Origin of the sequence: Streptosporangium sp. NPDC000396, assembly GCF_042898655.1 — a bacterium.
Taxonomy (GTDB): Bacteria; Actinomycetota; Actinomycetes; order Streptosporangiales; family Streptosporangiaceae; genus Streptosporangium.
The window spans coordinates 55,535-111,917 of record NZ_JBIAZA010000030.1 but is presented as its reverse complement, the minus strand read 5'-3'; the positions used below and the strand labels follow the sequence as shown (position 1 = coordinate 111,917).

53 protein-coding genes (2 of these 53 cut by a window edge) are annotated in these 56,383 nt (G+C 70.4%); 26 read left to right on the top strand and 27 right to left on the bottom strand.

The features are described 5' to 3' along the window. The 3 genes in view from ACFY2X_RS36685 to ACFY2X_RS36675 are tightly spaced (at most 2 nt apart) and all read right to left on the bottom strand, a layout consistent with a single transcriptional unit that may run on beyond the window. Positions 1-432, bottom strand: the 5' portion of a protein-coding gene (locus ACFY2X_RS36685; RefSeq protein WP_389947671.1) for an MMPL family transporter. 1,956 nt of this gene lie to the left of the window's left edge; only the first 432 of its 2,388 coding nucleotides appear in the window; its start codon is at positions 430-432; the stop codon falls past the left edge of the window. Continuing rightward, entirely contained in the window at positions 432-701 is a 270-nt protein-coding gene (locus ACFY2X_RS36680) for an acyl carrier protein (protein ID WP_389947670.1), read from the bottom strand. The genes ACFY2X_RS36685 and ACFY2X_RS36680 overlap by 1 nt, the downstream gene beginning before the upstream one ends. 2 nt (positions 702-703) lie before the next feature. Then, on the bottom strand, positions 704-2,461 hold the full coding sequence (locus tag ACFY2X_RS36675; RefSeq protein ID WP_389947669.1) for a fatty acyl-AMP ligase: 1,758 nt from the start codon (positions 2,459-2,461) through the stop codon (positions 704-706). A 227-nt stretch (positions 2,462-2,688) separates the two neighbouring features. Between ACFY2X_RS36675 and ACFY2X_RS36670 the strand changes: the two genes are divergently transcribed. Further along, the gene (locus tag ACFY2X_RS36670; protein ID WP_389947668.1) at positions 2,689-3,630 is read left to right on the top strand and encodes a cation diffusion facilitator family transporter; all 942 of its coding nucleotides are present in this window, start codon (positions 2,689-2,691) and stop codon (positions 3,628-3,630) included. Here the strand turns inward: ACFY2X_RS36670 and ACFY2X_RS36665 are convergent. Beyond that, positions 3,620-4,180: a TetR family transcriptional regulator gene (locus tag ACFY2X_RS36665; protein WP_389947667.1), complete on the bottom strand. Its 561-nt coding sequence runs from the start codon at positions 4,178-4,180 to the stop codon at positions 3,620-3,622. The two genes, ACFY2X_RS36670 and ACFY2X_RS36665, sit on opposite strands and share 11 nt — an antisense overlap. A gap of 81 nt (positions 4,181-4,261) precedes the next feature. On the opposite strand from ACFY2X_RS36665, the gene ACFY2X_RS36660 reads away from it, so the two are divergent. Further along, positions 4,262-5,902 (top strand): MFS transporter, encoded by a 1,641-nt coding sequence (locus tag ACFY2X_RS36660; protein ID WP_389947666.1) that lies wholly within the window; start codon positions 4,262-4,264, stop codon positions 5,900-5,902. A gap of 93 nt (positions 5,903-5,995) precedes the next feature. Here the strand turns inward: ACFY2X_RS36660 and ACFY2X_RS36655 are convergent, their stop codons facing one another. After that, positions 5,996-6,532: a carboxymuconolactone decarboxylase family protein gene (locus ACFY2X_RS36655; RefSeq protein WP_389947665.1), complete on the bottom strand. Its 537-nt coding sequence runs from the start codon at positions 6,530-6,532 to the stop codon at positions 5,996-5,998. Continuing rightward, positions 6,532-7,086, bottom strand: coding sequence for a peroxiredoxin (locus ACFY2X_RS36650; protein WP_389947664.1), 555 nt, complete (start codon positions 7,084-7,086; stop codon positions 6,532-6,534). Before ACFY2X_RS36650 ends, ACFY2X_RS36655 begins: the two co-directional genes overlap by 1 nt. A 117-nt stretch (positions 7,087-7,203) precedes the next feature. Between ACFY2X_RS36650 and ACFY2X_RS36645 the strand changes: the two genes are divergently transcribed. Continuing rightward, entirely contained in the window at positions 7,204-8,127 is a 924-nt protein-coding gene (locus ACFY2X_RS36645) for a LysR substrate-binding domain-containing protein (RefSeq protein WP_389947663.1), read from the top strand. A 20-nt stretch (positions 8,128-8,147) separates the two neighbouring features. Here the strand turns inward: ACFY2X_RS36645 and ACFY2X_RS36640 are convergent, their stop codons facing one another. After that, positions 8,148-9,308, bottom strand: a complete 1,161-nt coding sequence (locus ACFY2X_RS36640) for a pyridoxal phosphate-dependent aminotransferase (RefSeq protein WP_389947676.1) — start codon at positions 9,306-9,308, stop codon at positions 8,148-8,150. A gap of 108 nt (positions 9,309-9,416) precedes the next feature. On the opposite strand from ACFY2X_RS36640, the gene ACFY2X_RS36635 reads away from it, so the two are divergent. The 6 genes from ACFY2X_RS36635 (at position 9,417) to ACFY2X_RS36610 (ending at position 13,879) form a co-directional block, all read left to right on the top strand. Then, complete coding sequence (locus ACFY2X_RS36635; RefSeq protein WP_389947662.1) at positions 9,417-10,424, top strand: DUF418 domain-containing protein; 1,008 nt, start codon at positions 9,417-9,419, stop codon at positions 10,422-10,424. Next, positions 10,421-11,215 (top strand): carbon-nitrogen hydrolase family protein, encoded by a 795-nt coding sequence (locus tag ACFY2X_RS36630; protein WP_389947661.1) that lies wholly within the window; start codon positions 10,421-10,423, stop codon positions 11,213-11,215. Before ACFY2X_RS36635 ends, ACFY2X_RS36630 begins: the two co-directional genes overlap by 4 nt. Before the next feature lie 9 nt (positions 11,216-11,224). Further along, entirely contained in the window at positions 11,225-11,686 is a 462-nt protein-coding gene (locus tag ACFY2X_RS36625; RefSeq protein ID WP_389947660.1) for a hypothetical protein, read from the top strand. Beyond that, positions 11,683-12,114 carry a hypothetical protein gene (locus ACFY2X_RS36620; protein WP_389947659.1) on the top strand — a complete coding sequence of 144 codons (432 nt, stop codon included), beginning with the start codon at positions 11,683-11,685 and terminating at the stop codon, positions 12,112-12,114. The genes ACFY2X_RS36625 and ACFY2X_RS36620 overlap by 4 nt, the downstream gene beginning before the upstream one ends. Before the next feature lie 68 nt (positions 12,115-12,182). Next, the gene (locus ACFY2X_RS36615) at positions 12,183-12,698 is read left to right on the top strand and encodes a SigE family RNA polymerase sigma factor (RefSeq protein WP_389947658.1); all 516 of its coding nucleotides are present in this window, start codon (positions 12,183-12,185) and stop codon (positions 12,696-12,698) included. Then, positions 12,695-13,879 carry a hypothetical protein gene (locus ACFY2X_RS36610; RefSeq protein ID WP_389947657.1) on the top strand — a complete coding sequence of 395 codons (1,185 nt, stop codon included), beginning with the start codon at positions 12,695-12,697 and terminating at the stop codon, positions 13,877-13,879. Before ACFY2X_RS36615 ends, ACFY2X_RS36610 begins: the two co-directional genes overlap by 4 nt. Here the strand turns inward: ACFY2X_RS36610 and ACFY2X_RS36605 are convergent. Continuing rightward, positions 13,855-15,351 (bottom strand): carboxyl transferase domain-containing protein, encoded by a 1,497-nt coding sequence (locus ACFY2X_RS36605; RefSeq protein ID WP_389947656.1) that lies wholly within the window; start codon positions 15,349-15,351, stop codon positions 13,855-13,857. The two genes, ACFY2X_RS36610 and ACFY2X_RS36605, sit on opposite strands and share 25 nt — an antisense overlap. 40 nt (positions 15,352-15,391) lie before the next feature. Continuing rightward, positions 15,392-16,549: a CaiB/BaiF CoA transferase family protein gene (locus ACFY2X_RS36600; protein WP_389947675.1), complete on the bottom strand. Its 1,158-nt coding sequence runs from the start codon at positions 16,547-16,549 to the stop codon at positions 15,392-15,394. Between the two features lie 256 nt (positions 16,550-16,805). On the opposite strand from ACFY2X_RS36600, the gene ACFY2X_RS36595 reads away from it, so the two are divergent. Next, entirely contained in the window at positions 16,806-17,426 is a 621-nt protein-coding gene (locus tag ACFY2X_RS36595) for a uridine kinase (RefSeq protein WP_389947655.1), read from the top strand. A 214-nt stretch (positions 17,427-17,640) separates the two neighbouring features. Here ACFY2X_RS36595 and ACFY2X_RS36590 read toward each other — a convergent pair whose 3' ends face one another. The 3 genes from ACFY2X_RS36590 to ACFY2X_RS36580 all read right to left on the bottom strand — a co-directional run bounded on the left by ACFY2X_RS36590 (position 17,641) and on the right by ACFY2X_RS36580 (position 22,134). Beyond that, complete coding sequence (locus ACFY2X_RS36590) at positions 17,641-19,500, bottom strand: hydantoinase B/oxoprolinase family protein (RefSeq protein ID WP_389947654.1); 1,860 nt, start codon at positions 19,498-19,500, stop codon at positions 17,641-17,643. A gap of 60 nt (positions 19,501-19,560) precedes the next feature. Beyond that, positions 19,561-21,600: a hydantoinase/oxoprolinase family protein gene (locus ACFY2X_RS36585; RefSeq protein ID WP_389947653.1), complete on the bottom strand. Its 2,040-nt coding sequence runs from the start codon at positions 21,598-21,600 to the stop codon at positions 19,561-19,563. Between the two features lie 78 nt (positions 21,601-21,678). After that, positions 21,679-22,134: a hypothetical protein gene (locus ACFY2X_RS36580; RefSeq protein WP_389947652.1), complete on the bottom strand. Its 456-nt coding sequence runs from the start codon at positions 22,132-22,134 to the stop codon at positions 21,679-21,681. 147 nt (positions 22,135-22,281) lie between these two features. On the opposite strand from ACFY2X_RS36580, the gene ACFY2X_RS36575 reads away from it, so the two are divergent. Further along, positions 22,282-22,941 (top strand): thymidine kinase, encoded by a 660-nt coding sequence (locus ACFY2X_RS36575; RefSeq protein WP_389947651.1) that lies wholly within the window; start codon positions 22,282-22,284, stop codon positions 22,939-22,941. A 136-nt stretch (positions 22,942-23,077) separates the two neighbouring features. Continuing rightward, positions 23,078-23,281 (top strand): hypothetical protein, encoded by a 204-nt coding sequence (locus ACFY2X_RS36570; RefSeq protein ID WP_389947650.1) that lies wholly within the window; start codon positions 23,078-23,080, stop codon positions 23,279-23,281. Between the two features lie 45 nt (positions 23,282-23,326). Here the strand turns inward: ACFY2X_RS36570 and ACFY2X_RS36565 are convergent, their stop codons facing one another. From ACFY2X_RS36565 to ACFY2X_RS36550, 4 genes are all read right to left on the bottom strand, one after another. Then, positions 23,327-24,226, bottom strand: a complete 900-nt coding sequence (locus tag ACFY2X_RS36565; RefSeq protein ID WP_389947649.1) for a hypothetical protein — start codon at positions 24,224-24,226, stop codon at positions 23,327-23,329. Between the two features lie 108 nt (positions 24,227-24,334). Then, positions 24,335-25,030 carry a carbon monoxide dehydrogenase subunit G gene (locus ACFY2X_RS36560; RefSeq protein WP_389947648.1) on the bottom strand — a complete coding sequence of 232 codons (696 nt, stop codon included), beginning with the start codon at positions 25,028-25,030 and terminating at the stop codon, positions 24,335-24,337. Between the two features lie 87 nt (positions 25,031-25,117). Continuing rightward, a complete protein-coding gene (locus ACFY2X_RS36555) occupies positions 25,118-26,194 on the bottom strand; it encodes a fatty acid desaturase family protein (protein WP_389947647.1) in 1,077 nt (358 codons plus the stop codon). Positions 26,195-26,365: 171 nt separating this feature from the next. Next, the gene (locus ACFY2X_RS36550) at positions 26,366-26,767 is read right to left on the bottom strand and encodes a VOC family protein (protein ID WP_389947646.1); all 402 of its coding nucleotides are present in this window, start codon (positions 26,765-26,767) and stop codon (positions 26,366-26,368) included. Between the two features lie 161 nt (positions 26,768-26,928). Here ACFY2X_RS36550 and ACFY2X_RS36545 point away from each other — a divergent pair, with 161 nt between their 5' ends. The 5 genes from ACFY2X_RS36545 (at position 26,929) to ACFY2X_RS36525 (ending at position 32,326) form a co-directional block, all read left to right on the top strand. Then, positions 26,929-27,792 carry a polysaccharide deacetylase family protein gene (locus ACFY2X_RS36545; RefSeq protein WP_389947645.1) on the top strand — a complete coding sequence of 288 codons (864 nt, stop codon included), beginning with the start codon at positions 26,929-26,931 and terminating at the stop codon, positions 27,790-27,792. Positions 27,793-28,312: 520 nt separating this feature from the next. Continuing rightward, positions 28,313-29,749, top strand: coding sequence for a cytochrome ubiquinol oxidase subunit I (locus tag ACFY2X_RS36540; protein WP_389947644.1), 1,437 nt, complete (start codon positions 28,313-28,315; stop codon positions 29,747-29,749). A gap of 11 nt (positions 29,750-29,760) precedes the next feature. Beyond that, on the top strand, positions 29,761-30,702 hold the full coding sequence (gene cydB / locus ACFY2X_RS36535) for a cytochrome d ubiquinol oxidase subunit II (protein WP_389947643.1): 942 nt from the start codon (positions 29,761-29,763) through the stop codon (positions 30,700-30,702). 164 nt (positions 30,703-30,866) lie between these two features. Beyond that, positions 30,867-32,141 (top strand): MFS transporter, encoded by a 1,275-nt coding sequence (locus tag ACFY2X_RS36530; RefSeq protein ID WP_389947642.1) that lies wholly within the window; start codon positions 30,867-30,869, stop codon positions 32,139-32,141. A gap of 62 nt (positions 32,142-32,203) precedes the next feature. Further along, positions 32,204-32,326, top strand: coding sequence for a hypothetical protein (locus tag ACFY2X_RS36525; RefSeq protein ID WP_389947641.1), 123 nt, complete (start codon positions 32,204-32,206; stop codon positions 32,324-32,326). Between the two features lie 35 nt (positions 32,327-32,361). Here ACFY2X_RS36525 and cutA read toward each other — a convergent pair whose 3' ends face one another. The 4 genes from cutA to ACFY2X_RS36505 form a co-directional block, all read right to left on the bottom strand. Continuing rightward, complete coding sequence (gene cutA, locus ACFY2X_RS36520; protein ID WP_389947640.1) at positions 32,362-34,749, bottom strand: aerobic carbon-monoxide dehydrogenase large subunit; 2,388 nt, start codon at positions 34,747-34,749, stop codon at positions 32,362-32,364. Between the two features lie 132 nt (positions 34,750-34,881). Continuing rightward, positions 34,882-35,361 (bottom strand): (2Fe-2S)-binding protein, encoded by a 480-nt coding sequence (locus ACFY2X_RS36515; protein ID WP_389947639.1) that lies wholly within the window; start codon positions 35,359-35,361, stop codon positions 34,882-34,884. A gap of 40 nt (positions 35,362-35,401) precedes the next feature. After that, entirely contained in the window at positions 35,402-36,271 is an 870-nt protein-coding gene (locus tag ACFY2X_RS36510; RefSeq protein WP_389947638.1) for an FAD binding domain-containing protein, read from the bottom strand. Then, entirely contained in the window at positions 36,271-37,689 is a 1,419-nt protein-coding gene (locus tag ACFY2X_RS36505; RefSeq protein ID WP_389947637.1) for a uracil-xanthine permease family protein, read from the bottom strand. Before ACFY2X_RS36505 ends, ACFY2X_RS36510 begins: the two co-directional genes overlap by 1 nt. 344 nt (positions 37,690-38,033) lie before the next feature. Between ACFY2X_RS36505 and ACFY2X_RS36500 the strand changes: the two genes are divergently transcribed. Continuing rightward, positions 38,034-38,264 carry a hypothetical protein gene (locus ACFY2X_RS36500; protein ID WP_389947636.1) on the top strand — a complete coding sequence of 77 codons (231 nt, stop codon included), beginning with the start codon at positions 38,034-38,036 and terminating at the stop codon, positions 38,262-38,264. Positions 38,265-38,266: 2 nt separating this feature from the next. On the opposite strand, the gene ACFY2X_RS36495 is transcribed toward ACFY2X_RS36500, so the two are convergent. Next, a complete protein-coding gene (locus tag ACFY2X_RS36495; protein WP_389947635.1) occupies positions 38,267-38,836 on the bottom strand; it encodes a GNAT family N-acetyltransferase in 570 nt (189 codons plus the stop codon). A 522-nt stretch (positions 38,837-39,358) separates the two neighbouring features. On the opposite strand from ACFY2X_RS36495, the gene ACFY2X_RS36490 reads away from it, so the two are divergent. Continuing rightward, positions 39,359-39,895: a GNAT family N-acetyltransferase gene (locus ACFY2X_RS36490; protein WP_389947674.1), complete on the top strand. Its 537-nt coding sequence runs from the start codon at positions 39,359-39,361 to the stop codon at positions 39,893-39,895. A gap of 52 nt (positions 39,896-39,947) precedes the next feature. Here ACFY2X_RS36490 and ACFY2X_RS36485 read toward each other — a convergent pair whose 3' ends face one another. Together ACFY2X_RS36485 and ACFY2X_RS36480 are read right to left on the bottom strand one after the other, a co-directional pair. Further along, a complete protein-coding gene (locus ACFY2X_RS36485) occupies positions 39,948-40,166 on the bottom strand; it encodes an RNA-binding S4 domain-containing protein (protein WP_389947634.1) in 219 nt (72 codons plus the stop codon). Between the two features lie 10 nt (positions 40,167-40,176). After that, entirely contained in the window at positions 40,177-41,739 is a 1,563-nt protein-coding gene (locus tag ACFY2X_RS36480; RefSeq protein WP_389947633.1) for a PucR family transcriptional regulator, read from the bottom strand. A 214-nt stretch (positions 41,740-41,953) separates the two neighbouring features. Between ACFY2X_RS36480 and ACFY2X_RS36475 the strand changes: the two genes are divergently transcribed. The 5 genes from ACFY2X_RS36475 (at position 41,954) to ACFY2X_RS36455 (ending at position 49,403) form a co-directional block, all read left to right on the top strand. Further along, positions 41,954-42,838: a DUF2877 domain-containing protein gene (locus ACFY2X_RS36475; protein ID WP_389947632.1), complete on the top strand. Its 885-nt coding sequence runs from the start codon at positions 41,954-41,956 to the stop codon at positions 42,836-42,838. Further along, a complete protein-coding gene (locus ACFY2X_RS36470) occupies positions 42,835-44,301 on the top strand; it encodes an FdrA family protein (protein ID WP_389947631.1) in 1,467 nt (488 codons plus the stop codon). Before ACFY2X_RS36475 ends, ACFY2X_RS36470 begins: the two co-directional genes overlap by 4 nt. Positions 44,302-44,371: 70 nt before the next feature. Beyond that, on the top strand, positions 44,372-45,763 hold the full coding sequence (locus tag ACFY2X_RS36465) for a DUF1116 domain-containing protein (RefSeq protein WP_389947630.1): 1,392 nt from the start codon (positions 44,372-44,374) through the stop codon (positions 45,761-45,763). A gap of 234 nt (positions 45,764-45,997) precedes the next feature. Next, a complete protein-coding gene (locus ACFY2X_RS36460; protein ID WP_389947629.1) occupies positions 45,998-48,079 on the top strand; it encodes a protein kinase in 2,082 nt (693 codons plus the stop codon). A gap of 136 nt (positions 48,080-48,215) precedes the next feature. Beyond that, on the top strand, positions 48,216-49,403 hold the full coding sequence (locus ACFY2X_RS36455) for an MFS transporter (protein WP_389947628.1): 1,188 nt from the start codon (positions 48,216-48,218) through the stop codon (positions 49,401-49,403). Between the two features lie 31 nt (positions 49,404-49,434). Here ACFY2X_RS36455 and ACFY2X_RS36450 read toward each other — a convergent pair whose 3' ends face one another. After that, on the bottom strand, positions 49,435-51,030 hold the full coding sequence (locus ACFY2X_RS36450; RefSeq protein WP_389947627.1) for a bifunctional 3'-5' exonuclease/DNA polymerase: 1,596 nt from the start codon (positions 51,028-51,030) through the stop codon (positions 49,435-49,437). A gap of 35 nt (positions 51,031-51,065) precedes the next feature. Then, a complete protein-coding gene (locus ACFY2X_RS36445) occupies positions 51,066-52,574 on the bottom strand; it encodes a metallophosphoesterase family protein (protein WP_389947626.1) in 1,509 nt (502 codons plus the stop codon). Between the two features lie 117 nt (positions 52,575-52,691). On the opposite strand from ACFY2X_RS36445, the gene tnpA reads away from it, so the two are divergent. Both tnpA and ACFY2X_RS36435 read left to right on the top strand, forming a co-directional pair. Then, entirely contained in the window at positions 52,692-53,090 is a 399-nt protein-coding gene (gene tnpA / locus ACFY2X_RS36440) for an IS200/IS605 family transposase (RefSeq protein ID WP_389947625.1), read from the top strand. Further along, a complete protein-coding gene (locus ACFY2X_RS36435; RefSeq protein WP_389947624.1) occupies positions 53,091-54,284 on the top strand; it encodes an RNA-guided endonuclease InsQ/TnpB family protein in 1,194 nt (397 codons plus the stop codon). A gap of 207 nt (positions 54,285-54,491) precedes the next feature. Here ACFY2X_RS36435 and ACFY2X_RS36430 read toward each other — a convergent pair whose 3' ends face one another. Then, a complete protein-coding gene (locus ACFY2X_RS36430) occupies positions 54,492-56,120 on the bottom strand; it encodes a protein kinase (protein ID WP_389947623.1) in 1,629 nt (542 codons plus the stop codon). A gap of 153 nt (positions 56,121-56,273) precedes the next feature. Continuing rightward, on the bottom strand, positions 56,274-56,383 hold the 3' end of the coding sequence (locus ACFY2X_RS36425) for an FAD-binding oxidoreductase (protein ID WP_389947673.1). 1,465 nt of this gene lie beyond the right edge of the window; 110 of the gene's 1,575 nt are visible here — the last part of the coding sequence; its start codon lies beyond the right edge, outside the window — the gene reads right to left on this strand; it ends in the stop codon at positions 56,274-56,276.

Here is a 56,383-nt window from a genome sequence, read left to right as displayed (position 1 = left end):
TATCTGGAGCTTCCGCTCGACCACCCGCAGCTGCTCGGGCAGCCTCCCCTTCGCGTCCCGATACCGCTTGAGCTCCCGGTCGAACTCCTCCCGCCCGAAGGTCTTGCCGCCGGTCGGCGTGGGCAGTTCCGCCACCACCCCGTCGATGCCGGCGAACGCCTTCATGTCCCGGCCGATCTCGTCCTGGTCCGCCTTGGTGAGGCCCTCGCGCCGCTCGTAGACGATCGTCGCCGGGGAGAGGTTCTCCCCCTGCATGCCGAGGATGCGCTTGACCGCCTGTGCGGAGTCGGCGTTCTCGGGCAGGTAGGCGGCGATGTCATCTTTCTGTACCGATTCCAGCTGCCCGGCGAAAGACCCGGCGATCCCGATGACGCCCAGCCAGATGACCAGCACCACCCACTTCGCACGGGGGCCGCACAGCAGACCGGCCATCAGCCCGCGCTCAGCCGTCCCCGGAGGTGGTCCGCCATGGCCGCGACGGTCGGGTGCTCCCAGGCGAGGGTCGGCTCGATCTCCAGGCCGTACTCCGCCTCGATGTCGCCGCACAGGCTGAGCGAGTAGACGGAGTCCATGCCGTACTGGGCGACCGGCACCAGCGGGTCGATCTCCTGCGGCGAGCGCCCCAGGTAGGAGGCCACCTGGGCCCGCAGCCAGTTTTGAATGGCGTCCAGGTCGGCGACGATCCCGGCGTCGGCGGACATCTTCATGCTCCTTCCGGTACGGCGTGCGCGGCTTCGGGTACGGCGTGCGCGGTGAGACCCGCGGCGAGCTCGGCGTGGACGACGGGAAGCGACTCGCCCAGCAGCAGGTCCCGGGTTCGGGAGCGCTGGATCTTCCCGCTGGTGGTCTTGCCGACCCCACCCCGCTCGACCAGCACGACGCTCATCGACGGCAGGCCGAACACGCGGGCGAGCTCGCCCTGGACCCGGCGGGCGACCTCCGCGGCGGAGGAGTCGCCGAGACTCCGCTCGCGCACTTCCTGGACGAGCACCACGTGTTCCCCGGCCGCCTGTCCCGCCTCGATTCCGAAGGCCGCCGCGGCGCCCAGCGACGGGTGCACCTGCCGGGCGGCCTCCTCCAGGTCCTGCGGGTAGAGGTTGCGGCCGTTGACGATGATGACGTCCTTGATCCGGCCGGTGACGTAGAGCTCGCCGTCCAGCAGGAAGCCCAGGTCTCCGGTCCGCAGGAACGGCCCGTCGCCGTCGGCGGTGCGCCCGTGGAAGGCGTCGCCCGTGGCCTCCTCGCGCTGCCAGTAGCCCCGCGCGACGCTCTCGCCGCGCACCCAAATCTCCGCGACCCGTCCTTCCGGCATCACGGCGCGGGTGCCGGGGTCGACGACGCGCACCGACATGCTGATCGGCCGCCCGCAGCCGACCAGTTCCACGCCGTCCTCGGACGGGATCGCCTCGTGCCGCTCCAGCGCCCCGGCGTCGAACCTGCGGACCAGCGCCCCGTGCCCGATGGGGGTGGCGGTGATCACGAGGGTGGCCTCGGCCATGCCGTACGCCGGGGCCCAGGCCTTCTCGCTGAAGCCGGCGGCTCCGAAGCGGCGGACCATCGCGCGCAGCGTGCCGGTGCGGACCGGCTCGGCCCCGTTGAGGGCGAACCGCAGGCTGGACAGGTCGAGGCCGGCCACCTGCTCGTCGGTGACCCGGGCGGCGCACCACTCGTAGGCGAAGTTCGGCGCGACGGTGTATCCGGCCCGATAGCGGCTGATCATCTCCAGCCAGAGCGCGGGACGCATGACGAACGCGATGGGCGAGGCGAAGTACAGGTCGCCACCCGCGTAGATCGGCTGGAGCAGCATGCCGATGAGGCCCATGTCGTGGTAGTGCGGCAGCCAGCCGACCCCGACACCTTCCTTGGGCGAGCCGATCGCCCTCCAGATCTCCTGCTCGTTGTGGAGGAGGTTGGCGTGGGTGAGCATGACGCCGCGCGGCTCGCTGGTGGAGCCGGAGGTGTACTGCATGTAGGCGAGCGTGTCCGGCTCGATCTCCGGCATCGTCCAGTCATCGGGGCCGGGAAGCAGCTGGGTGTCGGTGGCCACGCACTCGACCGCGCCGTCCAGGCCGACGTCGCGCAGCCATCGGGTGAGCATGCCCTGGTTGGCCGAGTCGGTGAGCACCAGCCGTACGTCGGCGTCCTTGATGATCCCTTCGGCTCGTTCCAGCGCGCGCGGATCGGTCTGCGGCAGCGGTGAGGGCACCGCGATCACCCGGGAGTACAGGCAGCCGAGGAAGACCGCCAGAAACTCCAGCCCGGCGGGGTAGAGCAGCAGCGCCGTCTGGTCCGTCATCCGCCGCCCGGCCAGCCAGGCGCCCACGGATCTCGCCCGTTCGTCCAGCTCGGCGAAGGTCAGACGGCTCTCGGCTAGTTCGCCTCTGCGGTCCTCCACGAAGGTGTACGACCGCTGGTGCCCGTACCGGTCGGCCTGCGCGCGCACCCGCTGCACAAAGGACATCTGGTCATCTCCCGCGACGGCAGACACCCCAACATAGGAGGAAGGATCAGCCGGTCCCAGGCCTGCATCGCACAAGCTACCGCTCGGTTTTATGCCGAAAGTTAGTACTTTGCCGTTGGCACATCCTTCATTCAACCAGTGCCGGAAGAACCTGGAATCTTGTCCTGTTAGGCTTACCTTCGTAATATCTGAGCAAGTGTTCAAGTGTTGACGAGACGGAGCCTGTGATGGGTCACGGACATGGTCACGGCCACAGCGCGAGCTCAGATCGCCGCTACCTGACGGCGGCGCTCGCACTGCTGGCCATCTTCATGGCGGCCGAGGTCGTCATCGGCGTGATCGCCAACTCCATCGCCCTGATCTCCGACGCCGGGCACATGCTCACCGACGCCGCCTCCATCGCGCTCGCCCTGATCGCAATGAGCATGGCCGCCCGTCCCGCCCGCGGCGCCTACACCTTCGGCTGGAAGCGCGCCGAGATCCTGTCCGCGGCGATCAACGGACTGACGTTCGTCCTGCTCGTCGCCTACTTCGTCTACGAAGGCATCCGGCGTCTCATCGAACCGCCCGAGGTCAAGGGGCTCCTGGTCTTCGGCACAGCGCTGGCCGGCATCGCGGTCAACGCGGCCGCGGCCTGGCTCATCGCCAGGGCCGACCGGAGCAGCCTGAACGTGGAAGGCGCGTTCCAGCACATCCTCAACGACATGTACGCCTTCATCACCACCGCGGTCGCGGGCGTGGTCGTCTGGCTCACCGACTGGGGCCGGGCCGACGCGATCGCCGCCCTGGTCGTCGCGGCCCTGATGGCCAAGGCCGCCTACGGCCTGCTGCGCGACGCCGGGCGCATCCTGTTCGAGGCCGCACCCGCCGGCGTGCATCCGGCCGAGGTGAGCGCCTCGATCATCGCCCACCCCGACGTGACCGGCCTGGAAGACCTGCACGTGTGGACCGTGACCAGCGGCTTCCCCGCGCTGTCCGCGCATGTGACCGTCAAGGCCGGCGGCGACTGCCATCGGGTCCGGCGCGAGCTGGCCGAGCTGCTGCACGAGCGGTTCAACGTCGACCACACCACCTTGCAGGTCGACCACGTCCCCGGCACGGCCTGCCGGATCGCCAAGGCCCAGGACAAGCCTCCGGCCGGATCTCCCCCGGCGGGGATCACGCCCTGAGGCAGGCCTCGAAGACCGTCGTGAGCCGCCGGACCACGGTCTCGTGGTCCGGCGAGTCCAGCACACCGGGGCCGTAGAGCTGACGCAGCGTGCCGCTGCCGGTGATGAGCGCGGTGGCGACGGTCGCCCGGAAGATCGCGTCCGGGCCGGGCAGCCGCGCGGCCAGCGGCTCCAGGATCGCCGAACCGACGCGGTCCCGGATGATCTCGTGGATCTCCGAGCAGGACGACGACCGGATGAGCGCCGTCATGACCGGGCTGCCCAGGTCCGACTGCAGCCGTTCGGCGACGTATTCGGCCAGGCGGCGGGGCAGCTCCTCCTCCGGGCCTTCCAGCACGCCGGGGAAGCGCCCCTGCATCGCCAGCACCTCGGCGAACAGCTCCCGCTTGGAACCGAAGTAACGGTTGATCAACGCGATGTTGGCGCCCGCCTCCGCGGAGATCAGGCGCATCGTCACCTGGTCGTAGCCGAGTTCGGTGAACAGCCGGCGGGCGGCGTCGAGAATGCGCTGCCGGGTGCCCGCCCGGTCGCGGTGCCGTACCTCGTCCACCCACCCGATCCTTCCAGATTTGACCAGTAAACAAGCGTCTACTAACTTCACATGTATCGTACATACATTGGGGGATGGTTCATGCTGACCGGAGAGAGGGTCCAGGCCGAGGCCGCGCCACGTTTCACGCACAAACAGGTGCTGGAGATCCTGGCCGGGCTGATGCTCGCCATGCTGACGTCGATGATCTCGACGTCCGTGGTGGGAACGGCGCTGCCGACGATCGTCGGCACGCTCGGCGGCCAGGAACAGCTCGCCTGGGTGGCCAGCGCGACCCTGCTGACCATGACGGCCTCCACCCCGCTCTGGGGCAAGCTGTCCGACCTCTACGGCCGCAAACTCATGTTCCAGGCGTCCCTGCTGGTCTTCCTGTTCTCCTCGATCGCCGCGGGCTTCTCCCAGGACATGGGCCAGCTCATCGCGGCCAGGGCCGTGCAGGGCATCGGCGCCGGCGGCCTCGCCGCGCTCCCCCAGATCATCCTGGGCGACGTGGTCGAGCCCCGCGAGCGCGGCCGCTACTCCGGTTACATCGGCGCGGTCTTCGGCGTCTCCACCGTGGCCGGGCCGCTGCTCGGCGGATTCATCGTGGACAACATGTCCTGGCGCTGGACGTTCTGGATCTGCGTGCCGCTGGCCGTGGTCGCGTTCGCCGTCATCCAGAAGGTGCTCAAACTGCCGCTGACCCGCCGCGACACCAAGGTCGACTGGTGGGGCGCCACCTTCATCACCGGCGGCACCACCGCGCTGATGCTGCTGCTCTCCCTGGGCGGCAAGGAGTTCGGCTGGAACTCCGGGTGGACCTACGGGCTGGGCGCGCTCAGCCTGGTGATGTTCGGCCTCGCCGTCGTCGCCGAGCGCCGGGCGGCCGACCCGATCCTGCCGCCGCGCCTGTTCGGCAACCGCACCTTCGTGCTGAGCGCCGTCGCGTCCCTGCTGGTCGGCGCCGCGATGTTCGGCGCGCTGATGTTCCTCCCGCAGTACCTGCAGATCGTCAAGGGCATGAGCCCCACCGGCTCCGGCCTGATGACCCTGCCCCTGGTGCTCGGGCTGCTGATCTCCTCGATCACGGTCGGCCGGTTCGTCACCAGGACCGGCCGCTGGAAGATCTTCCCCGTCGCCGGCATGCTGCTGGTCGCCCTCGGCCTGTTCCTGCTCTCCCGGTTGCATGTCGACAGCTCGCTGGCGGTCGTCGGCATGGACGTCACGGTGCTCGGCGTCGGCCTCGGCGCCTCCATGCAGATCCTGATCCTGGCCGCGCAGAACGCCGTGACCCGCGCCGACCTGGCCTCCACCACCTCGGGCGTGACCTTCTTCCGCTCCCTCGGCGGCGCGGTCGGCGTCGCCGCCTTCGGCGCGATCCTGACCAACCGGCTCAGCTCGGAACTGCTCTCCCTGGCCAGGGCCGCGCACCTGCCCCTGACCGGCGGCGCGACCCCGGGCCTCGGCTCCCCCGACGCCATCCGCCGCCTGCCCGCACCGGTGCTGGAGGTCATCCTGGAGGCCTTCACCCGGGCCATCCACACGGTCTTCCTGGTGGGGGTCCCCATCGCCGTCCTGGCCTCGGCGACCGCCCTGCTCCTGAAGGAACTCCCCCTTCGCTCGGCCCGGACCGCCCCCGCCGATCCGGCCTCCCCCGCAGGCCCGGCCTCCCCCGTGGACCCGGCCTCCCCCGCAGGCCCGGCCTCCCCCGTGGACCCGGCCGCTCCCCCGGTCAAGGCCTAGCGCCATCCCCGCTGCGCCCGGGGCCGCCCCCTCACCGCCGGTCCCGGGCACTTTTCGACGTACGGGGACGTCCCGCTCCCGTACCGTCGACAATCAGACCGAGGCCAGGGCGGCCTCGGACTCGAGAACGGCGGCGACGGCGTTGACGACCGCCGCGATCCGCACGGCTTCCTGGATCTGCTCGCGGGACACGCCCGCCCGGCGCAGCACCTGCTCGTGCGACTCCAGGCAGCGACCGCAACCGCCGATCGCGGAGACCGCGAGCGACCACAGCTCAAAGTCGATCTTGTCGACGCCGGGGTTGCCGATGATGGTCATCCGCAGCTTGGCCGGGAGCGTGGCGTAGGTCTCGTCACCGATGAGGTGCATGGACCGGTAGTAGACGTTGTTCATCGCCATGATCGCCGCCGCGCCCTTGGCGGCCGTGAACGCCTCGTCCGAGAGGTTGTCCGCGGCCTCGGCGGCGATCTCGGCGATCACCCGCTGGGATCTGGTCGCCGCGGCGCAGGCGAGCAGCGTCCCCCACAGCTGCTGCTCGCTCAGCGAGGAGGTCGTGACGAGCGATCCCAGGTTGAGCTTGATGTCCTTCGCGAAACCGGGAAGGGAGCCCTTGAGATTGTCGATCGACATCAGGCGCCGGCCATCAGCTTCTTGGCGTCGAGGCCGGTCTCTCCCTTGTTCCAGTTACAGGGGCACAGCTCGTCGCTCTGCAGGGCGTCGAGGACCCGCAGGACCTCCTTGACGTTGCGGCCGACGGAGCCCGCGGTCACCATGACGAACTGGATCTCGTTGTTCGGGTCGACGATGAAGGTGGCGCGCTGGGCGACACCGTCCTCGCCGAGGATGCCCAGGTCGGCGGAGAGTTCGCGCTTGATGTCCGACATCATCGGGAAGGGCAGGTCACGCAGGTCCGGGTGATCCTTGCGCCAGGCGTGGTGGACGAACTCCGAGTCGACGGAGAACCCGAGGACCTGGGCGTCGCGGTCGGCGAACTCGCCCTCCAGACGGCCGAACTCGGCGATCTCGGTCGGGCAGACGAAGGTGAAGTCCTTCGGCCATGCGAAGTAGATCTTCCACTTGCCCTCGTAGGTCTTGTGGTTGATCTCGGCGAACGCGTTGTCCGCGTCCAGGGAGACACAGGCGGTCAGCTCGAACTCAGGGAAGTGGTCACCGACGGTGAGCAAGTCCGGTTCTCCTTTGCAGAGGACGTCGTTGTCGGGCCCCACCTTGCCGCATCTACCATTGATCCGAGAAATCAAGCAGTCGGACCAATCTGAGAGGCACTTCCTATCAGTGAGCCCATGCCCACCCTCGCTCAGCTGCGGGCATTCCTCGCGGTCGCCGATCACCTGCACTTCAGGGAGGCGGCCACTTCACTCCGGATGAGCCAGCCGGCTTTGTCGAGTGCGGTCTCGGCCCTGGAGGAGACTTTGCACACACAGTTACTGGAACGCACCACCAGGAAGGTTCTGCTGACCCCGGCGGGCGAGCGGGTGGCGATGCACGCCGCGCGGGTGCTCACGGCGGTGGGGGATCTGATGGGCGAGGTGGCCCACAGCCGGGAGCCGTTCTCCGGGCCGGCGCACCTGGGAGTGATCCCGACGGTGGCCCCCTACATGCTTCCGGTGCTGCTGCCCATGTTCTCCCGGAGGTTTCCGCGGCTCAAGCTGACCGTGCACGAGGCGAAGACCGAGACCATCCTGGAGGAACTGCGCGAGGGCCGCCTGGACATGGTGCTGCTGGCGCTTCCGACCGAGACGGCGGGGCTGGTCGAGGAGCCCCTCTACGACGAGGACTTCCTGCTCGCCTTCCCCGCGGATCATCCCCTGGCGGACCAGCCCGAGCCCCTGGGCCGCGACGTGCTCAAGGGACTGGACATCGTGCTGCTCAACCAGGGTCACTGCCTGCGCGAGCAGGCCATCGACGTCTGCCGTGAGGTCGGCGCCCGCGCCACCGCCACCACCTACGCGACCAGCCTCCCCACCCTCGTCCAGCTCGTCGCGGGCGGCCTCGGCGTGACCCTGCTCCCCGAGTCGACGGCGGCGGTGGAGACCGGCAAGCGAGTACGGCTGGCCCTGCGCCGCTTCCGGCCCCCCGCCCCCGGCCGCACCATCGGCCTGGCCTACCGTGCGAGCTCCGCCAAGGCCTCCGAGTACGCCCAGCTGGCCAAGGCCGTCCGCACCGCGATCCGCGCCAAGCGCCTCCCGGTGCGGATCTCCTCGTGATCCGTACTGTTTACGCTTCGCTACCCAGCGCTGCCGCTCGCTTTGCCGAGACGGGTCAGGCGGCTCACGGCCTCGTCGATGACCTCGTCCTTCTTGCAGAAGGCGAAGCGGACGAAGTGCCTGCCGCGCTCGGGATGGGCGTAGAAGACCTGGGTGGGGATGGCGACCACGCCCGCCAAGGACGGGAGCTCCCGGGTGAGGGCGAGGCCGTCGGTGAAGCCCAGCGGGCGGATGTCGGTCTGGACGAAATAGGTGCCCGCGGGGCGGTAGACGTCGAAGCCCGCCGCCGAGAGGCCGCTCATCAGACGGTCGCGCTTGGCCTGCAGGTCGGCGCGGAGGGAGGAGACCCAGCCGAGCTCATGGCGCAGGCCGTACGAGACGGCGAGCTGCCAGGGCGCGCTCGCGGTGAAGGTGAGGAACTGCTTGACGGTCTGGACGGCGCGGATCAGGCCGGGCGGGGCGCAGATCCAGCCGGTCTTCCAGCCGGTGACCGAGAAGGTCTTGCCCGCCGAGGAGATCATCACGGTCCGGTCGCGCATGCCGGGCAGGGTGGCCACGGGAATGTGCTCGACGCCGTCGAAGGTGAGGTGCTCGTAGACCTCGTCGGCGATGGCGATCAGGTCATGTTCCCTGCAGAGCAGGGCGATCTCCTCCAGCTCGGCGCGGGTGAAGACCGTGCCGGTGGGGTTGTGCGGTGAGTTGACCAGGATCGCCCGGGTGCGCGGGCCGACGGCGGCGCGCAGCTCGGCCGGGTCGAAGGTGAAACGGCCCTCGACCGGGCGCAGGGTGACCGGGCGGAGCACGGCCCCGGCCAGGGCGACGGAGGCGGCGTAGGAGTCGTAGTACGGCTCGAAGGCGATCACCTCGTCGCCGGGCTCGCACAGCGCCAGAACCGAGGCCGCGATGGCCTCGGTGGCGCCGACGGTGATGAGGATCTCGCCGTCGGGGTCGTAGTCGAGGCTGTAGTGGTCCTTGCGGTGCTCGGAAACGGCCTGGCGCAGTTCGGGAACGCCGGGGCCCGGCGGATACTGGTTGAAGCCGTCACGGATCGACGACACCGCGCGATCGAGCATCGCGGCGGGCCCGTCGGTGTCGGGGAAGCCCTGCCCCAGATTGATCGAGCCGGTCCGTACGGCGAGCGCCGACATCTCAGCGAAGATCGTCGTGCCGAACTCGCGCATCCGCGCCACCAGAGGATCGTTCACACGCGCCAGCGTAATCCCGCACACGCCTTCTCCGCCTCACCGCCGGGATCATCTGGCCGGGGTCGTCTATACGGGATTCCCTGCGTGGTGATACGTCTGATTCTTGTGACCGGGACTTCTTCTGCGGCGTTACGTCTGGATTCCCCCACCCGAAGGCTTCACGAGCTGGACGCGCTTCGCGGCCTCGCCGTGTGCGGGATCATGCTGGTCAACACCTGGCAGCACACGCGCGAGCATCTGAGGCCCACGGATCGCAACGCGATCGACTGGGCGATCGACAACCTGCTGCAGAGCAGGTTCTATCCGATCTTCTCGTTCCTGTTCGGGGTCAGCCTCGTCCTGTTCCTGAGGGCGGCGGCCGACCGGGCGGACCACCCCCGGGTGGTGCTGCTGCGCAGGCTGGTGGTGCTGGCGTGCTTCGGCGGGATTCACCATCTCGTGAACCCGGGCGAGGTGCTCCTGCCGTACGCGATCTTCGGGGTGCTGATCCTCCTGCCCGCCTCCTTCCTTCCCCGGTCCGCGGTGCTGGTGCTGGGGGTGGCCGGCACGGCCTGGGCGGTCCACGGCGGCGGCGGGGTGAAGCTCGTCCCGGGCTTGTTGCTGCTGGGCATGGCCGTGATCGAGTACGCGCCGCCCGCGTGGCTGCTGCCCTCCGTCTTCCTGTTGAGCACCGCGCTGGGGGCGGGGCTGGGCTACCTGTGGGTCCGCTCCGCCGGCAACCCCGCTCTCTTCTACCGGGGCACCTACCCGGCCGCGGGGCTGGCCGCCGCGACGGCGTACTGCACCGGGCTGCTGCTGCTCCTGCGGACCCCGCTGCGCGACAGGCTGCTGGGGGTGCTGGCCCCGCTCGGCCGCATGGCGCTGACGAACTACCTGGCCGGCACCGCGGTCATCCTGCTGTCGCTGCCGCTGCTCACCGCCGACCCGACCCGGGTCACCGTGGTCGCGCTGGCGGTCGGCGTGCTGGTGATCCAGGTCGTGTTCAGCCGGATGTGGCTGGCCCGGTTCAGATACGGCCCGCTGGAGTGGGTGTGGCGACGCCTCACATGGGTGGAGCCGGTGCCGAACCGCCGGATAGGGTCGGGAGTGTGACACGCATCGCCCTGTGCCAGATCCCCGTCTCCGAGGAGCCCTCCGCCAACCTGCGCCGTGCCCTTGAGGCGATGGACAGGGCCGCCGGTGACGGCGCCGAGCTGGCCATCTTCCCCGAAGCCACCCTCACCCGGTACGGCAGGCGGATCACCGACCTGGCCGAGCCCCTGGACGGGCCCTTCGTCACCGGGCTGGCCGAGTCCGCCAAGGCGCACGGCATGGCCGTGATCGCGGGAGTGTTCGAGCCCGGCGACGGCCGGGTCCACAACACGGCGGTGGCCATCGGCCCCGACGGCGGGATCGAGGCGGCCTACCGGAAGATCCACCTGTTCGACTCCTTCGGGGCCCACGAGTCCGAGTTGGTCGCACCGGGCGACACGCCGGTCGTGGTGAGGCTGGCCGGGCTCAGGATCGGCCTGGTCATCTGCTACGACATCCGGTTCCCCGAGCTGACCCGGGCGCTGGTCGACCAGGGAGCCGACCTGTTCGCGGTGACCGCCGCCTGGGGAGCCGGGCCGATGAAGGAGGAGCACTGGGCGACCCTGGTCCGGGCCCGCGCGATCGAGAACACCACCTGGGTGGCGGCCGTGGGCCAGGCCCCGAACCCGGAGGCCCACGACGGCTTCGGGATCGGCCGGAGCATGCTGGTCGATCCGATGGGCGTCGTCCGCACGGATCTGGGCCCGGCGCCCGCCGTTCAGACGTGCGAGCTCGACCCTCAGGTCACGATTGCCACCCGGAATGCCCTGCCCTGCCTGGAACACCGGCGGCTCCAGGTCCACAGATCGTAAAATGCCACCGTGAGTGAGCCACCCGGGCGTAGAACGCAGATGCAGAAGGTCATCCCGCCTCGGCTGCTCGTGCCCTATATGGCCGGCAGACGGACCGTGATCTCCGGATATGTCTACCGGGTGCAGGACTGCGCCCGCCTGACGACCCCCGCCCAGCTCTTCGTGGGCCTGGACCTGGGGTTCGAGGGCTCCGAGCTGACCGTCTCGGTGCCTGAGGTCTATCTCATGCGCTGGTTCGCCCGCGACATGGACAGCTACGTCGTGCCGTACGGCCCGCACATGGGCGGTGACTGGAACGATGCACCGCCATTCGCCGGAAACGGCTTCACGACCTCGCGCGAGCACGTCGTGCCGCAGTTCCACACCACACCGATGCCGATCCCCGCGGGGGCAGAGATCATCCACGTGACTCCCGGCGAGGAGCGCCTCTTCGCCCTCTACGACGGACTCAGCTGGCGGCCGGCCTCATGAGCGCCGAGATCGAGCCGGTGGCCTCGGGCTTCGTCGCCCACTACGCCGACCAGACCTACGTCGCGGCCCTCGGCCCGGGCAGCGACGAGGTCGTGCTGTTCAACGAGGAGGCCCGGGAGGGCTTCGAGGCCGCCTCCGGCTACTGGCGGAGGGTCGTGTCCCGCGAGGACCTCGACTGGCTGGTGCTGGTCCGCACGGTCGGCGCGTTCGGCGGCGAGCCGTGCCTGGTGCTCGACGTCTCGGAGGAGAACGGCGAGGAGAGCCTGCACATCGCCTACACCGGGCACAGCGGGCTGAAGGCCGAGGCGCTGGGCTACTGGATGGTCGACCACGGCGCCTACGAGGTCGTCGTCCCCCGTGACGAGGTGTTCTCCATCCGGATCGAGCGCGTTCCGATCTCTCTCACCCCGTCGCGGTCGGAACCGTAGGGCCGGGAAAAGAGCCGGGAAACCGGCGGGGCCTGTCAACCGACGGGCCGCGCAGGTGTCTCGACAGTGTGATTGATCTTTCCACGGCGACGCCTCTCTCAGCGGCGCCTCCCTCGTTCGCGGAACTGTTCGCGGCGCACTATCTGTCGATGGTGCGCCTGGCCGGACTGCTCGGTGCCGACGATCCGGAGGACATCGCCCAGGAGGCGTTCGCCCGCCTTCATGCGCGGTGGGCCCGGCTGCGCGACGACGGCTCGGCCGTCGCCTACGTCCGGTCCATCGTGTGCAACCTGACCCGTAACCGGCTGCGCCACCTGCGGCTGGTACGGCTGCGACCGCTCGATCCCCCGCCGTCCGCCCAGGGCGGCGAGCACGCGGTCATCGTCGCCGAGAAACACCAGGAGCTCCTGGCGGCCGTCAACCGGCTCCCCCGTCGCCAGCGCGAGGCCCTCGTCCTGCGCTACTGGCTCGACCTTTCGGAGCGGGAGATCGCCGAGGCCATGGGCGTCTCCCCCGGCTCCGTCAAGACGCACACCAGCCGCGGCCTGTCCGCTCTCGGCAAGGCACTCAAGGAGGAATCATGAACGATCTCGAGGAGCGCCTGCGCGCCGCACTCGACGCCCGCGCCGAGACCTACACCGTCAGCTCGGACGCCTACCTGAAGGTCCAGTCCCGCGGCCGCCGGGTACGGCTGCTCCGCTGGGCCGTGCTGGTCCCCGTGGCCGCCGCCGGGACCGCGATCGCGGTGGCCGTGAACCTGACCGGGAACGGCGGCGGGGGCGGTGTCGCCACCGGCACCGTCGACGAACGGCCCGACATGTTCCAGGAAGTCTCGGCGAAGTATCCACCGATCGGCGAACCCCTGACGATCGAGGATCCGTCGGAGAAGCGGCCGGTACGCCTGTGGTTCGCGAAACCGGGGCCCGAGGACCGCAACACCCCCTACGTGTTCTGCAAGATCTCGCAATTCGCGCCCGGTGGATCGCTGTCCGGGTGCGGGGGCTCCAGGTCCCACCGGGACGACGAGCAGGCGTGGTACGAGGGCGGATCCGACTCCCTCTGGCCGCGTCCCGAGACCCTGATGAGCTACGGCGCCGCGCGCGACGCGGTGGCGAAGGTCGAGGCCGTGACCGGCGACGGGACCAGGATTCCCGGCACGATCCACCGGCCCGAGGGCGCACCGCTGGCGATCTGGGCCGTGACCTTCCCGTCGAAGGCCGCGGTGAAGCGCTTCGAGTTCTCCGACGCTCAGGGGAAGGTCGTGCAGCGGGTGAAACTAGAGGCCTCGTCGATGACACCGGAGGCGACCGCCAAGCCCGTCGGACCCACGCTGGACATGCCCGGAGGACTGACAGCCCACCTCGTCACCACCCCGGACAGGACCCTGATCTGGTCACACGACGGCGATGGCGTGGCGATGGACTTCCTGGAACCCCGCCAGTTCCTGGCCGACGTGGACGGCAAAAAGCTGCCGGTGGAGGTCCATCTGCGCGGCAGGCTCTGGTTCGGCGTCGCCCGCCCCGGAACCGCCCGCGTCTCGCTGATCTTCAAGGACGGCACCTCGGTCACCGCCGACACGGTCCCCGACCCCTGGGGCGGCACCGCCGTGCTGTTCTCCGGTGCCTATCAGCGCCCCGGAGACGTCTACCTGGAGGGATTCCAGCTCGTCGGCTACGACGACGCGGGGGTCGAGATCTGGCGCGACGACAATCCTGCCGTCACGCCGCTCTGGCAGACCCCTCAGCCCACCCCGAGCCGCCGGTAGCGGGCCAGGCGGGCGGTGAGGCGGTCCGCGGGGGCCCGCCTCAGCAGGCCGGCGATCTCGTATTCGAGGGCGCCGGCCACCCGGCGGCAGAACGCCTCGGGCTCGTAGGCGGCGTCGGGACGCTCCGGGATGATCCGGTCCACGACGCCGTCCCGCTTCAGGTCGGTGGATTTCACGCCCTGCGCGGAGGCGATCTCCGGGGCGAAGTCCACGCTGCGGTACAGCAACGCCGAGGCGCCCTCGGGAGGCAGCGGGGACAGCCAGGCGTGCTGGGCGCACAGCACCCGGTCGGCCGGGAGAAGCGCGAGGGCGGCGCCGCCCGCTCCCTCGCCGAGCAGCAGGCAGACGGTCGGGGCGTCGAGCATCACCAGGTCGGCCAGGGATCGGGCGATCTCGGCGGCGAGGCCGCCCTCCTCCGCCGCCTTGGACAGCGCGGCCCCGGAGGTGTCGATCACGGTGACCAGCGGCAGGCCCAACTCCGACGCCAGGCGCATGCCCCTCCGGGCGACCCGGAGCGCGGCCGGGCCGATCGGGGCCACTCTCCGCTGGCGGCTGCGGTCCTGGCCGAGCACGACGGCGGGGGCCGCGCCGAACCTGGCCAGGGCGATGAACAGACCGGGGTCGTTCTCGCCCTCGCCGGTGCCGTTGAGCGGGCTGACGTCGGAGGCTCCCAGCTTGAGCAGCGTCCGCACACCCGGGCGGTCGTCCCGGCGGGAGCGGCTGATCGCGTCCCACGCCTCGATCGGCTGGACGCGCTCGTCCGGCTCGGGCCCGCTCTCCAGCCCGTCGCGAGGGGCGCACAGCACGGCCAGCACCCGGATCGCGGTCCGCCGCGCGTTCTCCGCGGAGACGACCGCGTCGACCAGCCCGTGGGCGAAGAGGTTCTCCGCGACCTGCACACCTTCCGGGAACGGGTAGCCGTGCAGCGACTCGAACACCCTCGGCCCGAGGAACCCGATCAGCGCGCCCGGCTCGGCGGCGGTGACGTGCCCCAGCGAGCCCCAGGAGGCGAAGACCCCGCCGGTGGTGGGGTGGCGGAGATAGACGAGGTACGGCAGGCCCGCGGCGCGGTGGGCGGCCACCGCGGCGGTGATCTTCACCATCTGGGTGAAGGCCAGCGCGCCCTCCTGCATCCGGGTGCCGCCGGAGGCCGGGGCGGCCAGCAGCGGAAGCCGCTCGGCCGTGGCCCGCTCGATGGCGGCGGTGAGCCGCTCGGCCGCGGCCACCCCGATCGACCCGGCCAGGAAGGAGAACTCGCAGGCGACGACCGCGACCCGGCGTCCGTCGAGCAGGCCCTCACCGGAGATCACCGATTCGTCGTATCCGGTCCTGGCCCGCGCCTTGGCCAGTTCCTCCGCGTAGTCCGAGCCCGGCGCGGCCGGATCGGCGGGCGTCTCGTCCCACGACCGCCACGTCCCCGGGTCGAGGACGGTGGCGACCAGGGTGCGGGCGTCGGGCCGGGCAGGGCTCATCCCCCGGCTCCGCACGGTGGAATCCGCGTGGGGCAGGCTCTCATCCTTCACGTTCCTCCAGCCACGCGAGGACCTCGTCGTTGTGCTGGCCGAGAGCGGGCGGGGCGGCGTGGCGCACGGGCGGCTCGCCGTCGAAGCGCAGCGGCGGGCCCGGAAGCTCGATGGTGCCGAGCACCGGGTGGTCCACCTCGACGAGCAGCCCTTGGGACCGGGTCTGCTCCCAGGCGTAGACCTCGTCGATGGACCTGATCGCCCCGGCGGGCACGCCGGCGCCGCCGAGCGCGGCCAGCCAGTGCGCGCGATCGTGCTTGGCGAGCGACTGCTCCATGTCGGCGATCAGCTCATCTCGATGCGCAAACCTATCTCTGTTTGTCGCATATTTCGGGATATCGGGATCGATGTCTAGCAGGGTGGCCACCTTCCGCCACTGCGCGTCGTTCGCCACCGCGATCTGGATCATGCCGTCGGCACAGTGGAAGGCGCCGTAGGGGGCGATGGAGGTGTGGTGGTTGCCGTTCGCCCTGGGCACCTGGCCGCCGACCGTCCAGGCCGTGCCGTGATAGGAGTGCACGCCGGTCACGGCGGCCAGCAACGACGTCCGCACGACCTTGCCCCGCCCGGTCCGCTCGCGCTCGTAGAGCGCGGCCACCACGCCGTAGGCGCCGTGGATGCCCCCGAGCAGGTCCGCGATCGAGGCACCGACCCGGTACGGCTCGTCGGCGGACGGCCCGGTGAGGCTCATCAGCCCGGCCTCACCCTGGGCGATCTGGTCGTAGCCGGGCCTGCCGCCCTCGGGACCGTCGTGGCCGAAGCCGGTGATCGACAGGATGACCAGGCGCGGGTTGAGCTCGTGCAGCCGCTCCACGCCGAAGCCCAGCCGGTCCAGGACGCCGGTGCGGAAGTTCTCGATCAGTACGTCGCTCTGCCGTACCAGACGCTCGATCAGGACCTTGCCCTCGGCGGACTTGAGGTCCACGGTGATCGACTGCTTGTTGCGGTTGGCCGCGAGGAAGTAGGTGGAGATGTCACCGCCGGGGCCGACGAACGGCGGCCCCCAGCCCCGTGACTCGTCGCCGCCTTCGGGATGTTCCACCTTGATCACCCGGGCGCCCAGGTCACCGAGCATTTGCGCGGCGTGCGGCCCCGCCAGCGCACGCGAGAGGTCGAGAACGACGATGTCGCCGAGGGCTCCCTGCAAGATCAACCTCCAATTGTGGTCGCCGAGCCTAGTCGAACCGGAGTAAGAAAAGCATTCCTCATGCTGTCGGCCGGCTTTTCGACGGCCCGCACCGCCCCCACCCCCGGGCGCGGCACACTCGAATCTTTCCAGGCGGAGGTTCCCCTCCTCCGGCCCCTCCCCCTCCGGAACCGGCCGGAGCCCCCCGGGCGGCGTGAGCCTCCGGCCGACGACACCGGCCGGACCCTCTTTCTTCGGATACTGCCACCATGAAGGGGTGGGCGCAGCCGTCTCCTTCGAGGATCTGGCCGGGACAATCCGGGAACTATCACCATCATGCGGGCCGGTTCGCGTCGTCGCGGTGGACGGACCCGGCGGGTCCGGCAAGACGACCTTCGCCAAGCGGCTGGCGCGGACGCTGGGCGCCCAGGTGGTCCACAGCGACGACTTCCCCGTGCCGTGGGACGAGCCGCCCGTGGCGTGGTTCCAGCGCGTGGAGGACCAGGTGCTCGGCCCGCTGGCGGCGGGCGAGCCGGGAGGGTACCGGCGCTACGACTGGGTCCGCGGCGGGTTCGCCGAGTGGGTGGACGTGCCGGTCGCGCCGGTGCTGCTCCTCGAAGGGGTGAGCACGGCCCGGCGCACGGCTCCCACCGCCCTCACCATCTGGGTGGAGGCGCCCAGGGACCTCCGGCTGGCCCGCGCCCTGGTCAGGGACGGCGCCTCCTTCGCACCCCAGTGGCACGACTGGATGCGCGCCGAGGACGAGTGGTTCGCCGCCGACGGCACCCGCTCCCGCGCCGACCTCCTCCTCGACGGAGCCTCGGTTCCCGGGGAGTTCGTCATGATCCCGAGCCCGCCACGCGAGGAGCACCGGAGACTCAGACCTCACGCCACCTGAGAGGCGCGCGTTGTCCGAGCGGCGGCGCGCACGCAGGGGTACATTGAACACGCCGCCTCCTACGGGGGGAGTGGAAGTGAGCCCGGGTGGACCGCCGGACGACGGAAGCCCGGGCTTCGCGCCATCTGAGTGACAGCGCGCACAGCCGATGATCACGACGCCGCAGGGCTGAAGGGTCCCCACGGCGTCGATCAATCGGACCCGGCGCCTGTCCTTACATATGGTCCACCTCGGCGTACGGCAGGCCGCCCGACAGCGAGGGGAAGCCGGGGCCGCGTTCGAAGAAGGGACGGTCGGCCGGGAGCAGGGCGCGCAGCTCGGCGCGGCGGCTCGCGGTGGCCTCGGCGTCCACCTGGAGGTCGTCGCGGGAGCCGTGCAGGATGACCCCGTAGTCGTCCCGGGCCCCTTCGATCGAGACCTTGCCGTCGCGGACGTCGGCGGCCACCCGAGCGGGGTCGCGGTCCAGCGGCGAGCCCCAGCCGCCGCCTCCGGTGGTGCGGACGCGGATCACCTCACCGGCGCGGACCGGTGAGTCGTCGACCAGGCCTTCCATCTCCCGGCCCTCGATCTCCACGACGAACGGCCGTCCCGCCTGCCCGCCGTTCACGCCCCAGCAGGACAGGATCGAGCGGTCGGCGATGGACATGAACGAGGCGTCGCGCAGCATCCGCAGGTGCTTGTCGTAGCCGAGACCACCGCGGTAGAGGCCGGGGCCGCCGGAATCCCGGGCCAGGCCGAGCCGTTCGACCCGGAACGGCCAGCGGGACTCGGCGAACTCGACCGGGATGTTGCGCGAGTCGGGAACGACGTGGATGGTGTCCTCGCCGTCGGCGTACCACCGGCCGCCCGAGCCCCCGCCGAGGACCTCCCTCATCAGGTACGGCACGCCGTCGGCGTCCTCGCCGTAGACGCCGGTGTAGCGGATGGTCTCCTGGTCGGCGGGCATCCGGCCGCCGGTGGCCTTGGCCAGAACCCCGGCCAGAACCCCGAGCAGCCGGAGGATCACGAACGTGCGGGCGTTCGTGGGGGCCGGGAAGATCGGGGTGAGCAGCGTGCCCTTCTCCGGGAACCTCATCTCGATGAGGGGAACGACGCCCTCGTTGACGTCCAGCTCCGCCATCCGCTCCGGGGTCTCGGCCAGGTTACGCAGGATCGGCGCGAGCCACTTCTTCAGGAACACCCCGTCGGCGTAGTCACCCGCGTGGTTGATCGGCCCCTTGGCCTGCGGCGACGTGCCCGTGAAGTCGATGACCAGCGGCGCCTCGGCGCTGTGGTCCACGGTGAGGGTGATCCGCTGGGTGTGCAGGCGGGGCTCGTCCACGCCGTCGTGCTCGGCGTAGTCCTCCCACACGTGCGTGCCCTCCGGGATCTTGGCCAGCAACTCCCTGCGGAACGTCTCGGTGGTCTTGGAGATGATCGCGTCGAAGCACTCCTCGACCGCCTCACGCCCGTAGCGGTCGAACAGCTCCCCCAGCCGCCGCGCGCCCATCAGGCAGGCCGAGCACTCGGCGTCCAGGTCACCGGCGAGCGAGTCGGGCATCCGCGAGTTACGCGTCATGATCGTGAGCGCCGCCCGGTTGGGCACTCCCCGATCCCACAGCTTGATCGGCGGGACCATGAGCCCCTCCTCGAACACGCTCCGCGCGTGTGAGGGCATCGATCCGGGGACCGCTCCGCCGATGTCGTCGTGATGGCCGAACGCCTGCACGAACGCGACCACGGCTCCGTCGTGGAAGACCGGGACGGTGACGCACAGGTCGGGCAGATGCCCGATGCCGCCCTCGGACAGATAGACGTCGTTGTGGAAGAACACGTCGCCGGGATTCATCTCGGCCACCGGGAAGTCCCTGACGACGGGCTGCACCAGCGCCGAGTAGGACCTGCCGGTCAGCTTGCGGAGCCGTACATCGTGGATGCCCGCCCGGAAGTCGTGCGCGTCGCGGATCATCGGGGAGCGGGCCGTCCGCGCGATGGCGGTCTCGACCTCCTTCTCGACCGACGCGAGCGTGCCTTCGACGATCTCCACCAGAACCGGGTCGGCGATGCCGGTCGACCTCTCATCACGTTGGCTCATTGGTCGCTCACCGCTCCTCGCTCGCTCCGCGGGCCGCTCGTCCCTCGCGGACCACTCCGCTCACTGCGTCGGGTTCGCTTCACGACGCACCTCCAGATTTCCGAACTCGTCCATGGTCGCCGTGAAGCCGGGATGCACCGGCAGCGTGGAACCGTACTCCTCGATGACCGCGGGACCCTCGATCGTCGTTCCGGCGGCCAGGTCGGCGCGGCGGTGGATCGGGGCCGGGCCCCACTCCTCGTAGAAGACCTCGCGGGTCGCCACCGGCTCGGGTTCCGCCGTGCCGTACGGCTTGCGCCCGATGGTCGGGCGGGTGATCGGGCCGATCCCGGAGACGCGGAGGTTGACCCACTCGACGCCGTGCCGGGGATCGTCGCGGTAGTCGTATCCGTAGAGCCTCCGGTGCGCCTCGTGGAAACGGTCCAGCACCTCGGCCTGCCACGCCTCGTCCAGCGGCCCGGCGGGGGCGGGCACCCGGACCTCGTAGGCCTGGCCGTAGTAGCGCAGGTCGGCGCTGCGCGCGTAGACGTGCCGGCCGGTGTCGAACCCCTCGCGGTCGAGGGCCTCGGCGGCCTGCCTCTCCAGGTCGCCGAAGATCTCGGCGGCGGAGTCGAGGGGGAGTTCGCGGGTGACGAAGGTGCGCACGTAGTCGTTCTTGACGTCCACCGTGAGCAGGCCGAACGCCGACACGTTGCCCGGGTCGGGCGGGATGATCACCGACGGCAGGTCGAGAATGTCGATCAGCCTGCAGACCAGCAGAGGCCCCGAGCCGCCGAAGGCGACCATGGGGAAGTCGCGCACGTCCAGGCCCCGCTTGACGGTGATCTGGCGGATCGCGTTGGACTGGTTGAAGGCGCTGATCTCCAGAATGCCGGCCGCGGTCCGTTCGGGGCTCAGACCGAGCTTGCCCGCCAGCGCCTCGATTCCCTGCCGCGCCGCGTCGGCGTCGAGCGGGATCTCCCCGCCGAGCAGGTGCGGGGGAACCCGCCCGAGGAAGACGTGCGCGTCGGTGACGGTGACCTCGGTGCCGCCACGGCCGTAGCAGAGGGGACCGGGGTCGGCCCCGGCGGACTTGGGCCCGACCTTCAGGGTGCCCTCGGGTGAGATCCACGCGACGGACCCGCCTCCCGCGCCCACGGTCACGATGTCGATCATCGGGATCTTGCACGGGTAGCGGCCGATGCTGCCCTCGGTGGTCAGGGACGGCTCGCCGTCGATCACCACCGCGACGTCGGTGGAGGTGCCTCCGCCGTCCAGCGTGATCACCGACGGGTGACCGGCGGTGGACGCGATCAGCGCGGCGCCGAGCGCGCCCGCGGCCGGGCCCGAGAGCACCGTGGTGATCGGCTGGTGCACGACCTCCGCCGCGGACAGCACGCCGCCGTTGCTCTTCATCACCGAGAACGGCATGCCGAGGCGGTCGGCGAGGTTGGCGATGTAACGGCGCATGGTCGGCTTGACCGCGGCGTCCACCAAGGTCGTCACCGAACGTTCGTATTCGCGGTATTCGCGCAGCACGTCGCTGGAGATCGAGACGACCGCGTCGGGATGTTCCCGTTCGAGGACCTCACGCATCCGCAGCTCGTGCTCGGGGTTGGCGTAGGAGTGCAGGAAGCACACGCCGATCGCGGTGATCCCCCGCTCCCGGAACCATCTGGCCGCCTCCACGGCCTGTGCCTCGTCGAACGGCCGGACCTCGGTGCCGGTGTGGTCCAGGCGCCCGCCGACGGTTCTGATCCGGTGCACCGGAACGATCCGGGACGGTTTCACCCAGAAGTAGGAGTTCCCGTAACCGTCCGGCACGCTCTGCCGGGCGATCTCCAGGATGAATTCGAAGCCTTCGGTGGTGATGAAGCCCAGATCGGCGATGCGATCCTCAAGGAGCTGGTTGGTGGCGACGGTGGTGCCGTGCACGACCGCCGCCACGTTCTCCACGCCGGCTTTCTCAAGCACCTTCCGCACTCCCGCCATGAACCCGTCGGCCGGGTTGGCGGGGGTGGAAGGAGTCTTGGTGGTGGTTATCTCACCTGTCTGTTCGTCCACCGCGACCACGTCGGTGAACGTGCCTCCGGTGTCGACCCCAATACGGACGCTACGCATGCATCCGTGTCTACCCAGTGACCCGGAGTCGGCAAATCGGCGGACCCTGCCGAAGCTACCCCTGATCCTTGGGCATTCTTAGCGGCGACGCGGTCCCATGGTGGAGCCGATCACCGCGTCCGCGTCGTGCGCGTGCACCTTCGCGGCGAGCCGGATGGCCATCTCGTTGGTACGGCGCAGCTCGGCCTCGACCCGGTCCCTGCCGGACTGACCGACCTGCACGCCGAAGTAGGCACCGATGATGGCGCCCGAGACGCCGACCAGACCGGCGAACGGGGCGGCGGACTCGCCGTCGCGCAGCGCGATCACCACGAACCCGACCAGGATGACGATCAGGCCCACGAGGACGACGTAGAAGCCGTACCGCCAGCGAGCCGCCTCCGCCTTGGCGGCGACGACCTCGTCCTCGGTCATCATCGCCGCGAGCGCGGCGGGCATCTCGGCGGTCTCCTCGGCGGGGGACACCGTGGGGCGCGTTACGGCGGGGGACTTGCCGGAGGGCGGAACAGAGGTCTTGATGTCGGTGGTCGTCACAGATTCTCCACTTCTTGATAGGCCAATAGGAATCTCCCACGCTTTTGACAATCAAGCCAAGTCAAGCCGTGTCGGCGCGGGAGCTGACCCTCTACCAGCGCATCGCCTGCCCAAACCCTCACATCCGACCCACTAAGCTGACCCTTTGTGACCGATTCGTCTGCACTCTCTGCCGTCCCCGCCGGAACCCGCGACGGGGTGCTGCGCTTCTACTTCGGCCCGATGGACTGCGGCAAGTCCACGCTGGCTCTGCAGATGAACTACAACCACCGCCGTCAGGGCAGGCGTGGTCTGGTGCTGACCAAGCACGACCGCTCGGGCGGCCCCCAGGTCACCAGCCGGATAGGGCTGGACAGCGAGGCCATCGAGGTCGTGGACGACCTCGACCTGGTGGCCCTGGTCCGCGCGCACCAGCCCATCGACTACGTGATCTGCGACGAGGCGTGCTTCTACACGGTCGCCCAGATCGAGCAGCTCGCCGATCTGGCCGACGACTTCGGCGTCGACGTCTACGCCTTCGGCCTGGCCTCGGACTTCCGCTCACAGATGTTCCCGGCGGCCCAGCGGCTCTTCGAGCTGGCCGACGAGATCAGCCGCCTGCAGGTCGAGGTTCTGTGCTGGTGCGGCCGCCCTGGCCACCTGAATGCCCGGGTGGTCGGCGGCAGGCTGGTGCGCACGGGCGAGCAGGTGGTCATCGGGGACACCGGCGATGACCCGATCCGCTACCAGGTCCTCTGCCGCCGCCACCACCGCTCGGGCGACCTCGGCACCTCCAGCCGGTCTCTCGCCCTGCTCGAATCCAGCTGACCCCCGCGATCATGGCGAGAGAGCACCGCTTTCATATGACCTCACAAAAGGTCATAAACGGAACAACCTCCAGCGACTCGCGAATTAAAGCGGATATATCCGGTTAAGCTCCACGCGAGTTCTTCCAGGAGAATCCGTGCAAGGTTTTTCTCGTCGAGTGCCGCTGACCACCGTCCTCGCGGTGGCCGCCGCCGGACCGGCCGCCTCGGCGTTCCAGATGAACGGCGTGGGGCAGCAGTTCCACCTGCTCAGCAAATACATCCCGGAGGCACCACAAACTCCCGAGGAGCTCCCGGTGAAGTGGCTGGTGGACAACGGATATCTCAAGCAGCTGAACTGAGCCCGGCTCAGCATGCCGCGCCGCCCGCCCGCGCGGCAAGCGGGCTCACGAGGCGGCGGCGATCTCTTCGAGGCGGCCGGCGAGCTGGACGGGATCACCGTCGACCAGGGCGGCCACCGCGCGCCACCAGGCGAACCACTCGCCGCTGCGCCACATCCAGTCGACCCGCTCGATCGCGGCGATGACATCGCCCTTGACCCGCCACGGTTCTCCGGCCTGCCCGGCGGAGGCGCCGTTGCGCAGGGCCCAGGCGCGCAGGATCCCGGCAGCGGCGGTGTCGACCGGCTGCTCGTAGGGGTCGGGGTTCTCCCCCAGCCTGTGCGGGCCGAGACCGGCCGCCACGCCCCAGCTCCACTGGGCCTCGGCCGGGGGCGAGTAGCGCAGGGAGTCGAAGTCCAGGTTGGAGCCGAGGTCGCCGCCGGGGCGCCTGACCACCACCGCGTCGAGCCGGCCGCCCGTGTCGAAGGAGACCACGAGCCGCCGGCCCGCGGCGGCGTCCGCGGGCAGTGCTATCCGGTCCTCCGCCTGCCAGGAGTTCAGGTCGGTGAACGCGACCGGGTGCCCCCAGGTCTCGTCCGCGGCGTCGTCGGCCATCCAGGCGGCGAGCATCTCCAGAACCGTCAGGTCGGTCCACGGGTCGATGGCGGTCGCGGTGAGCAGCAGTTCGTCCGGAGGCGGCAGCTTGTCTCCTCGCGCCCGCCGCCACCACTCCTCGCCCAGGTCACGGGTTCCGACCAGCAGCCCCGCCAGCGAGGCGAGCTCGGTGGAGCGACGGGTGAGCGGGGCTCCACGTGTGAGTTCGACACATCGTGCGACGCGGTCGGCGCCCAGCACGGCTCTTCCCTCACGGAGCAGGGCGTCGGCCTCAAGTCGCTCCTCGCCCAGCAGGTCACGGATCAGTCTTCTGGCCTCGGTTCGAGCATCCTCCGCACGTGCCTCGCGCATACCAGCCACGTTACGCCCGGAGATCCTTACGCGCGAGGCTCGAGGGGCGGGACGGCCGTGTCTCCGCCCGTGCTCCACACGCCGCGCGTCCGGCCGCGCGGAGCGCGATCAGCGTTTTCCACCGGTACGGCCGAGCAGCCAGCCGATCACCGCGCTGCCGAGTGCGATGCCCGCCCCCATGCCGAACGCGGTGAGGATCTGCCATGCGGGAGCGCCCGCCCCCCGCTGCTTGGCCGGGCGCTCGAAGACCTGCGGGGCCGAGACCGCGGGCGTGGTGATCCCGGCCGAGGGCGTCTGGCCGGGAGCGCCGGCCGTACCGGAGATGGCGGGGGCAGCGGCCGTACCGGCGGGAACGGCGCCTGCCGCCTCGGAGACGAGATGCTCCTCGACGGCGGAGAAGAACTCCCCCGCGGTCTTCTTGGCCACCGAGCTGAGCATGCGCTGGCCGACGCCTCCGATCATGCCGCCGACCACGGCCTCGGCGTCGTAGTCGACCCGGGTGCCGCCCTCGACCTCGCTGAGACGGACCTCCACGGTGGCGTCCACCGTTCCCGGGGCGCCCTGACCCCGGGCCTTGAGCACGAACCGCTGCGGGGCGTCGGGCTCGGACAGGGCCACCTCACCCTGGTAGACGCCCTTGATCGAGGCCACTCCGGCGGTGACCGTCATCCGGTAGGTGTCGGGCCCCGTCTCCTCCAGGCGCTCACAGCCCGGGATCGTGCGCACGAGCACGGCCGGGTTCTGAAGCGCGGACCACACACGTTCTCTGTCGATGCCGAGCACGGCACTGCCTGCGAGCTTCACACCACGAACCCTAGGCAATGGCCCGCCGCGCCGATAACAGCAACATCTGCCGTCGGCGTGGCGCGCGATTGTCATCCGGAACTCTGGTCACTTTTCGTGACCGGCGGGCACGCGCCCGCGCGCCCGCAACGGCTCCCCCACCGCGTGCATGTGCCGCAGCGCCTGCCGGTAGGAGCTCACGAGCCCGGTCTCCAGGTAGTCGATGCCCAGTTCCTCGCAGTAGGCCCGCACGATCGGCTGGGCACGGCGCAGGTTGGCGGTGGGCATGCTGGGAAAGAGGTGGTGCTCGATCTGGTAGTTCAGCCCGCCCAGCACCGTGTCCATGACCCACCCGCCGTGCACGTTACGCGAGGTCAGCACCTGGCGGCGGAGGAAGTCGAGCCGGTCTTCTCCGCTCAGCATCGGCATTCCCTTGTGGTTGGGCGCGAACGTGCAGCCCAGGTAGACGCCGAAGACCGCCTGATGCACGAGGAAGAACACCACGGCCTTGCCCGGCGGCAGCACCGCGAACAGCGTGACCAGGTATACGGCGACGTGCCCGGCCAGCAGCGCCGCCTCCATCCCGCGGTTCCTCAGCGACGGGCGTGACAGCGCCCGGAAGCTGGACACGTGCAGGTTGAACGCTTCGAGCGTGAGCAGCGGGAAGAACAGGAAGGCCTGGTAGCGACCGAGGAATCTGGCCAGCCCGCGGCTGGTGACGGCCTGGTCGACCGACCAGACCAGGACGTCGGGAGAGACGTCGGGGTCGTGGTCCTCGTGGTTGGGGTTGGCGTGGTGGCGGGTGTGCTTGTCCATCCACCAGCCGTAGCTCATGCCGATGCCGAGGTTTCCCGCCAGTAGGCCGGCGATCTCGCTGGCACGCCGGGTACGGAAGACCTGCCGGTGGGCCAGGTCGTGGGCGAGAAGCGCCACCTGGGCGAACACCAGCGCGAGGAAGAACGCCACCAGGAGCTGGTACCAGGAGTCGCCCACCGCGAAGAAAGCGGCCCAGCCGGCGGCGAAGAGGGAGGCGACTAGGCCGATCCTCACGGCGTAGTAGCCGGGTCGCCGCTCCAGCAGCCCCTCCCGTGCGATCCGGCGCGACAGGCGGGCGAAGTCGCTGCCCCGCCTTCCGTCTTCGCCGCCGGCTGATCGATCCGCGTCGATCACGATCGAGTTGGTCACGGTTCTCCTCGGGTGTACCGGGTCACTGGTCGTCCCTCATCAGTCGACAGCTCGGCAGACAAGTGCAAAGAGGCTTAAAAAAAGAGGCTCAAAAGAGGTGCTGTCACAGGATTTCGTGATTACTGCGATCGCGAACTCCCGCTTCCACCCTTGCCCACGGTAGTGCTGGCCCTACCCCGGCACGGACCGGCGCTGGTCGCGCCGCAGAGGGTGATCGTCGGGGATCTCGACGAGGACGATGGGCGTGCCGTCAGGATCCTCGATCCACATCTCGACCAGTCCCCACGGCTCCCGTCTCGGAGAACGGGTCACCCGGACGCCCGCGGCGCTCAGCCGTTCGTGTTCGGCGGACAGGTCACGCACCTGGAGCCAGATCGCGAACGTCCGCCCCGGCACGCCGTCGGACCGGCCGGACAGCTCGAGAAACCCCTGACCGAGAAAGAAGACCAGGCCCGGATCCTCGGCGGGACCGAACTCCCGGTAGACCGCCAGTCCCATGACGTCCTGGTAGAACCGGCGGCTGCGCCCGGGGTCGGAGGGACGCACGAGGATACGACTGCTCAGCACTTCCATATGGCGATCAGCTCCAGGCCCTTGAACCACCCTTGTCGATACCAGGCAACCTCCCCGGTGGGGATCCATCTGTACCCTTCCACCGCTTACGACCTGGGATCGGTGGTAAACGAGTATTTCGCGAAACAGTTGGGGCTCCTGTTACGGCAGGATGGTGGCCCATGGCATCGGGGAAGTCATGGGCGATCAGGACGACGGCCGCAGTCGTGGCGCTGGCGGCGAGCGCGGGGTGCGTCTCGGGCACCGCCGGCGACGGCGCCCGGGATCCCGCCGCCGGCCGTACTCCCGCCCCGAGCGCCAGCCCCTCCCCCGCCGGCCCCCCGGGACCGCCGGGAGTGCTGCCCGGGCGGGGCGAGGTGGGCCGGATTCCCCGGCCCTCCGACGGGTTGCCACCGGTGATCAGCTCCATCCCGACCAGGAGAAAGGTGGTCTTCCTCACCATCGACGACGGGTGGGAGCAGGACCCGGGCTTTCTCGCGCAGGTCAGGAAGCGGCGGATCCCGATCACGGCCTTCGTCACCCGCGACGCGGTGGAGGCCAGGGGCGCGGCCGATCCAACCGCCCAGGGCGGCAGGTTCCTGGGTGCCGGCAAGTGGAACTACGTACGCGACCTGCGTGACGCCGGGGCGGTGATCGAGAACCACACGCTGACCCACCCGAACCTGCCGACGCTCGGCTACGAGCGGCAGAAGGCCGAGATCTGCGGCACTTCCAGACTGATCCGCAAGCACACGGGCGGCCCTCCCACCCTGTTCCGCCCCCCGTTCGGCAACCAGAACACGCTGACCCGCAAGGCCGCCAAGGCATGCGGGATCGACGCCCTCCTGCTCTGGACCGCCACCGTGCAACCCGGCGGGAAGATCGCCTACCAGGTGCCGGACAAGAGACTCCGCCCCGGCGACGTGCTGCTGCTGCACTTCCGGCCCGGCCTGTCGCGGGACTTCCGCATTCTGGTCAACAAGATCAAGCGCCGGGGTTTCCTGCTCGGCAACCTCCACGCCTATCTGAAGGCCGCGACCCGGTAGGCCGCCCCGGCCCCCTGGACGAGCCGCCGGGTCCCCGACTCGAACCCTGAGCAGGTCACCGGGTCCCCCGCCTCGTACCCCGAGCAGGTCACCGGGTCCCCCGCCTCGTACCCCGAGCAGGTCACCGGGTCCCCCGCCTCGTACCCCGAACGAGCCGCCGGGTCCCCCGCTCGGCGTACCCCGGAATCACCCCGGCGGCTGACGACCGATCAACACCTTTCGCCCCACTATGAACATGCGCCTGCGGGGCCCCGGCGGCCCGGGAGGCGCACCCGGCGAGGCGGGGCCAAGCCCCGCGGCGCCGGGGCATCCGTGGAGTCATCCGCGGTAACGCAGGGAGAACCGGCGTCGCGAGCCGGAGGGGACGATCTCGGTCCGGCAGAGGAGTGCGGCCTCGCACCGGACCATGTGACAAAGATCGCAGCAGCTCGCGGCGCCGACCCCCGCCATTGCTCTACGACTTGTAGTACTACTTGAGATAGAACTACAAGCTGTAGAGCTCCAAGTCCGCGAGGGGAAGATGGACGCACTGGACCTGGCACGGTGGCAGTTCGGGATCACCACCGTGTACCACTTTCTGTTCGTACCTCTGACGATCGGCCTCGGCGTCTTCGTGGCCGGTCTCCAGACCGCATGGCATCGCACGGGCAAGGAGCAGTACCTGACGCTCACGAAGTTCTTCGGGAAGCTCTTCCTGATCAACTTCGCGATGGGCGTGGTCACCGGCATCGTGCAGGAGTTCCAGTTCGGCATGAACTGGAGCGAGTACTCGATCTTCGTCGGTGACGTTTTCGGCGCCCCGCTGGCATTGGAGGCGCTGCTCGCGTTCTTCCTGGAGTCGACGTTCCTGGGCCTGTGGATCTTCGGCTGGGACAAGCTGCCCAAACGCATCCACCTCGCCACGATCTGGGCCGCGGTCATCGGCTCCAACATCTCGGCCTACTTCATCCTCGCCGCCAACGCCTGGATGAAGCACCCGGTCGGTTACGAGGTGGTCGACGGCAAGGCACGCATGACGGACCTGTGGGCGGTGCTCACCAACCCCAACGCGCTCGCCCAGGTGCCCCACGTGGTGGGGGCGGCCTTCGTCGTCGCGGGCGGATTCGTGCTGGCGGTCTGCGGCTACCGCATCCTGCGCGAGCGGCGGATCGACCCGGACCGGACCGTCCCCGTACGGCGGGGCCGGGCGGACATGTGGCGGACCCCGATGCGCGCCGCGCTGGTCATGACCGCCATCGCCGGGATCGTGGTCGCGGGCAGCGGGGACATGTCCGCCCAGCTCCTGCACGAGCAGCAGCCGATGAAACTGGCCGCCGCCGAGGGACTCAAGCACGACACGGCGGGTGCGCCGTTCTCCCCCGTGCCGGGGGTGGAGGTGCCGAAGCTGCTCAGCTTCCTGGCCGCCCACGACCCGGACGCGGTCGTCCGGGGCACGGAGGACCTGCAGGCCGCGTTCGAGAAGCAGTTCGGCCCCGGCGACTACCGGCCCAACCTGCCCGTGGTCTTCTGGTCCTTCCGCGTGATGATCGTCTTCGGCCTCGCCACGGTGGGCCTGTCGGTCCTCGGCCTCTGGCTGACCCGCAAGCGCCGCCGCGACCCCCGCCCGGCGCGCGAGATCCCCACCTGGTTCGGCCGGGCCTGCGTGCTGGCGCTGCCCCTGCCGACCATCGCGATGATCTCGGGCTGGCTGCTCAGCGAGATCGGCCGCCAGCCGTGGACCGTCCAGGGCGAGCTGCTCACGGCCGCGAGCGTGTCGCCCGGCGTCAGCCTGACCGAGGTCGCCGTCTCCCTTGCGGTCTTCACCGTGGTGTACGGCGCGCTCGCGCTGGCCGAGGCCGTGTTGCTCCTGCGCCATGTCAAGTCGGGACCCGAGCCCGCCTCCCCCGGCCCCCTCCCGGCGCCTTCCCGCGACGGCGAGGACCAGGCCTCCCGGCTCCAGCCGACCCTGATGTACTGAAAGCGGAAACGATGGAACTGACCACCTTCTGGTTCGCGGTCATCGCGTTCCTGTGGACCGGCTACTTCGTCCTGGAGGGCTTCGACTTCGGCGTGGGCCTGCTGGTTCCGGTGCTGGCCAGGAACGAGGCCGAGCGCAAGCAGGTCATCGGCACGATCGGCCCCGTCTGGGACGGCAACGAGGTCTGGCTGATCACCGCGGTCGGCGCGATGTTCGCCGCGTTCCCCGCCTGGTACGCCGGGCTGCTCAGCGAGTTCTACCTGCCGATCGTGCTGATCCTCGTCGGGCTGATCGTGCGCGGCATCGGCCTGGAGTGGCGGGGCAAGGTCCATCACTCCTCCGACCGCGCCTGGTGCGACCTTGGCATCCTGGTCGGCAGCGCGCTCTCGGCCTTCCTCTGGGGTGCCGTCTTCGCCGACCTGCTGCACAACAGCGCGACGGCCGCGCTGCTCGGCGGGGCGTTCTCGCTCTCGCTGTGCGTGCTGCACGGCGCGGTCTTCGTCGCGCTCAAGACGTCCGGCCCGGTACGCGCCCGGGCGCGCCGTACCGCGATGGCCACCTCCACGGTCGCACTGCCCGCCGCCGTGGTGGCGCTGTCCAACATCCCCTCGTCCGGTACGGCCGTCGCCGAGTGGGGCACGACCCCCTGGCTGTGGGCGTGCGCGCTGACCTCGGTGGCCGCCCTGGCCGCCGGGATCGCGCTGACCTGGCGCGGCCGGGACGGCTGGGCGTTCGCCGCCACCGCCTCGTCCATCGCCCTGGCCGGCGCCGCCCTGTTCGGCGCCTTCTGGCCGGCCCCGCTCCCCGGCCTCACCGTCGCCGAGGCCGCCTCCGGCCCCTACACGCTGGGCATGCTGACCTGGATCGGCCTGATCGCGCTGCCGTTCGTGCTCGGCTACCAGGCGTGGTCCTACTGGGTGTTCCGCAAGCGCCTGGTCGCCGAGGTCTCCTGAGCCGTTCCGGACACCCGGCTCTCCCTCCGCCCCTCCTCGTCAACCAGGCCCACCGGCCCGCCGCTCGGCTCCCGCCGAAGCGGCGGGCCGGTCGCTTTTCTCTCGCCGCATGCCATACGGGAACCAAGTTGCACTCCCAGGCGAAACTCTGAAAGATCCGTTTCATGAAATCCGCCAGCCTGTTCCGGCATCGAAACTTCATGCTCTTGTTCGGCGCCGACACGATCAGCCAGATCGGCACCCAGGTCAGCCTGCTGGCTCTGCCACTGGTCGCCGTGCTCGCGCTCAAGGCGAGCGCGTTCGAGACCGGGCTGCTGGTCGCGGCGGAGACGGCGGCGTTCCTGCTGGTGGGACTACCCGCGGGAGTGTGGGTGGACCGGATGCGCAGGCGGCGGATCCTGATCACCGCGGACCTGGTCCGGGGCGCGCTGCTGGCGTCGGTGCCGATCGCCTGGTGGCTCGGCGGGCTGACCCTTCCCCAGCTGTACGGCGTGGCGCTCGGCACGGGCCTGGCCACGGTCTTCTTCGACATCGCCTACCAGAGCTACCTGCCCAGCCTCGTCGGCAGGGACCGGCTCGTGGACGGCAACGCCAAGCTGGAGATCGTCCGGACCGCGGCGCAGGTCGCCGGGCCGGGTGCGGGCGGCGGGCTGATCCAGCTGCTAACCGCGCCGGTCGCGGTGCTGGTGGACGCGATCAGCTTTCTCGGCTCGGCGCTGTTCCTGTGGCGGATCGACGCCACCGAGCGGGTGCCGGACCGCACCGAGCGCCGGGGACTGCTGAAGGAGATCGGCGAGGGCCTGCGGTTCGTGGCCACGCACCGGATCCTGCGCATGATCGCCGCCTGTACCGCCACGGCGAACTTCTCCAACGGCATGCTGCTCGCCATTGAGATGATCTTCCTTACCCGGACGATCGGCCTCTCCCCCGGCGCCGTCGGCCTGCTGTTCTCGATGGCGGCCGTCGGAGGGCTGGTCGGCGCGGCGGCCGTGGGCCCGGTCAGCAACCGGATCGGCTCGGCCCGGACCATCTGGCTGTCCGTCCTGGTGACCGGGCCGTTCATGCTCCTGGTGCCGCTCTCCGGGCCCGGCTGGGGAATGTCGCTGTTCGCGATCGGCATGTTCGTGAACTCGGTCGGCGTGGTCCTCTACAACGTCAGCCAGGTCAGCTTCCGCCAGGGCGTCACCCCCGAGCACATGCTCGGCCGGATGAACGCCACCATGCGCTTCCTCGTGTGGGGCACGCTCCCCCTCGGCGGCCTGGCGGGAGGAGCGCTGGGCGAGGCCTTCGGACCCCGCGCCACCCTGTGGATCGTCGCCGCGCTGGCCGTGCTGGCCGTGGTGCCGCTGCTCCTCTCGCCCCTGCGCACGATGCGCGACCTCCCCCCGGCCACCCCGGAAGCCCCGGCGGACACGGAAAGAGCTCAATCAAACACCTAGAGCGACGAGACTGCTCTTCAATGAGTCGAAGAGCTGGGAGCGCCGCCGAAGGAGCATGACCGATGACCGCATTCCACCGATGGGACGACGTCAAGCACGAGATCTTCGACGAAGAGGACATCGCCGCCATCGACGAGGGGGCCTTCGAGATGATCGCGGCCGAGGCCGGCATCTTTACAATGTAGATTAATTTTTCGGCCGAGTTCGGAATCCCTCCACGTCACGGCTGACCGCGGCGCAGGTCGAACAGCTCCGAGGGCGAGATCGGCATCTTGTCGATGGCGATCCCCTCGGCGTCCTCGATGGCGGAGGCGATCACCGCCGACACCGGGATGACCCCCGCCTCCCCCGCGCCCTTGATGCCCAGCGGGTTCAACGGGGACGGCGTCTGCAAGTGCGCGGTCTCCACTCTCGGGACCTCCGTCGCGTAGGGCATCAGGAAGTCCATGAACGAGGCGTTCAGCAACTGGCCGTGATCGTCGTAGACCATCCGCTCGTACAGCGCGCCGCCGACGCCCTGGGCGACGCCGCCGTGGATCTGCCCCTCGACGATCATCGGGTTGATCAGGTTGCCGCAGTCGTGGACGACGGCGTACCGCAGGACGCGGATCTCGGCCGTGAGCGGATCGGTCTCGACGATCGCCGCGTGCATGCCGGAGGCGAAGGTCGAGCGGATGGGCGAGTAGTAGTCGCGCCCCTCAAGCCCCGGCTCCTCCCCCTCCTCCACCGGAGGCTTGTCGAAGGACGACGTCCCGGCGAACTGGGTCGCCCGCGCCGTCTCCTCGTCGAAGGCGTAGCGCAGCGGGTTGGACAGCACCGCCACGGTCGCCAGCGGGATGGACGCGCCGGGCGCGCCCACCACCCTCACCTCCCCGTCGACGATCTCCAGGTCGCCGGGGTCGGCCTCCAACGCGTCGGCCGCGATCCGCAGGGCCTTCTCGCGAACCTTCCGGCATGCCAGCGCGACCGCGTTGCCGCTCATCACCGCGGCCCGCGAGGCGAACGTCCCGACCGCGTAGCCGAACCTGCGGGTGTCGCCGGTGACCACCGAGACCCGCTCCAGCGGCACGCCGAGCTCGGTCGCGGCGATCTGGGCGAACGCGGTCTGGTGACCCTGTCCCTGGGAGGTGAGCCCGGTCGAGACGTGCACCCGGCCGTCGGAGGTGATCTGGACGTGGCCTCCCTCATAGGGGCCGACGCCGGTGCCCTCGACGTAACAGCCGATGCCCAGCCCGATCCTGCGCCCCTCGGCCGCGGCCTGGGCCTTCAGCGCGGGGAAAGAGTCCCAGCCGATGAGTTCCTTGAGCATCCGCAGCGACTCGGGATAGTCGCCGCTGTCGTAGATCAGCGGGCGGCCGTCCTGGAAGATCAGGCCCTGGTCGTAGGGGAACTCGTCGGGCTGGATGAAGTTGGCCGCGCGCACCGCCGTACGGTCCGCCCCCAGATATCCGGCGATGTGGTCCATCGTCCGCTCCATGCAGAAGACGGCCTGCGGGCGGCCCGCCCCCCGGTACGGCGTGACCTGCACGGTGTTGGTGTAGATCGAGGAGAACTCGACCCGGTAGGAGCCGATCTTGTAGGGACCGAGAAGCTGGGTGGAGGTGATGATCGGCACGATGATCCCGTACGGCGTGTAGGCGCCGTGGTCGTGCAGGATGCTCACCTCAAGGCCGAGCACCCGGCCGTCGTCGTCGAAGCCGACCCGCACGAACTGCACCTGAGCCCGCTCGTGCGCGGAGGAGATGAAGTGCTCACGCCGGTCCTCGGTCCACTTGACCTCGCGGCCGAGCAGGATGGCAGCCCACGGGACCAGAACCTCCTCCGGCCACGGGTGCACGATCTTCACCCCGAACCCGCCGCCCACGTCAGGCGCGATCACCTCGACCTTGGGCAGCGGCAGGTCGAGCTTGGCCGCGATCGCCATGCGGACGCTGGTGGAGGTCTGGGTGCTGGTGTAGACGCGCAGGGACTGATCGTCGGCGTCCCATCGGGCGTAGACACCGCGCCCCTCAAGCGGCATGGAGGCGCTGCGCTCGATGTCGAGGCGGAACGCGAGCGCGTGCGGTGCTGCCTCGATCGCCTCCCTCGGGCTGAGCCCGGCCGCCGAAGGCACCTCCTGCACCAGGTGGGCGCCGACGTTTCCCGGCACGTCGGCGTGGACGAGGTGCGCGGACTGCGCTGCCTCCTCCAGCCCGACCACCGGCTTGAGGATCTCGTAATCCACCTGGATGAGCGCGCAGACGTCCTCCGCGAGATAACGGTCACGGGCGACGACCATCACGACGGGCTCGCCGACATGTCTGACGACGTCGCGGGCGAGCGGGTGGGCGGTGCGGCCGTGGGTCAACGCCGGATGCGGGATGAGCAGCGGCAACGGCTCGGCGAGCCGCGCGGGCAGGTCCTCCCAGGTGTAGACCGCCACCAGCCCGTCCACGTCGATCGCGGCCGACACGTCGATGTCGCGGATCCGGGCGTGGGCGTGCGGGGACCGGACGAACGCCACCGCCAGCGCGTCCTCACCGAGGTCGTCCAGATAACGCCCCTGCCCGGTGAGCAGCCGGGGGTCCTCCCGGCGCTGCACCGGCTCCCCGAACAGCTTCGTCGTCATGCTCTCCCCGCCTGGCGGCTCGCCGGGACACGGCGGCATGCCGTGCCGTACCTGATGGCTCGGTCGTTCATGCGATCTCCTCGCCCAAGACTTCGGCGGCATCCGCGAACGCCGCTGTGCCCATCGGCTCGCTCACGTCTCCTCCGCGAGGATCTCGGCCGCGCGGTGGACGGACTTGACGATGTTCTGATACCCCGTGCACCGGCACAGGTTTCCGGAGATGCCCTCCAGCACCTCCTCATCGGTCGGTGCGGGGGTCTCCCGTAGCAGGGCGGTGATCGTGCACAGGAAGCCCGGGGTGCAGAACCCGCACTGCAGGCCGTGGCACTCGGCGAAGGCCCGCTGCACCGGCGACATCGTGCCGTCCGGGGCGGCGAGCCCCTCCACCGTGGTGATGTCGTGCCCGTCCACGGTGACCGCGAACGTCAGGCACGACCGGACCGGCTGCCCGTCCAGCAGCACCGTGCAGCACCCGCAGACCCCGTGCTCGCAGCCGACGTGCGTGCCGGTCAGGCCGAGATCGTGCCTCAGGCAGTCCGACAGCAGGCGCCGCCCGGGCACCTCGACATGCCGGACCACCCCGTTCACGGTCAGCGTGATCGCAATGTTCATCGTCGGCTCACCGCTGTTCATCGTCGGCCCACCGTTCCTTTCACGCATCGGCGGCCTGCCTCGCCGCGTCCCGCAGGGCCTGCTCGGCGAGCACCCCGGTCAGGTGACGCCGGTAGTCGGCCGTCGCGTGGATGTCCGCCTCCGGTTCGATCCGATCCCGTACGGCCTGCGCCGCCGCCGCCCAGTCCGCCGAAGCCGGCGGACGGTGCCCGCAGGCCTCGGTGACGTCCACGAGCAGCGGGACGGGACCCACGCTGACGCACGCCACCCTGGCGGTGGTGATCCGCAGGTCGTCGTCCAGGCGGACCAGCGCCGCGATCCCGGCCAGGGCGTAGTCGCCGTGCCGCCTGGCCACCTCGCGGAACGCCGTACCCGAGTGCGGGCCGAGCGTGGGGAAGACCGCGGAGACGGCCAGCTCGCCCGGTTCGATCGCGGACTCCAGGGGCCCGGTGAAGAAGTCGGAGGCGGGAACGTCACGGGTGGCGCCACGTCGTGCCAGCCGTACCGAGCCGCCGAGCAGGGCGAGCACCGCGGGCAGTTCGGCGGCCGGGTCGGCGTGCACCAGGCTGCCGACCACGGTGCCCCGGTTGCGGATCACCGGGTGGGCGACCAGCCGGAGCGCCTGGCGCAGCAGCGGCTGGGCGGCGGCGGCTTCCTCGGAACGCTCTACCTGGGCGTGCCTGGCCAGCGCGCCGACCCGGACACCGCCCGGTTCCACGTCGATGGTGGCCAGCCCGGTGAGCCGGTTGATGTCGACGAGGTGCCCGGGCGCCGCCAGCCGCATGTTCAGCATCGGGATCAGGCTCTGGCCGCCCGCGAGCACCTTGCCGTGCTCCCCGGTCTCGGCGAGGGTCTCGATCGCCTCGTCGAGGGACCGGGGAGCGTGGTAGTCGAAAGGAGGGGGCTTCATCAGGGGGTCTCTCGTTCGAATCCGATCTCTCCGCCGGAGACCTCGTCGCCCCTCCGCCGGGATATCGCCCGTAGCACGTGATAGCCGACCAGGAGCACGATCGTCCCGAGCGCGATGCCCTCCAGCGTGAAGTCGGAACTGATCATCTGCTTGACCGGGCCGATGGCGAGGATGATGCCCGCCCCGACCGGGACCATGTTGACCGGGTCGGAGAAGTCCACGCGGTTCTCGATCCAGATCTTCGCGCCGAGCAGGCCGATCATTCCGTAGAGGATGACCGTGATGCCGCCCAGCACGCCGCCGGGGGTCGCCGCGACCAGCGCGCCGAACTTGGGGCAGAAACCGAACAGGATCGCGATGATCGCGGCGATGTAGTAGGCGGCCGTCGAATAAACCCTCGTGGCGGCCATGACACCGATGTTCTCGGCGTAGGTGGTGGTGGGCGAGCCGCCCACGGCGCTGGCCACCATGGTGCCGACGCCGTCACCTATGATCGCCCGGCCCATGTAGGGGTCCACGTCGACGCCGGTCATCTCACCGACCGCCTTGACGTGCCCGATGTTCTCCGCCACCAGCGCGATGACCGCGGGAAGCACCAGCGCGACCGCTCCGATCTTGAAGCTCGGGCCGTGGAAGTCCGGTATCCCGATCCAGGGAGCATCGGCGATGCCGCCGAAGTTCACCCGGCTGTGGGAGAAGGCGGTGGCCACACAGTAGGGCCCTTCACCGGTGCAGGCCGCCCCGGCGGCGTCGCGCAGGTTCTGGCCGGGCAGCACCGAGGTGACCGGGCCTGCCACCCTGTCCAGTCCCCACGACAACAGGAAGCCGAACACGAGTCCGAGCAGGATGGCGATCCGGCCGATGAAGCCCCTGAACAGGACGATGATCAGGAATGTGGCGGTCATGGTGATCAGCGCCACCCAACTGTCCTGGGGCCAGTAGACGTCCGCGACCACGAAGGCCAGGCCGAAGCCGATCAGCATGACCACCGCGCCGGTCACCACGGGCGGGAAGATCCTGTGGATGATCTGCACGCCCAGATAGTGGATGGCGAGACCCACCAGGGCCAGGACGAGTCCCGCCACCAGGATCGAACCGGTGACCGTGGCGTCGTCGCCTCCGGCCGCGCGGATGGCGAAGACGCCGCCCACGAACGAGGCGCTGGTGCCGAGATAGCTGGGGATCCTCCCGCTCACGATGAGCAGGAAGATGATCGTCGCGACACCCGACATCATCACCGCGACATTGGGGTTGAGCCCCATGACCAGCGGGAATACGAACGTCGCGCCGAACATCGCGATGACGTGCTGTGCCCCGAAACCGACCATCCGCGGCCAGGACAGCCTCTCGTCCGGTCTGACGATCTCTCCGGGCGCCAGGGTCTTGCCGTCGCCGTGTTTGGTCCAACTTGCAACCATCAAGCCCACCTTTCACCGGGCCGTCGGTCGGTGGCCACCCCCGCGGGCATCCCTCCGGCGATCCCCATGCTGTCGTTGCGGGCACATTAGGCCTGCGATCACACCCGGACACGGGCATGATCTGCCAAACCTGATCCGCCGACCAGTAGTCGGCTTACGCACGCCCTCACCGCGCGCCTGTGAGCGCGGCAGACATGAGCCTGCCCACAAAACGGCCGCCCGCAACTACTTCCAGGATCACTCCGTCTCCGCGCTTCGCAGCGGCCACCCCAGGTCGGACCCTCCGGCATACCCGTTCGGTCATGTCGCGGTGGCGTGCCGATAAGACGCGCTAGAACCACGGCATGACGACAGTCAAGGTCACGACGGATCTGCGTGATCGCCTCGCCGGCACAGCCGATGAGTACGGCGGCGCCACCCTGGCGGACACCGTGCGGCGCCTGGTCGACGAGCACGAGGAGCGGACGGCACTCGCCGCCTATGAGCGACTCCGCGCCGACCTGGCCGAATGGGCCTCATATGTCGACGAATCCCGCCGCAGCGACAACGGCACAGCCCGCCAGATGATTACCTGAGGTCACGAGGTGACGGGCTTGTAGACGAAGCCGGTCAATGGTGAGAGGACCTTCCAGCCAAGCGCTTCATAGAGTGCTCGGCCCTGGATGGTCGCGCCCAGAATGCCTGCGGACACCCCGTTTTCAATGGCCGCGTTGGTGAGTGTGCCCATCACCACCGTCCCGAGGCCGAGGCGCTGGTGAGCCGGTTCGGTGATGATCTGGTCGAAGACGCAGGCGGTATCGGTCCGACCGGTCTGGCCACGCGCGGCGAGTTCCCCGTCGACGGTCAGGATGCGCACATAGGTGACGCCGTCGGCGGTCTCGACGGTGGCGGTGTACCCATCCGGCGCATGCACGCGCGACGGGCACAGGTCGACGGCCATCAGGAAGCAGGGCATGGTCGGCTCCCATTCGGATGAGAACCAGGGTTCCATGTCGCCCGGTGGAAGAAACGCCTTGATGCACGTGGTGGGCTCGCTGATCGTCCCGATGAGGCTCCGGGCGATCCCGGCGTCGGTGTCGAGCAGGACGTGACGGACCGTTTGGGTCGGCTGTCCGATCTCGATCCTCAGTCCCCAAGGCACGTCCACCGGCCTGGGTGTCCGTCGGGAGACGGCCCATCCTTCGGCCCACAACCGTGCAGTGTCCACCATTCAGCCACCCCGAGACCCGCCTGCCGACATGAGGCGAGGGAGTCCATGGTCGGTGTGTGAAGACTGACGTGGACTCCCTCGCTACCGCACTGTACGTGAAGCCCGATGACCTACTGAAGGCTTCGCCACACTTGGCACCGTGGCGGCCGAGGGTCGGGATCACACCCCGGCTGTCAGATGCCGGGTCGGTCCCCGTGGCGGCGATGCAGGCGCTGCTCGGGTTCGTCTCCGAGGCCCGATGGCTGCGGTATGCAGGCTCCCACCTTCTGTGTGGCGCTGGTGCGCGGCCCGTGCCGATGGGCTGGTCACCACGTCTCGCTCCGGATCTGGAGAACGCCTGCCCGGGGTGTGCCGCGCTTGGGGACTCTCCCGGCTTCCTCCGATTCGATGAGTGTGGGGTTCAGGGTGAAATTTCCCGGACGTGGCCGGTGAGGGGCTACGGTGGCTTTCGTGTTTGAGATGCGCCCTGCGACCGCTGACGACATCGGCCCTATCGCCGAACTGATCCGGACGCGTGCTGTCTGGATGCGGGAACGCGGCATCGAAGGGTGGGACGGCTGGCACGAGAACGCCGACATGCTCGCCGGGCAGGCAGCCATCTCCGATATCCCGGTGTGGGCGCTGGTGCATACCGCGACTTCGACCGTGGCGGGGGTGACGAGTGTCTTTGCGGACACGCCGTCCCTTGGCTGGCCGGATGAAGCCGAACGCGCCGAATCTGCTCTGTTCTTGGCCACGACCGTGACCGACCCCGTCCACGCTCACCACAAGCCGGGCAGTTTGATCGCCTGGTGGGCGCTGCATCAGGCCGCGCTCCAGGGCCGGTCGTGGGTGAGGCGCGGCACCGGTCCGTTTCCCGGCCTCGTCGCCTACTACGAGACGCAAGGCTGGCACGTGGTGCGGACCTTCCAGCAGGGCGGCGCAACCGGATACGCCCTGGCTCGCCGAGCCGAGCTGCAACCCCATCTTCCGGCCTTGGGCATGCGCCTCAACTGAACGCGCGGATCATCGGCCGGGGAGTGTGAGGGGCCGGAAGGCCTGTGGCGCGCTATCGGGCGGCGATCACCCGGATCTCGAAACCGTCGCCGGTGACGACCTGGCCGGCGCGGATCTTGCAGGTCTTGCGGAGCTCGACCTCGCCGTCGACCATGACGTTGCCCTCGGCGATGAAGTGTTTGGCCTGGCCGCCGGTGTCGGTGACGGCGCAGTACTTCAGCAGGTCGCAGAGCGGGATGTAGTCGGTTTCCAGCTCGAAGGTCTCGTTCACGCCCCAGAGTCTAGATGCCGCGCATCCGCAGGACGTGCAGTGCCAGGGTGAGGTTCAGGCGCAGATGGGCGTCCTCGGTGAAGTTGCCGAGCATTCGTTCCAGCTTGCCGATGCGGTAGCGCAACGTGTTGTAGTGGAAGTGCAGTCTCCGGGCCGTCTCGGCGACGTTGAGGTTGGTCTCCAGCAGCACCTGCAGGGTCCGGCGCAGATCGGCGTTCTCGGCGTCGTCGTCGGAGGCGAGCTGGCCGAGGGTCTCCCGGACGAAGGCGTGCAGCTCGGCGGTGTCGTTGACCAGGGAGAGCAGGCGGTAGACGCCGAGCTGGTCGAAGTGGGCGACCGCGCCGGGGCCGTGGAGCTGGCGGCCGACCCTGGAGGCCTTCAGGGCCTGGCCGTACGCCTCGGGCAGGGCCTCGACCCCGGCGGCGGTACGGCTGGCACCGGTGGAGAAGGTGGCGGGCAGGCATTCGGCGAAGGCCGTGGCGGCGTCCTTGGCCAGGCGGCCGGTGTCGACGGCCGCGTCCACGAGGGCGACGACCTCGTTGGAGAAGCCCGCCACCGCGCCACGCGTGTCATGGCGGCGCATCGCGGCGGTCCAGCAGGTGACCAGGCGGTCCTGGGCGGCGCGCTCGTCGCATTCGGGATCGAGCTCGGCCACCAGCACGGTGAGCCGGCGTTGCAGGTCCCAGCCGAAGGCCCTGGCCCGTGAGGCGACCCGTTCGGAGCCTCCGGCCCTGCCGGTCAGCACGTCGCGCAGGAAGTCGGCGCGGTATTTGCTCTCGACCGCGTTGACCGCTTCCTGCCGGGTCACCACGAGCGCGGCGACCGTAGCGGCACGTTCCAATATGCCGACATCGCTGTCGGCGATCGAGCCGACGGGGCCGCAGGCGACGATCCGGCCGTGGTGGTGGCCGCCCGCGACGACGGGGACCGAGGTGTGGCGGCCCTCGGGGGCGCCGCGCAGCGCGGCCACGTACTCGGCGGGCCCCGCCGCCGCCAGCGTCTGGCCGGTCCCGTCGAGCACGGCCACGGCCACGTCGAGCAGTCCGGCGACCTCCGCCGCCACCTCGCTCAGCCCGCCCCCGGCGAGCACGACCTGGACCAGCGCCCGGTGCGCCTCTTCGGCGCGGGCCAGCATGGCCGCCTGCCGGTTGAGGATGTCGGTGAGAACCTGGTTGAGGATGTCGTCGAAGCCGACGTTGTCGGGAAGCTGGATCAGCGGGAAGCCCAGGCGGTCGGCCTGCTTCACCATCTCGTCGGGCAGCCGGTCGAGGTAGCGGCCGAGTTTGATGGCCAGCGCGGCCAGGCCGCGCTCGTCCAGGTCGACCACCAGCCGGTCGAGCGACTGGGGGGTGTTGCGCAGTGGATAGCCGGTGGTGAGCAGCAGCTCGTGCGGTTTCACCCAGGCCAGGACGTCTGGAACCTCCATCACGTTGAGCCGTTGCACGATCCGTCCCAGGCCTCGCTCTCCCGCGATGAGCCGGGCTCCGGCCAGCGTCGAGACACCGAGGACCTCGCCGACGGAGACGCCGTGAATGATCGTGCCTGTGCTCGCCAGGCGCACGGGAGGTTCCATGTAGCGATTGTGACTGATTGAACCGTCTGTCAGGAAGAACCAACCTTTGCGCTGACTGTTGGCATCTTTCTCCGTACGGACCGGATCCACGGCCGTTCTACCGTCGGCTCAGTGGATGGGGGAAATCCGTGAGCGAGCACGGCACTTTCAGCAGCATTTTCAGCAGCACTGTCAACAGCACCGCCACCGAGACGGGGCCGGCGAGGGATGCCTCATGACCGTTGGAACGCGCCCGAGGGCTCAGCGAGCCCACACGCGGGCGGAGACGACCGGCGCGGCCAGCGCCGCCCTGCGCCCGGTGTTGGAGTCGCCCCGGCGTCCCGCGCGGGTGCTGGCGGCCTTCCCCGCCGGGGTCTATCTGGAGGTCCGCACGGAGCTGGAACCGCACGTGATCGCGGTGGTGACCGGGGAGGCCACCCGGCTGCCCAACTCGATGGTGGTCACCGACCCGATACCGCAGGTCACCGTGGGAGACGACGCGTACGTCGGTGACGGCTCGATCAAGATCGGGCGGCTCAGCCTGCGGGCGCACCGCTGGTGGGACCCCGCCCCGCCGCTCGGCCGGGTGGACCCGGTACGGCTGGCGCGCTCGCTGCCCACGATGGCCGAGCTGTGCGACCGGTCGCCCAGGCGTCCCGGCCTGGAGGGCAACGCCGCCGCCGATCTGCTGGCCGAGGGGTGCGCCGAGGCCTCGCTGCTGCGGGGTGTCACCGCCGCCGAACAGCTCGTCGGGCTGGGCCCCGGCCTCACCCCCAGCGGTGACGACATGCTCGCCGGGCTGCTGGTGGCGCTGCGTCACCTGGGCACGGCGTCCGGGGCCGGCAGGGCCGTGTGGCTGGCCGACTGGCTGGCCGCCGCGGTCACCTTCGACGCCCGGAGCAGGACCACTCCCATCTCGGCGACGTTGCTGCACTGCGCCGCCCGGGGTGAGGCCAGCGGTGAGGTGCTGGCCGTACTGCGGGGCCTGACCGGCAGGCAGCCACTGGAGCCCGCGCTGGGCCGGCTGCTCCAGCTCGGCCACACCTCGGGGGCCGACCTGGCCTGGGGGTTGCGCATCGGCCTCGCCTCGGTCATCAACCTGGAGGGAAAGGGCAATTGAGCAGTGATCTGGTCCGGGTACGGACAGGGGTGTACCACGACTCGGTGAGCCTGATGCGGGTCAGCCAGGCCATCACCAGACTCCCCGGAGTCGAGGTCGCGGTGGTGGCGATGGCCACCGAACTCAACCGCGACATAGCCGTCGAGCTGGGCTTCGACCTTCCCGAGGCCGGTCCGGCCGACCTGCTGATCGCACTGCGGAGCAGCGGCCAGGACGTGCTGGAGGGCGCCGCCGCCGAGCTGGACCGGCTGCTGACCGGCCTTGCCAGCCGGACGACGGGCGGGGTCGCCGCCGAGCACCCGCCGCGTACCGTCCGCACCGCCGCCCGTGACGCGGTCCACTCCGGCGCCGCCACGCTGGCCCTGGTCTCCGTGCCGGGGCCGCACGCGTTCGCCGAGGCGATGGACGCGATCGAGGCCGGCCTGTCCGTGATGATCTTCAGTGACAACGTGCCGATCGAGCAGGAGGTGCTGCTCAAAAGGCGCGCCGAGGAGCGGGACGTGCTGGTCATGGGGCCCGACTGCGGCACGGCCGTGATCGGCGGGGCGGGCCTCGGCTTCGCCAACGTGCTGCGGCCGGGCCCGGTCGGCGTGGTGGCCGCCTCCGGGACCGGTGCGCAGCAGGTCACCTGCCTGCTGGACCTCGCCGGCGTGGGGGTCAGCCACGTGCTGGGGGTGGGCGGCAGGGACCTGTCGGAGGAGGTGGGCGGGCTGTCCACGCTCCGCGCCCTCGAGGCGCTCGACGCCGATCCGGCGACCGAGCTGATCGTCCTGATCTCCAAACCCCCGGCCCCCGAGGTGGCGCGGGCCGTACAGGAGGTCGTCGCGAAGCTCGCCACCCCGGTGGTGACCGCGCTGCTCGGCCCCGGCCAGGACGACCTGACCGCCGCCACCGAGGCCGCCCTGCGCGCGCTCGGGGTGGCGGTTCCCGCCTGGCGCTCCTGGCCCGCGCCCCTCCCGGAGCGGGACCGGCGGGACGAGCGGGACGAGCGGGAAACGGCTGGTGCGGGCGAGGCGTCCGCTCCGGGGGGAGGACCGCGCGCGAGGAGGCTGCGCGGCATCTACTCGGGAGGAACGCTGTGCGTGGAGGCTCGGCTGATCGCCGGGACCGGGGAGTTCACCGACTTCGGCGATGACGCCTACACGCGCGGCAGGGCCCACCCGATGATCGACCCCGCGCTCCGGCTGGAGGCCCTGGCCGAGGTGCCGCCCGGCGACGTCGCCCTGCTCGACGTGGTCCTCGGGCACGGCGCCGACCCCGACCCCTCGGTACGGCTCGCCCCCGGCGTCGCCGCGGCCGTGGCCCGGGGTGTCCCGGTGGTCGTCGCGCTGATCGGCTCCGAGGGCGACCCGCAGGGGCTGGACGCACAAGCAGAGGCCCTGCGAACGGCGGGGGCCGCGGTCTTCACCTCCAACGCCCAGGCCGCCCGGTATGCCGCCGGCCTGCTCGCGGACGCCCGATGACCCGCCGCAGACCATCCGGAACCGGCGATCGCCCGGCCGGAAGCCGCCGTCCTTCGCTCAGGAGTAATCGATGACGTTGCCCATGCTCTCCGCGGAGCCCCAGGTGATCACCGTCGGGACCGAGTTGCTCGGCGAGGCGCTGGACGCACAGGCCGTGCCCCGGACGGGGGTGGACTGGCGCCCGCCGATGCCCGGCACCGCCGACGACCTGGCCCGGGTGCTGGCCGACCCGCGCAGGGTCCGCGCCAACGAGACGGCCGTGGGCCGCCTGATGTCCGCCCGGCCCCAGCTCGTCGCCGTACGGCCGGCGCACGAGGTGCTCGACCTGCCCAGGGGCACGTTCCTGCACGCCGGGCCGCCGATCGACTGGGAACGGGCGTCGGGCCCGATGCGCGGCGCGCTCATCGGGGCGATGCTGCTGGAGGGACTGGCCTCCGACGCCGAGGAGGCCGGGAAGCGGCTCGCCGCCGGGCAGGCCCGCCTGGAGCCCTGCCACCACCACCGCACGGTGGGGCCGATGGCGGGCGTGGTCAGCCCGTCGATGTGGATGTTCGAGGTGCGCGACGCCGAGCACGGCGGCACCGCCTACTGCTCGCTCAACGAGGGCCTGGGCAAGGTGCTGCGGTACGGCGCCTACGGTCCGGAGGTGCTGGAGCGGCTGAACTGGATGGGCGAGGTGCTCGGTCCCGTGCTGCGGGACACTCTTGCGGCCTGCGGCCCGCTGGACCTCAAATCGATGATCGCGCAGGCCCTGCAGATGGGTGACGAGCTGCACAACCGCAACCGCGCCGCCACCTCGCTGCTGGTGCGGGAACTCGCCCCGGGAATCGTGGACGCCGCGCCGGGGCACGCGGCCGAGGTGCTGCGCTTCGTCAACGGCAACGACCACTTCTTCCTGAACGCCGGCATGGCGGCGTGCAAGGTCAGCACGGACGCGGCGAGGAACATCCCCGGCTCCACCATGATCGTGGCGATGGCCCGCAACGGCACGGACTTCGGCGTCCAGGTCTCCGGGCTGGGCGAGCGCTGGTTCACCGGCCCGGCGGGCGTCCCGGACGGTCTCTATCTCGGCGCGTACGGCCCGGCGGACGCCAACCCCGACATCGGCGACTCCACGATCACCGAGACGGCCGGCCTGGGCGGCTTCGCGATGGCCGCCGCCCCGGCGATCGTGAGGTTCGTCGGCGGCGACGTGTCGGACGCGATGGCGGCCACCCGCTCCATGTACGAGATCACCCTCGCCGAGCACTCCGCCTACCAGGTTCCCGGCCTCGACTTCCGGGGCACGCCGGTCGGCATCGACGTCACGCTCGTCGCCAGGACGGGTCTGCTGCCCACCGTGAACACCGGTATCGCGGGCCGGATCGCGGGCACGGGGCAGGTCGGTGCGGGTCTGGTGAGCCCGCCCGCATCGGCTTTCACCGCCGCCCTGGCCGCGCTGGCCGAAGCGGCGGGATCGTGAAGGTGAATCGGGTAAGTGATCATTTTCGCTAAACACGATCAGGCGCGGTGAACGCGGCGGCCTGCCGCATCTTCCGACGTCAGCCCCCCGGCGTCGGCCCGATCACGCGAAGATCATCGTCTCTTGACAAATGCCGCATCGCACTTTCTCGTGCGCCAACTTCCAATACCTAATGCAATCCCGATATCGTGTCCAACCTTAGAAATAGGGTTAGCTGTGGGGGGACGGGGTACGATGACGGATCGCTTTCTCGGCGAGGCCCCCACCGGGCCGGAGGGCGACCACATCACCGGAGTCACACCACAGGGACAGGGCAGGCTGATAGGCAGGCGCTACCGCCTGATGTCGCCGGTCGGCCGCGGCGGCATGGGGATGGTGTGGCACGCCCACGACGTCCTGCTCGACCGGGACGTCGCGGTCAAGGAGCTGATCCTCCCCTACGGCCTGGATCACGCGGGCAAGCAGGTGGCCCACCGGCGCATGATGCGCGAGGCCCGTTCGGCGGCACGGCTCAGCCACCCCGGGATCGTCACCGTCCATGACGTCGTCGAGGAGGACGACCGCCCCTGGATCGTGATGGAGCTGGTCCGCTCCTGGTCCCTTGAGCAGGCCGTACGGCAGAGCGGGCCGCTGCCCGTGGCCCAGGCCGCCGAGATCGGCGTCCGGGTGCTGGACGCGCTCCGCCACGCCCACTCCTCCGGGATCATGCACCGTGACGTCAAGCCCGGCAACGTGCTGCTCACCTCCGACCGGGTGGTGCTCACCGACTTCGGCATCGCCGCGATAGAGGGCGACGTCACGATCACCCACACCGGCCTGCTGATGGGCTCTCCCGCCTACATCCCGCCGGAGCGGCTGTCCGGCCAGCCGATCACGCAGGCCGCCGACCTGTGGTCCTTCGGCGCCACGCTGTACGCGGCGGTCGAGGGCCGCCCGCCGTACGAGGGCCCCGACGCGGTGGCCGTGCTCGGCGCGATCCTCACCCAGGAGCCCACCCGCCCGCAGCGTGCCGGGGCGCTGATCGCCGTCATCGAGGGTCTGCTCCGCAAGAACCCCGCCGACCGGATGACCGCCGCCCAGGTGTCCGACCTGCTGGACCGGGTGCTGCGCAGCCACGGCTCCAGCACCCCGAACCGGAGGCCCGCCGCGCAGGTCCCTGCGCCGATGCCGGTCCCGGGCAACTTCATGCCGATGGACCTGATGCCACCGCTGGAGGCACCGTCCGGCCCGATGCCCTCGCGGATCATCGAGACCCCTTCCGGCCCGGTACGGGTGCCCTACGATCCGCTGGCCGGCACCTCGGGCGGTTACGCGGTGCCCCGCGACGCGCTGTCCACCCCCTCGGGCTCGCACCGCACGGACCTGCTGTCCGTGCCGGGGCGGTCTCCCGCCCCCGCCGACTCCCTCACCGGCCTGTCCGGCGGGCACCAGCGCGGCTACGACGCGCTGCGCAGCCCCTCCGCCGACCTCGGACGCGCTCCGGCGGATCCGCCGGCCGACCCCCCTGCGGAGGCCTTCGCCCCCCTGAACGACTCCCCCGGTGAGCTCCCCCCGGCCGCCGCGTCCGCGCTGTGGCCCCTCCCCACCCCGGCTCGCCGCGACGCGGCGCCGGATTCCCAGTCGGTGACGGCGCCCAGCCGCGCTGGGGGCCGTGGGGGCCGTAGGAGCTCACGCCGCCGGGCCGGAGGCGACAGCGCCTGGATCCGCGACGGCCGTCCCACGTCGCGCCTTCTGCTGGCCGGCGGGGCCGGAGTGCTGGCGGTGGTGGCCGTCGTGCTGTTCGTCCTGATGTCCGGCGGCTCCGACGACCCGGTGCCCCCCGGCCCGTCCCCGGCGATCTCCACACCGGCCGATCCGGCGACGCCGTTCCAGTCGCGCGGCGAGGTCCCGGACGGGTTCAGGACGCTAAGCGGGGGCAGCGTGTCCGGCGCCCTGCCCAAGGGCTGGACGGTGAAGACCGAGGACGGCGGCGCCGTCACCTTCTCCGGCCCGAAGAGCAGCGGGCGGAGCATCGTCGTCACGGAGGTCCCGGTCGCCGACCCGGTGACCGCGCTCAGGCGGGCCAGCAAGAAGGGCCTGGACGAGTACACCGAGGTCGGCGTCAAGGCCGTGCCGTACGGCACGTGGAAGGCCGCCGACTGGGAATACACCTACGTCCAGCCCGAGAGCGTCGTTCCCATGCACGGCCTGACCCGCTACGTCGCCGTCGACGACCGGACCGCCTACCAGATCACGTTCTCGGTGCGGGATCTGGAGTGGGAGAAGAGCGCCGCGACGCTGCAGGCCTTCTTCGACACCTTCAGGCCGGTCGACTGACCCGTTGACGGCAGGCGGTCGCGGGCTGCGTCAGGAGTGATGGCAAACTTCACTCGTGACTATAAACCCCACAAATCAAGACATTTCCTACAAAGATGGGGCACAAATCGCCGCCATACAGCGGCGAACGCTCACCGTGCTTTCCACCGCGCAGATCACCGGTGGGGTCGGTGTCGCCGTGGGGTTCGCTCTCAGCTCGCTGGTGGTCGCCCGGATCTCCGGCTCCGACTCCCTCAGCGGGCTCGCCGGGACCTCGACCGTGCTCGGCGCAGCGCTTCTGGCGCTGCCCGCCGCCAAGCTCTCGGACAGGAGGGGACGGCGGGCCGGGCTGGCTCTGACCTACGTGGGCGCCCTGCTCGGCTGCCTGATCGCGGTGATCGCCATCGCCGTCAGCTCCTGGCCGCTCCTGCTCGTCGGGCTGGTGCTGTTCGGCGGCGCGAGCGCGGGCAACCTGGCCTCCCGCTACGCCGCGACCGACCTGTCGGCCACCGGGCACTCGGCCCGGCACCTGTCGTGGGTGGTGTGGGCCGCCACGATCGGCTCGGTCGCCGGCCCGAACCTCGCCGCACCCGCCGACCGCCTCGGCCGCCAGTTCGGCCTGGCCCCGGACACCGGCCCCTTCGTGCTCGCCCTGCTGGCCTTCGCCACCGCGCTGGGCGTCATCGTGATCGCCCTGCGCCCCGACCCGCTGCTCCTGGCCCGCTCGATCGCCCCCGCATCGCCCGCCCCCATCACGAAGGCCAGAGGCACCCTGCGCACCGCGTGGCAGGCCCTGCGCGAGACGCCGGTCGCGTTGCGGGCACTCACCGCGATCGCGGTCAGCCACACGGCCATGGTGTCGATCATGTCCATGACACCGATCCACCTCAACCACGGCGGTGCGACCTACACGATCATCGGCATCGTGATCAGCCTGCACATCGCGGGCATGTACGTCCTCTCGCCGGTGGTCGGCTGGCTGGCCGACCGGATCGGCCGGGTCCAGGTGCTGGTGCTCGGCATGGGCCTGCTGCTGGCCTCCGCCGTTCTCGCCGGCGGAGCCGGGCCCCACGACGTCGGGCGGGTGACGGCCGGGCTGATCCTGCTCGGCATCGGCTGGTCCTGCGGGCTGATCTCCGGCTCCGCGATGCTCAGCGAGGCCGTGCCGCTGGAGCGCCGCCCCGCCGTACAGGGTCTGTCGGACCTGCTGATGAACGTCTGCGGCGCGGCCGGCACGGTGATCGCCGGCGTGATCGTGGGCACCCTGTCCTACGGCGTGCTCGGCACGGTCGTGGCGGTCATGGTGACGGTCACCGGCGCGTGGCTGGCGCTGAGACGCGCGTGAGCACCCGCCCGGTGCCGGGCGGGTCAGAGGCTCATTTGGCGTCGGCGTAACACCGCACCGCGACGGCCTGCATCGGGAAGCGCACCGGAGTCGGCCCGAACAGCAGCCGGGTCGCCTCCTCCGCGGCCCGGCCGACCGCCGCGGCGACCTCACCGGCCAGCCCGGCGGGGCAGTGCACCATCACCTCGTCGTGCTGGAAGAACACCAGCCTGGCCGGGTCGGGTAGCAGCCCGCGCAGCATCGCCATGAGCACGAGCGCCCACTCCGCGGCGGTCGCCTGGACCACGAAGTTGCGGGTGAACCGGCCCCGGTCGCGCGCGGCCCGCTTTCCGTCGGGACCCAGGACCAGCTCCCGCCAGCGGTCCGAGGGGGGCGGGCAGGTGCGGCCGAGCCAGGAGCGGACCAGCTTGCCCTCCTCCCCCGACCGGGCGGCGTCCTCCACGAACTGGTAGGCCTTGGGAAAGCGCTGCCTCATCACGGCCAGCAGCTTGGGCGCGTCTCCGCTGGTCCCGCCGTACATCGCCGACAGCATGGCGATCTTGGCGTGGTCACGCTCGCCACCGAACGCCTGGGCCAGCGCCTGGTAGAGGTCGACCTGCCCGGCCGCTCTGGCCAGCCCGCTGTCTCCGGCCATCGCGGCCAGCACCCGGGGTTCGAGCTGGGCGGCGTCGGCGACGACCAGCGTCCAGCCCTCGTCGGCCACCACGACCTTGCGCATCACCTTGGGGATCTGGAGCGCGCCACCGCCGCTGGTGGCCCACCGGCCCGACACCACGCCGCCCACCACGTATTCGGGCCGGAAACGGTGGTCTCGGACCCACTGGTCGGCCCAGACCCAGCCGTGGAAGCTGTAGATCCTGGCCATCTCTTTGTAGGCCAGCAGGGGCGCCACACCCGGGTGGTCCACCTGCTTGATCTCGTGGGCCCGGGTGGAGGCGACGGGCACGCCCGCCGACTTGAACGCCTTGACGATCTGCTGCGGGGAGTCGGGGTTGAACGGCGTGCCGAAGGCCGCCGCCACCTGGTCGGCCAGGGCCTGCAGCTTGGCCGGCCGCATGCCGTGCACCGGGCGGGGGCCGAGCAGACCGGTCAGCAGCTCGTCGTGCACGTCCTCCCTCCAGGGCATGCCCTCATGGCTCATCTCCCCGGCGATCAGCGCCCCGGCCGACTCGGCGGCGACCAGCAGCCGGAAGCGATGCGGATCGGCGACGGCCTCGATCCGCCTGAGCTGGTCGGCGTGGACCTCGGCGACCAGGTCGACATCGGGCGGGGGCGGCTCCTCCTCGAACAGCGTGGCCTGCCGGGCCTGCGGCTCGTGGTGGTCCTGCGGCACCGGCAGGCCGTGCAGCCGGGCGTGGGCGGCCTGGGCCGATCGGGGCTCGCCGTGGCGTCCCTCGTAGCCGAGAAGCAGGCCTTCGGTCAGCGCCAGGTCGTGGCAGCGCGCCAGCCGCACGCCGGCGCCGAGCAGCGCGGGGTAGACCTCACGGGTGTCGGCCCAGACCCAGCGCGGGCGCCCGGCCTCCAGCTCCCGCACGGCCCCTGCCAGGTCTCCGACGACCCTGGCCTCCTGCCCGTCGGGACGCAGAACACCTCCCCCGCCGGGACCGGCCGCGACTGCCACGTTCATACGTCCAGCCTGCCATGCTGAACCGACATTTCCGATCAGGTGAGCGGAATCTCGACCTCGTCTTCGAGTGGAGGTTCGATCTCCTGAGGCAGGCAGCCGGTGGCGGCGAAGCAGCGGATCTTCAGGGACCGGGGCGTCACGGAGATGTGCAGAAAGCTCTTGAAGAACGGCGGGGTGTCCCAGTCCGACAGCTCCGACAGATAGCGGTGGAAGGTCTTGCTCACGGGCAGCCGGAACGGCATCGGCCAGCCGCCGAGGATCCTCGCCGCCCACCTCATCCGCCGCGTGATGGGAACGGGCGGGACGTCCCGGACCGGGGTGTTGCCGATCTGCCTGGACATCAGGGTCGCGCTCTCCGCGGGGGTGAGGTAGAGCCAGCGCATGCGCAGCCGCCGGCTGTAGAGCCTGCTGTAGAACGACAGCGAGTCGCCACGGAGCGGATAGCACCGGTAGTCGTCCTCGTGGACGCCTCCGACCGTGACCCTGGGGATGGTGTGGGTGGCGTGCATGAAGGCCCCGGAGCCGCCCGCCACGATGTACTGGATCGTCCGGTCACCGGCCTTGACCGGGAAGCGCTGGTAGTTGTGCACGTCGCCGCCTATCGCCGCGACGTAGTTGTGCGCCGGATCGGCGACGATGTCGTCGATCGTGCCGCCCCCTTCGAGCTTGGACGGCTTGTACTCGTTGCGGGTGTATATGGGCTTGCCCGTGATCAGCACCTTGGGCCGGGGGTCCCGCGAGACCTCGCGCAGCCACCGCGCCTGTTCCCGGTCCAGCATGCTGTGGATCCCGGTGTCCACGCCCACGATGAGCAGCCCGGGTGTCTCCATCGCCCAGTACGGCCCGGGCTGCACGGCCCGCTGGCCGGGCAGTGCCCGGCGCTCGCGCGCCCTGGCCAGCCCGGCCTCGTCGATCTTCTCGGGCTTGCGCCAGAGCAGCCCGCGCAGCCCGGAGGGCGACAGCCCGCCCCCCTCGCGCCGGGTCTCCAGGGCGGGGGCGTCGCAGAAGACGCGCATGAAGCCGCCGAGCCCGTCGTACCAGTCGTGATTGCCCGGAACCGCGTAGATCGGCGCGCGGTAGTCCTGGTAGGGGCGGAAGAACTTGTTCTCGTACTCGTTCCCGGACCCGGTGGGGTAGATCACATCGCTCGCGATGACCGCGAAGGCCGTGTCCTCCCCGATCTTGAGCATGCCGGGGATCACGGCGTACTGCGAGGCGTCGCCCTCGCCCGTGTCACCGAGGACGAGGAAGGAGAACTCCGGCCCGACGTCCATCGGGATCCGGAGGGAGGGGTCGACGCCCCGGTCCCGCTGGGACCGCACCCAGCGCGCCCGCACCTGGCCCGAGGGATCGCCGAACAGGCCCGAGAGGATCTCGTTCCTCGATCTCCAGACCGTGCCCGGGCGAAGCCACGAGAAGGTCTCCTGGTCGGGCCGCAGATCCTTGAAGGTGCCGATCTGAACGCAGTCCCAGCCCGCGCCCTCCTCCGAGACCCGTGAGGAGACCTCACGCCCGCGTTCCGCCGCCCGCCCGACATCGACCATGACCGTATTTTGGCGTTGATCTGAGTTCTTGGGCGCAGACCCCCGGATTCAGCCGTGGGGTTATCCCATCCTCTCGGTTCTCGATCATTAGCTAGCCCCTAGCTGTATATTGTGGTTGTGGCCGTAACCCTGCGGTCGAACAGCAACGTTGTCTTCCAGTGCGCGTTCCACGTCGTGTGGTGCCCGAAGTACCGAAGGCGCGTGCTGGGCGGCCGGATCGAAGAACGCTTGAAAGGCCTCATCCGTGAGGTGGTGAACGAGAAGGGCGCGTGGCTGGTGGAGATGGAAGTCATGCCCGACCACGTACACCTGCTGGTTGAAGTCGACCCGCAGTACGGAGTTCACCGCCTGGTGAAGGCGATCAAGGGCCGTTCTTCCCGCGTGCTGCGCGAGGAGTTCCCGCACCTGAAGTCCCAGCTCCCGACGTTGTGGACGAATTCCTACTTCGTGGCCACGGTTGGCGGCGCGCCGCTTGCCGCAGTCAAGCGGTACGTTGAGCAGCAGAAGGGACGCTGAATGCTGACCGGCCGCCGCTACCTGCTGGCGTTCACGCCCGAGCAGGAGGAGTTCGCCGAACTCATCGGCGACGCCTGCCGGATGGTGTGGAACACCGGCTTAGAGCAGCGGCGCGCCTACCGGCAGTGCGGCACATGCATCGGCTACGTGGAGCAGGCCCGGCAGATGGCCGACGCCAAGAAGGACTTCCCGTGGCTGGCTGAAGCCCCCTCGCACACGCTCCAGCAAACGCTCCGCGACCTGGAGAGGGCCTGCACGACGCATGGCACGTTCAAGGTCCGCTGGCGGTCCAAGCGCAAGACTCGGCCGTCGTTCCGCTTCCCCGACCCCAAGCACATCGCCATGGAGCGCGTTTCGCGCCGGTGGGGCCGGGTGAGACTGCCGAAGCTGGGCTGGGTCCGCTTCCGCTGGACGCGACCGCTCGGCGGCCAGATGCGTAACGCGACGGTGCTGAAGGACGGCGGACGCTGGTATGTGTCGTTCTGTGTTGAGGACGGCCTCGCCGATTCGGTGCCGAACGGCAAGCCCCCTGTGGGGGTAGACCGTGGTGTTGCCGTCGCCGTGGCCACCTCCGACGGGTGGATGCGCGACCGCGAGTTCGTCACCCCTGGTGAGGCGGCCCGGCTGAAGCGGCTTCAACACAAGCTCGCCCGGCAGCGCAAGGGCTCCAACCGGCGCGCCGCCACCAGGGCGAGGATCGGCGGGCTGAACGCCCGCATCCGCAACCGGCGCACGGACTTCCTGGCGTGGACCGCGAACCGGCTCACCCTTAACCACGGCCTGGTCGTGGTTGAGGATCTACAGGTCCGCAACATGACCACCTCCGCCAAGGGCACGGTCGACGTGCCCGGAACCAACGTGCGGGCCAAGGCCGGACTGAACCGGGCGATCCTCGCCAAGGGCTGGGGCGGCCTCATGTTCAGCCTGGAGCATAAGGCTCGTTACAACGGCTCCCGTATCGTGCGGGTGCCTGCCGGGTACACCTCGCAGCGCTGTTCGGCGTGCGGGCTGGTGGACGCGAAGTCCCGCGAGAGTCAAGCGGTCTTCGCCTGCACCTCCTGCGCTTATGCCTGCAACGCCGACGTGAACGCCGCGAAGAACATCCTCGCCGCCGGGCTGGCGGTGACAGGGCGTGGAGACCTCGCCGCTGGGCGGTCTGCGAAGCGCCAACCACCCGAGACGGAGGTCGCGTGAACGCGCCTCAGCCACGGAAATCTCCCGGCTTCAGCCGTGGGGAGGAAGTCAACTTACCGAGTCGCACCCGTTCCCGGGGATGCGTCAGGCTCGGTGGCCGGCCGTTGCCCACGGTCTGGTGGGATCAACGGCCCTGAGCAGCGCCGGCCCCGCCGGGCCGGGGGAATCTCACGCCCGGCAGTGCCTGAAATCAGTGCTTGAAAGCGGTCAGAAACGGCCCAGCCGGAAGTCGTCGAAGTGCGCCGTGGTGGATTTCCCGCCGCCCGGGGTCTGGCGCGCCATGAGACCCACCGCGCCCGCCTTGAGCGGCGACTCGTCGTCGGCCGTCGTGGCGACCTGCTCGCCGTTCACCCAGAACGTCAGCAGGACCCGTCGCGGCTCCTGCAGGCAGACCGCGTGCAGCGTGGCGAGCTTGTCGGCGCGGTACCCGGGGATCCGCTCGGCGAGCGTCAGGTCGCGCACGTCGCCCTTGACCCTTTTGGCGATCGAGGCGCGCCCGTCCCGGCGGATACGGAACTCGTAGCCGTCGTCGGCGCCCTCGCCGAGGCGGCCGTGGCAGTAAAGACCCGCCTGGCCGTCCGGTTCGCCATCCGGCATGCGCATCTTGACGCTCAGCAAGGTGGCCTTCGGCGGAAGGATGTTGATCGGCGCGCTCGCGAAGTGCTCGGTGTTGTCACTGCGAGTGGTGAGGCTGTAGTAGCCCTGATACGGGCCGTAGGAATAGCCGTCCTGCGGCCAGCCCCCACCCTGGGAGAAATTGTCGGCGAAGACCAGCTCGGCCTCACCGGGAGGGCTGTCGTCGAGCCAGAGGTACGCTCCCCCCGCGGCCAGGGCCAGGGCCAGGACCGCTCCACCGACGGCGAGCCACCTGGACCGCGGCTTGCGGGCCGGTGCGCGGCGGCGGCCTCCCGAAGGTGCCTTCGGCCTGCGCCCGCCGGAGCGCTCTCCCGCGGGCGGGGCGGGATCGGGCCGTCCTGGCGCCGGTGCCGCGTCCAGGAGGGTCAGCCGGAGGGTTCCCGCGATCTTCTCGTTGTCCACGTCGCGCCGCCCGACCAGGTGGTCCAGGAGCTGCTGGGCCGTCGGCCGCCGGGCGGGGTCCTTGTGCAGCGCCGCCTCGACGGCCTCGCGCAGGCCGGGGTCGAGGCCGTCGAGCGCGGGGGGCTCGTGCGCGACCTTGTAGAGCACCTCGGTGAGCGTCTTGCCGCCGAACGGGGCGCGGCCGGTGGCGGCGAACGCCACCACGCAACCCCACGAGAAGACGTCGAACGCCTGGGTCACCGGCTCGCCGCGGAGCGCCTCGGGGGCCATGTAGTCGGGGGTGCCGACGACCCGGCCGGTGGCGGTCCGTTCGAAGAGGGTGTCGAGCGCGCGGGCGATGCCGAAGTCGATGACCCGCGGACCGAGCGGGGACAGCAGCACGTTGGCGGGCTTGAGGTCGCGGTGGATGACCCCGGCGCCGTGGATCGCGGTGAGGGCGGTGGCCACCCCGACGGCCAGTGCCTCCAGGTTCGAGCCCGCCAGCGGGGCCGCCTCGGCCAGCGTGGGGCCGGGGACGAACTCGGTGACCACGTAGAGGGGGTCGCCGTCCAGGTTGGCGTCCAGCACGGGCGCCGTGCAGAACCGGCGCACGCGCTCGGCGGCCATCACCTCGTCTCGGAACCGTCCGGCGAAGATCGGGTCACCGGCGAGTTCCGCGTTGATCACTTTGACCGCGACCCGCGCCCCCGCGGGGTCCTCGGCCAGGTAGACGGTGCCCATCCCGCCCCGGCCCAGTCTCTCGACGACCCGGTAGGGCCCTAACGACGCCGGATGGCTGATGGAATCCTGCTGCTTCATGCCCCCGTGCCCTCTTCGCTCCCGCAAGGTTTGATCATCGTAGCGGGAGACGCCCGGGAGCAGAGCGTGATCGCACGAGCCCGCCGGAAGACGGCATGAGCGGCCCGGACGCCGCGGGAGACCACCCGCGGCGAGCGGGCCGCCACGTGGAATCTAGTCCTGGGTCACCAGCACGCCGGGGTTGAGGATGCCCTCCGGGTCGAGCCGGTCCTTGACCCCGCGCAGGATCTCCACGCCCAGCTCGCCGATCTCCTCGGCGTAGG

Coding starts and splice junctions, on each gene's coding strand:
- ACFY2X_RS36505 (WP_389947637.1), bottom strand. CDS start 37,689: ATGGTTGCAAGTTGGACCAAACACGGCGACGGCAAGACCCTGGCGCCC.
- ACFY2X_RS36430 (WP_389947623.1), bottom strand. CDS start 56,120: ATGAAGCAGCAGGATTCCATCAGCCATCCGGCGTCGTTAGGGCCCTAC.
- ACFY2X_RS36620 (WP_389947659.1), top strand. CDS start 11,683: ATGAGCGCCGAGATCGAGCCGGTGGCCTCGGGCTTCGTCGCCCACTAC.
- ACFY2X_RS36565 (WP_389947649.1), bottom strand. CDS start 24,226: ATGCGCGAGGCACGTGCGGAGGATGCTCGAACCGAGGCCAGAAGACTG.
- ACFY2X_RS36660 (WP_389947666.1), top strand. CDS start 4,262: ATGCTGACCGGAGAGAGGGTCCAGGCCGAGGCCGCGCCACGTTTCACG.
- ACFY2X_RS36515 (WP_389947639.1), bottom strand. CDS start 35,361: ATGAACATTGCGATCACGCTGACCGTGAACGGGGTGGTCCGGCATGTC.
- ACFY2X_RS36645 (WP_389947663.1), top strand. CDS start 7,204: ATGCCCACCCTCGCTCAGCTGCGGGCATTCCTCGCGGTCGCCGATCAC.
- ACFY2X_RS36655 (WP_389947665.1), bottom strand. CDS start 6,532: ATGTCGATCGACAATCTCAAGGGCTCCCTTCCCGGTTTCGCGAAGGAC.
- ACFY2X_RS36500 (WP_389947636.1), top strand. CDS start 38,034: ATGACGACAGTCAAGGTCACGACGGATCTGCGTGATCGCCTCGCCGGC.
- ACFY2X_RS36530 (WP_389947642.1), top strand. CDS start 30,867: ATGAAATCCGCCAGCCTGTTCCGGCATCGAAACTTCATGCTCTTGTTC.
- ACFY2X_RS36590 (WP_389947654.1), bottom strand. CDS start 19,500: ATGAGCCAACGTGATGAGAGGTCGACCGGCATCGCCGACCCGGTTCTG.
- ACFY2X_RS36545 (WP_389947645.1), top strand. CDS start 26,929: ATGGCATCGGGGAAGTCATGGGCGATCAGGACGACGGCCGCAGTCGTG.
- ACFY2X_RS36525 (WP_389947641.1), top strand. CDS start 32,204: ATGACCGCATTCCACCGATGGGACGACGTCAAGCACGAGATCTTCGAC.
- ACFY2X_RS36585 (WP_389947653.1), bottom strand. CDS start 21,600: ATGCGTAGCGTCCGTATTGGGGTCGACACCGGAGGCACGTTCACCGAC.
- ACFY2X_RS36460 (WP_389947629.1), top strand. CDS start 45,998: ATGACGGATCGCTTTCTCGGCGAGGCCCCCACCGGGCCGGAGGGCGAC.
- ACFY2X_RS36680 (WP_389947670.1), bottom strand. CDS start 701: ATGTCCGCCGACGCCGGGATCGTCGCCGACCTGGACGCCATTCAAAAC.
- ACFY2X_RS36510 (WP_389947638.1), bottom strand. CDS start 36,271: ATGAAGCCCCCTCCTTTCGACTACCACGCTCCCCGGTCCCTCGACGAG.
- ACFY2X_RS36450 (WP_389947627.1), bottom strand. CDS start 51,030: ATGAACGTGGCAGTCGCGGCCGGTCCCGGCGGGGGAGGTGTTCTGCGT.
- ACFY2X_RS36435 (WP_389947624.1), top strand. CDS start 53,091: ATGCTGACCGGCCGCCGCTACCTGCTGGCGTTCACGCCCGAGCAGGAG.
- ACFY2X_RS36610 (WP_389947657.1), top strand. CDS start 12,695: ATGAACGATCTCGAGGAGCGCCTGCGCGCCGCACTCGACGCCCGCGCC.
- ACFY2X_RS36445 (WP_389947626.1), bottom strand. CDS start 52,574: ATGGTCGATGTCGGGCGGGCGGCGGAACGCGGGCGTGAGGTCTCCTCA.
- ACFY2X_RS36490 (WP_389947674.1), top strand. CDS start 39,359: ATGCGCCCTGCGACCGCTGACGACATCGGCCCTATCGCCGAACTGATC.
- cutA (WP_389947640.1), bottom strand. CDS start 34,749: ATGACGACGAAGCTGTTCGGGGAGCCGGTGCAGCGCCGGGAGGACCCC.
- ACFY2X_RS36675 (WP_389947669.1), bottom strand. CDS start 2,461: ATGTCCTTTGTGCAGCGGGTGCGCGCGCAGGCCGACCGGTACGGGCAC.
- ACFY2X_RS36550 (WP_389947646.1), bottom strand. CDS start 26,767: ATGGAAGTGCTGAGCAGTCGTATCCTCGTGCGTCCCTCCGACCCCGGG.
- ACFY2X_RS36605 (WP_389947656.1), bottom strand. CDS start 15,351: ATGAGCCCTGCCCGGCCCGACGCCCGCACCCTGGTCGCCACCGTCCTC.
- ACFY2X_RS36540 (WP_389947644.1), top strand. CDS start 28,313: ATGGACGCACTGGACCTGGCACGGTGGCAGTTCGGGATCACCACCGTG.
- cydB (WP_389947643.1), top strand. CDS start 29,761: ATGGAACTGACCACCTTCTGGTTCGCGGTCATCGCGTTCCTGTGGACC.
- ACFY2X_RS36480 (WP_389947633.1), bottom strand. CDS start 41,739: ATGGAACCTCCCGTGCGCCTGGCGAGCACAGGCACGATCATTCACGGC.
- ACFY2X_RS36640 (WP_389947676.1), bottom strand. CDS start 9,308: ATGCGCGAGTTCGGCACGACGATCTTCGCTGAGATGTCGGCGCTCGCC.
- ACFY2X_RS36465 (WP_389947630.1), top strand. CDS start 44,372: ATGACGTTGCCCATGCTCTCCGCGGAGCCCCAGGTGATCACCGTCGGG.
- ACFY2X_RS36475 (WP_389947632.1), top strand. CDS start 41,954: ATGACCGTTGGAACGCGCCCGAGGGCTCAGCGAGCCCACACGCGGGCG.
- ACFY2X_RS36670 (WP_389947668.1), top strand. CDS start 2,689: ATGGGTCACGGACATGGTCACGGCCACAGCGCGAGCTCAGATCGCCGC.